The following is a 48439-nucleotide window of genomic DNA, read 5'->3' on the forward strand; positions in this document are numbered from 1 at the left end:
GGTGCCCAGGTTGTGCGCCACGGTGATCGTGGTGGCCGTGCCGTCGCCGATCGTGGCAACTGCCTTGCGCGCCACCACGGCGGTGTCGATAGCCACGACCGCGCCGTTGATCGTGATGCCAGCGCCTGCCGTGTAGCTCTTGCCGCCACCGAACTGGCCCCAGGCCAGCGCCGTGGTGCCGATGGTGATGGGGGCATCGGTGGTCATCTGCCACTGCTGGTTGCCGAGCGTCGCGCCTTCCGAGACGAACACCGCAGCGCCCAGCACCTCGGCCGACGCGTCGAAGTCGGCAGCCCGGGTCCACGCGCCGGAGGCGGCCCGGTAGATGCCGTTATCGGCGGCGCTGGTCTGGTCTTTCACAAGCACTCGATCGCCCGCGGCCAGGGCCACGCCGTCGATGGTTTGAAGGCCTGACAGCGTGATGTTGGCCGTGGTCGCCGCGCGCACCGGGTCTTTCCACTTCAGGCCCTGCACGGCAGCGTCGAGCTGGGCCTTGGTGACGGCATCCTGCGGGTTCTGCGCGTCGGCGAGGTTGGTGATGCGGTTGCCGTTGGCGTCGAGGTTGTTGGTGATCTTCATGGTTGTGGGCTCCTAGGGGTCGGTCAGTTGCAGATCGCACGGCCGGCGAGCGGCACGCTGTGGGTGATGCGGGCGGTGGTGAGGTCGAGGTGCCGGACGTCGGGGCAGATCTCCGCGCCCAGGTGGTCCAGCACGGTGATGGCGGGGTAGCGGCCCAGGTTGTGAGCGACCGTCCAGACGGACGCGGCGCTGTCTTGCACGTGCGTGTAGCGGCTGCCGGCGCCCTCGCCTGCCGGGCCGGCCGGCCCTTGCTCCGCTGTCTCGATGACCAGCAGATCGGCCACCTCTTCGCGCAAGGCCTGGACGGGCTCCAGCACGTAGAGGTCGGCGCCGGCCTCGTCGCCGCAGTCCTGCAACCATTCGAGCGCCGTCATGGCAGCACCTGCACGATGCCGGCATCGACGGACAGATCGCCCTGCAGCACGCGGCGGTTGATGCCGTCGGCACCGCGCACGACAAGCCCGAAAACGGCCTTGCTCCAGCTGATGGCTGCGGCGTCCGCAGGGCTCACCACGATGTCGATCGCCCCCGGCACCGCGCCCAGCGTCAGGCCGTTCCCCACGGTCAGCCGCAGGTAGAGCGTGCCGCCCGGCGCGCTGCGGATCTCCATCGCAGCATCGCTGCCGGTCAAGTCGGTCGGCACGAAGGCCGAGCGGGGCACCGGCAGGCCGGTTTCGGCGTGGACGATCGCGCCATTGCGCAACTCGACCGGGCATGCGTAGGAGCCCAGACGCAGGCGCTTGCGCATGCCCTCCGGCTTGGCGATGACCCAAATGGCCCCGCCGCCGATCATGATGGTTTGCTGCATGTTTTCTCTCTTGCAAATGACCGCGCCCGCCGGGCGGTGAGGCCGTGGCGGGCGCGGAAGGTGGAGGGTGGAAAGCTAGATCTCGATGCGCGTGACGGGCAGTTGCGGCGCGGTGCCGGTGATGGCTCCACCCTGCACGAATACGCTCTGGCCGGCGGCGATCTGCAGCGGGTTGCGCACACTCACAACGCCCGTGCCGGTGAGCTGCACGCGGGCCACAGCACCGTTGACCGACTGCACTACGCCGGTCTGCACCGGCGCCTCGGGCTGCAAGTCGAGCAGGCGCTTGTAGAGGTTGCTCGACGCGCTCCCTGCGCCCAGGCCCTTGGGCGCGGACGATGTGCGCTCCACGGCCAGTTGCTGGCGCACGGTGGGCATGTCGGCCGTAATGGTGATGCCGCGCACCAGGCCGCGCCAAGTCTCTGCCGGCTCCTGCACCTCGATCAGATAGCCGGGGAGGATGAGGCCAGGATTCGTGCCGCCGGTCAGCAGCGGCAGCGTGATGGGGTGCCGGTGCGTGATGGCGGCAGCGGCGATCACCGCGCTGCCGCGCTGGCGCGCCGCGTCGACATGCGTCACCAGCGCGTCGGTCACCTGGGGTGCCAGCACCTCGCCGGCCGAGCCGGCGCGCACCACATGGCCCAGCACCCCGGCGCCGGTCTCGCCCGAGACGTACACGGCGTCGTAGCGCGCAGCGCCCAGCGCTTGCAGAGTGTCTGCGGTGATGATCTGGCCCGGCATGCGCACCGTGGGCACCGCGGATGCCCAGTCCCAAGGCATCACGGCATAGCGAGGGGCGATCTGCAGCCTGGCGTCGACGCAGTGGCTGCGCACCACGCCGCCTGCGGCTTCGGCGATGCGTTGCACGACGGACAGCGGCGAGCCCTGATGGCTCCATGCGCCGGCAGGCACCAGCCAGTCCTGCATGGCCCAATCGAGCGACACGCCCGTCATGTCCAGCGCCTGCAGCGCGAGCTGCTGCGCGGTCATGTCGCTGCTGTTGCTCCACACCGATGCCGGCATGTGCGGGGCGCCTAAGAGCGATGTGACGCTGGCGCCGCGCACCTGCACGCCGTGGTCTCCGAACTTGCGCGAGCGCTCGGGCGGGTCGATGGCGAAGACCCAGGCGATGCCGTTGATGGTGACGCGCACGCGCGCCGGCAGGCCGCCCGATGGGGCGAGCTGGTCGAGCAGGTGGACAGGCCCGCGCGCGGACATCGACCAGCCGAAGCCGTCGTCGTCGGCCGTGATGGAGATGCCCTGCAGCTGCACACGCTCCAGGCTCGGCAGCAGCACGGCGTCGATGGTGTTGACGGACATGTAGACCCTTAGAAGCGGGATGACGAACTGCGGCTGCGGCGCGGTGCCGGTGTGGCGCTCGCAGACGAAGACCAGGCCGACGGGCGACGCGCCACTGCCTGCGGGCATCTCGAACAGCAGGCGCGCGGGCAGCGCGGGCACATAGCAAGGATCTGGCAAGGGTGGAACCGGCTGCCAGGCCGAGATGCCTGGTGGCGGCTTGCGGCCCTGCTCGAATGCCAACTGCCAACCTCGACCCTGCGGCAGTCCACGCCGGAAGCCGGAGACCTGCAGCAGTGCCAACTGACCCGCACGCTCGAAGCGCTGGAGCGCCTGGGCGCGCAGGCGCGCGGCCTGCTGGAACGGCTGCAGGGCGGCCACGCGCAGCCCGGCCGCCTGCTCGAAGCCGCCGCGCACGGCCGTGCGCAGCTGCACGGCCTGCTGAAGGCGCTGCGCCGCAGGTGGCACCGCCAGGCGGCGGGCCTGCTCGTCGGCAACACGGGCGATCTGGGCCCAGCGAGCCGACTGCTGCCAGCGCCCCTGCAGCATGGCCTGAACGGGTTGCGCAGGCTGCGCGAGCACTGCCACGGCGGCATGCGCGCGGGTGCCCTGCTGCCAGCCCTGCAGCCCGCCGCCGAAGGCCTTTCGGCCCTGCTGCCAGCTGCTGGCGACATCACCGGCGACGGGGCGATCGACGTTGACCAGATAGCGCGCCTCGACGTGCCCACGAAGGCCCGTGATGGACCCCGTCGCCGCGATGCGCGAGACAACGCGCAATGGCACCACACCCTGCAGGCCCGTGATGCGCCCGGTGCCGGCCAACTGCACGGGCGGGCGCGTTGTGCCCCCGCCCTCGTCGCCGAAGACCAGGCGCACCGGACTGTCCGGCGAATTCGCCGGCTGGTCGAATCGCAGGCTCGTTGCGCCATCGTCATTTGCCACACGTCATGCCCTCACGACAAGGTGGTGCTGCCGAGCACGACCAGGCCCCCGGCGTAGAGCAGCGGAGAGGTCTCGCCGGCCGGCGTCAGCCCGCCCATGACGCGCCAGCAGCCGTCGTGTGCCGTGTCGGTCACATCGCCACGCACCAGCACGGCGCCCGCCGCGCTGACCCAGTCACCCCAGCGCGGCAGGCCTTGCTGCAGCACCATGGCGCCGGCTTCATCGGCCGGGTGGAGCACCAGCAGGCCGTCCACGATGGAGGCACAGGGCTTGGCAAGCACGATCTCAGCCTGCGGCGCGTCCGCATGCGCGGTGCCGATGGTGGCGGGGCGGGCCGTGTTGTAGATCCGGATGCGGGAGCTGCCCGAGCCGGCGTCCGCCGCCATGATGGTGGCCTGCAGCTGGGCCTGCGACAGGGCCGCACCGATCTCCCACACACCGCTCATGACGACACCTGGGCGGTCAGGTTGCTGGCGGCCACCGGGCGGAAGTTGCCCGATGCATCCTCGGCCAGGGTGAGCCATGCCTGCGAAGGGTCGATGCCGCGGAACTCGAAAGCGCCCGTGACGGGGTCGCTCCAGACCTCGCGCGCCACCAGCTTGTCGCGCTGCCGCAGCAGCAGCACGCGGGCGCGGACGGGTACGTCGGGCGAGCCCTTGATGGCCGTGGTGCCCCAGACACGGCCAGCACCGCCGAACTCAGCGTCCAGCGCCAGGGCCGGGCCGTCGAGGCCGGCGACACGCAAGGGCTGCACTGCTTCGGCCCAAGCCACAGCGGCCTCCACGCTGACCGTTTTGGGCTCTGCATAGGGCACGAACGTAGGGCTCGGCGCGAACTGGAGGCGCAGCGTCTGACCAGCGTCCACCGTGGCCAGCAGCACGTCCTGCAGCACGTCAGACACCGAGCGCTCGAACAGGTGGATCTGCTGCTGCGCATCCACCGCGCGCAGGTACATGTCCAGCGATCCATCCGCCCCGGCCTGGGCCGCGAACCACAGCAACGCCGAGTTGCTGCCTGACTGGCAAATGCTGCCCGCCACGACCGTTGAAGCGGTCGGCCCGCCCGCGGCGATCGAGCCCGATTGCAGCGCGCAGTCCTTGTCTGCCGGGTGAAAGACCAACACATAGCCACGACTCTGACTGTGCGGCAGTGGCGGCAGGATCATGCGTGATACGCCGGGCAGCGCCACCAGAGCGCTGCCATCGATCATCGATGCTCGGCCTCCGGCATACCACTCCACCGCGCCCTCCGCTGACACCGCCATGCCGCGTGCATCGACCAGCCCGTTGCTTTCGACCATCGCGGCGCTGTCGCCCAGGGCCACAGCGCTGGCAGAACGGCCCTGCAGCCAGGCGGCAGCGATGTCGCGCGGATCATCTGAGACGGCTGTAACAGTGATGGACGAGGCGTAGGCCTCGCCCGTGAAGCTAGCCGCCGGCATCAGAGCCTCCAGGGTCCGGTCAGATCCACGAACATCGTGCCCACTTGACCAGCGCCGCTCTCGTGGGTGTAGTCGACCCCACCCGTATTGAGCGCCAGCAGCCTGCGGCCCAGATATGCACCTTGCCCGTCGATGACCGTGCCTGCCCTGAAACTCCGGCCCAGCTGCTGGGGCGAGTGATACACGCCGGGCAGGCGCCCGCGGAAGCCCGCCGGCCCCACAATGACTTCCACAGGAGCGAGCCTTAGCGAGTTGTCTGCCCCGTTCGGGAAAGGCAGCCCGATACCCTGATACGCGGCAGTGCCGCTGCGGCCTGAGAGATAAGCGCTAGCCCGCCAGCCGACCACGGCGCCACGCAGTCCCAGGTAGCCCCGCGGCAGATACATGCCGCCGCCCGAGCTGTTGCTGACCCCCACGTCACCGGCGCCGGCATCGTAGATGAACCGATACTCGGAGCCGGAGATGCAAGCCGCATACGGGTCGCCCGAGCGGTAGGGCACGATGTCTCCGAAGCAAACCACCGACGAGCCGTAGGCACCGAAGACCGTCGAGCGCGGCTCGACATACAACAGCATGAACCGCTCGTCTGCAACGATGCACCATGGGCGAGAGGTCGATGTCGCATCGGTACTCTTAGCCCACACCATCTGCTGCTTGTCCTGAGTCATCGAAAGGAGGGGGAAGCGCCCCATGCCGTCAGAAATTCCCGACATCGACTCATATCCATCGACCACCCCCCAGTTAGCGCCAGAGTCATCCACGCGCAGCACGCAGCCGGTGGCCTCCGCAGCCGATGGCTTGAGCGCGATTACGTTCGCGAGCGCCCCCGGAAACAGCTCTTGCCAGGTCGCCGGAGCGACCTTGCTGGTGATGGAGCCGGAGGCGGTGCCATCGGCCACGCCGGGCGCGGGGAAGGTCACCGTATTGCCAGCGACCGACGCGATGCGTTTTTCGCCGTTGAGGGCCGCCGGAGTGGCGCCTGCCAAGGCGACGATAGTGCCCGCCTTGGCGGACGGAGGCGCGGAGTAGGTGGCCGTGGCCACACCACCGGACACGGAAAGCGACGACACGGCGGAAGCGCCGAAGCCATCGACCAGGCAGGCCTTGAGCACGGAACGCAGGGCGCCCGGCGTGCCGGAAAGCTCCGGGGCGCCTGGCAGGGTGGAGTCGTAGCAGTAGATGGTCATGCAGGGCCTCAGATCACGGGGTTGGAGGGAGCGCGATCAACGTCGCCGCGCGCGGTCAGCTCGAAGGCGAAGTCGGTGCCCACGGCCTCGCTGGGCTGCGTGGTGCGGATCGCGGCGAAGGGGTAGTAGGTGCCCACGATGGGGAGGAAGAGCACATTGCCCGCCGCCCAGCCGCTGCCCCAGCCGAGCGGGCTCAGGCGGAAGATCGGCACGCCGGAGGCGGGGTTGATGGGTGCGATCTCGGTGTTGCGGCTGAAGGTGCCGAGGTTGCCCACGTGCTCGCCGATCACCTCCACGTCCATGCCACCGGACAACACGCGCAGCGCGAAGCGCTCGGTCATGGCACCTGCGTTAGTGACGGTGACTGGATAAGCCCCATCGTCGTACGTGGCTGAGGCCGGGTTGCCGATGGTGGCGTCTGCCCAGGTGATGCCGTCCCAACTCTGCTGGTCGAACACGGGCAGCGCGCGGGCGCGCAGGTTGCCGGCCATCATCGCGGCCGAGACCACCGAGCCCACCGGGAAGACGTGCGAGAGCTGCTTCGTCAGGCGCAGGGTGCCGTTGATCTGCACGTCCGCCACGCGCGCCATTTCCTCGATGCGGTGCTTGATGACCACCGGCTGCACCCAGTTGGTCACGTCGGTGATCGTGACCTTGCCTGCGTCCAGATCGGCGGTGTAGCCGGTGCGGATGAGCTTGCCATCGGCGCCGATGAGATAGACCCGCGAGAGACGCGTGCGGGCGCAGTCGATGGTCATGCCGGCGCTGTAGGTGGCTGCGGCGATGCGGCCCGTGTGGCCGATCACCACGTAGCTACCGACGCGGAAGATCGGCACGCGTCCGTCGGGCGGCAGGCGCACCGGGTCCAGGCCCAGGATGTCCGCATCGAGCGGGAGATACGCGTAGGAGACGCTGTTGTAGCGCAGCGTGGTGGGGTCCACCGGCCAGGGGCGCCAGATCTTGCCGGGCTGGACGGCACCCACATCGGCGGCGCTGTACCACCATTCAGCCTTCTGGGCATCGGTGAGGGTGGAGGCATCGATGAAGTCACCGAATTGCAACTCGCCCACACCCGACTCGAAGTCCATGCGTCCGAGCATGTGGGCGCCCGCAAAGCTGCCGTCGAGGTTCGTCGTAGCGGTCAGCGCATTGCCAGACACATCGGTCAACGTCAGCACCAATCCCCCGGGCTTCAGCGGAGCGCTTTGCGTACGGAAGAAGATCGATGCGGTGGTCCAGGGAGCACGACGCGTCCACAGACTCTGCAGAGACACCGAGCCGGGGTTGAGACCGACGATCCAGTCTGTCATGTTGACGCGCCCTGCCGCGTAGTCGATGGTGCCGCTCGCTTGCCCTGCGACGCTGTCCGTGCGGCCTCGATAGATCACCCCCTCGAAGTCGTCGTAGGTCTGGCCCATCCAGACGAAACGCACACTACCGGGCACGATCGAGTCCACAGTGAGTGGGCACATGTCGATGCTGACCGCCCCGCCGGCGAAAGATTCGGTCGCGGCGGTGGAGGCCAGCGGCGCGACCTTGTAGCGAACGATCACATTGCCAGCCACCTGCTCACCGACAGTGGTCGTGCCGTACTCACCGCCCTTGGATGACGCGCTCGACGTATTCGATGAACCGCCGCCGTACTGACCATCAGCTGAAATTGACGCCTGGAACGACTTCGCGTCTTCGTGGTCGGACTTGTAAGACTCTGTTGTCTTTGTCTGATCGACCAGCTTGAGCGTGATCGTCTTGGAGCTGTACAGCACCGTGCCCAGGTCCAGCGCAAAGCCTCCAGAGCCATCATCCGACGCTCGATGCGAGACGATGACTCGCCGCGAATTGCTGCTGTCACGCTGCACCTGCCGAGTCAGCGTGGCCGAAGTGCCTTCCTTCCTCGTGCGCCATCCGTGGTAACCGTATCCGTCGTTCCAGTACGCCCAGTAGCGCTTGCTCTCGTCGTTGGTCACGGCGGACATCGTCGTCAGGCTCCCGCCGCCGGTCTGCGTGACCTCCTGCGAGGTAGTCCACGCGACCTCGATCGAGCCTGCCACCGGCTGGCTTTGCAACACCAGCGTGGCGCTGCCCGTGGCGTCAACGCCGGGAGAGGAAAAGAGCTGCTCGACTTGCGCGCCGAACGAATACTCGACCTGCCACTCGCCCCCGGCGTCGATCATGTAGGGCGTGCTGAGCAGGAGGCTGCTGCTGGGGTAGTCGATGGTGCCAGTAGCCTCGCCGGAGAATCGGCCCACCCCGTCGTCTGTCACAGCGCGCAATATGCCGCCCGAGGTCCAACGCACCGTCACGGTTGTCGGCGTGGCGCCCGGGTTCGCAAGCCTCAGCGCTGTCAGCGGTGCATTGATCGACGCGCCTTGCGTGGCGCGATTGGTGAACGCCACACGCTCGGCCCACTGAATCACGATGCTGCTGGCATCGTCGGGCAAGGCCTGCAGCGTCATGTCCATGCTGCCGGTCGTGTAGATCACGCGGCCCGAGCCCGCCCCGGTGAGCAAGCCCTCGCCGTCATCAGCCAGCGTGTACCAGCTGCCCAAGGCCCGGTAGCTGACGATGACGGTGCCCGGTTCAGGCAGCGGCTTGAGCAGCGCCACGAAGCTGAACCCCCGGTTGCTCTGGCCGATCTTGATGCGCCGCGTGTGGGCCGCAACAGGCACCTCAACTCGACGCGGCGCCGTCGCCAGCACTACGGTTCGCTCCGCTGCTGGCCGCTGGTCGAGGGCCGTGGTTTCTGTTCGGCTGCTCGGCACGAGCTGCGTGTAGATGCTGGCGACGCGAAGTGTGCTGTCGCCCAGATCGACGGCTGTGGCAACGGGCGATGCGCCGTAATACGTTGCGGCATCTGCGACCGTGGTGTCGCGAATGATGGTCTTGCCTGCGGCTGTCGAGTAGTCGCGCGAGGGCGGGCTTCCCGGGAATTCGTAGCGCAGAGCATCGGACAGATCGACTTTCGTGACGGCCCCTTGGAAGTCCACGAATTGTCCGTTGATCGAGTAGGTGAACGTGCGTTGCTCTGTTTCAGTACGGGTAACGCGCACGTACTGGATACGCTCGGTCGAAGTGCCCTGCTGATACGTCAGCACCAAGGTGCGGCCGATGTCCGGCGCCGGCGTGCCAGGCCGATGCAGGATCTGGATGGATCGCATGCCGATCACGTGGTCTTCCAGCAGCACCCCGGACCAGGGAGTGCCCTGGATCAGGTAGTTGGCGATCGACTGCGCTATGGTGCTGCGCCGGGCGAAGAGCCCACACTTCGCCAGCGTCACTGCCACATTGGGGTCGCTCGGGGGTTGCGACAGAATGACGCTCGCGCCCATCAACGGCTCCGTGGTCGATGTCATCACCGCGGCGTGCAGTTGCCGGATGCTGACGTTGCCGCCAGCGCGGTCCGCTTCGGTGATGTCCTGAAATACCGAGTTGCTGGCACCGTAGGGCACTTCGGTGCCGGTGGGTCCGCCGCCGCCTTCGGGGACGTCGTCCATCACGCGGCTGGTCAGCAGCTTGATGTCGCCTTCTTGGATGGTCATGGGGTTTCGCTCGCTTCCAGAAATCGCAGCGTCAGGCTGCAGTAGTAGTCGGTGTCCAGCGGGTCGGCGTAGTCGATGACCGCGCTCATCGCCAGCGCGCGGCCCTCTTCCGCGTCGCCATGGTCGAACACCACGGTGAAAGCCTGGCCGCGCACATCGAGCGCCAGGCGCAGGCCGGGAATGGAGGCCCAGGAACGCAGCGTGCGCAGCGCTGCGCGGCTGATCCAGGCGCTGTCGCCATCGCCCTGCAGGGTGATGGGCCGGCCGCCGTTGCGGGCCATGGCGTCGATGATCAGCGTGCCGAAGATGCCGCGCTCGGTCTTCTGGGCGACCGGGGACCATGTGAGTTCATCGGTCCAGATGAGGTCTTGGGGCAAGGCCAGCGGGGTGCTGCCGTTGGTGAGGGTCATGCTCATGGCGTCAGAGTCCTGCCTGGCGTTTCTGGTCTTCGAGGTACGTCACCACGGCGCGGGCCAGTTGCTCGATGTTGGCTTGGCCGCTGCTGTTGGTGGGCACGCTGTACACGGTCGGGCTGGCGCCGATGTAGACGTTGACGATGCGGTCCACGCGCGGCCCCGATCCGCCCTCGCCGGAGCCACCTCCGCTACCGTCAAGCGGTGGCTTGGGCAGCGGCTGCGGCGCGGCGGGGGAGCCCGGCTGCTTGCCCTTGTTGCGCTCGTAGTCCAGCATGGCCGCGGCTTCGGATTTGCCGGCGCCGAGGCGGTAGTACTCGGACATCTTCCCCAGCGCCTCGGCCAGCGTGGAGAACTTGCCGCCCCACTGGATCTGCGCGGCGCTGGCCGTGTTCGAAACAGATCCATCGGGCTGGGTGAACTGCGCGGAAAGCCGCTCGGCCAGCATCTCGTCCAGGCCGGACTGCTTCAGGTAGTCGATGATCGTGGTGCGCGTCCAGGCGAACTGCGTGGCGCTGGCGGGCTTGTTGGTGATGCTGGAGGCCGAGACATCGGCCGAGCGCTGCGCAGCGGCTGCAGCCAGGATCTGCCCCTGAGCGGCCAGGGCCTTGGCGCCGGCATCGGAATATGCGGCGCCGAGATCGCGCACGGCAGCAGCGCCAGCGCCGGCCGCGACCACAACGCCACGCATGGACGTGGCCGACTTGTCGAGCGAGCTGGACAGCACCAGCGAGGACTTGCCGGCCTCATCGGTGACCACGCGGTAGCCGCGCACCGCCGCTTCTGCTTGCACCCATGACGGGGCGATGCCCTTGTTCGCTGCGATGGCGGCCTCTGCGGTCTTCACGAAGGCCTCGCGCAGCTCGCGAGTGCTGGCGATGCCGGACTCGCGGATGGCGTCGTAGGCCTCCCTCGCGTTCTCGGCGTTCTGCTTCAGCGTGGCGTCGGTGGTGAGGCCCAGCGCCGTCATGCCTTCGCGCAGTGAGTTGATACCGGGCTTGGACTTCTCCAGCGCATCGCTGAGTGCAAGAGCCTTTTCTCGCGCCTGGTCGAGCAGGCCGTCCGCCACCTTCTCGCCGAGCGTGTTGCGCAGCTGCTCGACACGCGCACGTACATCATCCAGCGCCTTCTGGCTGTCGGCGGTGTTGAGAGCCTTGACGAAGCTGGCCTCCAGCACGCGGCCCGCGTCCACGCCCTGGGCCTTGAGCTTGTCCAGGCCGCCGATCACCACCTCCAAGTCGTTGATGGCGCTGCGCGAGGCCTCGCCGATGCGCCCCTGCAGCACCGTGAAGTCCAGGCCCGTGCGGTCCACCGCTTCGCGCAGCAGCACGTTCATGGTTTGGGCCACGCGCTCGGCCTCACGGTTGGCAGCGCTCAGAGCCCCCTCCAGACGCTGGCGCAGGCCGCGCACCACCTCTTCCGAGGCTCCCTGCTGGAGGGCGTCGCTCAGCTGCTTCTGCAGCTTGCCGGCCTCTGCAGCCGCCGAGCCGAATGCCACGCGCGCCATGGCCTCGAACTTCGCCAGGTCCTGCCCGTCCAGCGCCTTGGCCCAGGCAGACTGGAACTCGGCCGCCGTGATCTTGTTGTCAGCCCGCAGCTTGTCGAGCGCCGCCGACATGGTGCGGATGCCTGCGGAGTTGGAGACGTCGAAGTCCTTGCCGATCTTGCTCAGCGCATCGGCCGTGGATTCGCCCGCCTTCTTCAACTTGTCGAACTCGGCAATCAGGCCGGTGGACTGCTTCGTGAGGTCGAAGCTGCGGTTGCGCACCTCTTCGTACATGGCGGCTTGGCGCCGCATGTTTTCAGCCTGGATCTTGCCGGCTTCATCGAGCGCGCGCAGCTTGCGCTCGGCATCCTCCATTCGCTGGCCCCAGCCCATCATCTTGGCCGTCTGCTCGCCAATGGAGCGGGTCATGCCGAGGATCTCGGGCGTCAGCGCCGCCACCGCGATCCCCCACGGTCCGAACAAAGCCGACACCCCACGCCAGACGATGCCGGCGCGCGCCGCGCCCGCAGCGTTCTCGACCAGCGCGGCAGTGCTGCGCGCCGTGGAGGCGGTGGCAGCATCCTGCGCGAGGCTGGCGGCGCGGGTGAAGGCTCCCACCTCGCCCCACGCCTTGGCGTTCTCCGCGCGGGCAGCGGTGTTGGCTTTGGTGGCGACCGTGCTGGCGGCCTGTGCAGCCACACCCTCGGCCTGGGCGGCGGCACTGGCGCGCTGCGCGACCACGTTGGCAGCGGTGGCGGCGGTGTTGGCCTCCAGCGCGGCAGTGGCGGCCGTGGTGGTGGTCACCCAGCGCGCGAAGTCGGCCACCAGCCCGGCGATCTTGATCGCCGCCCAGGCCTTGCCGGCAGCGGTGAGGGTGTTGACCAGCAGGTCGATGTTGCTGGCCAGCGCGTTGATCACCTTCGCGGCGTTGGCGCTGCTGATGAGGCCGTTGTCGGCAGCGCCGACGTACAGGGTCCACTGCGTGGAGAGGTTCTGCAGCGCGCGGCCGACGGTGGGCGGGAGCTTGCTGAACTCGCCCGCGATCACATCGGCCTGGCCTTCCAGGCTCTTCATGACGGCCTCGGAGGTGAGCGCGCCCTGATCTGCCAGCTTGCGCAGTTCGCCCGTTGTCACGCCCAGGCCCTGGGCCAGCGCTTGCGCCAGGCGGGGGGCCTGTTCCATCACCGAGTTGAATTCCTCACCACGCAGCACGCCGGACTGCAGGCCCTGGATGAGCTGCGTGATGGCGGCCTTGGCACCCTCGGCCGAGCCGCCGGAGAGCTGGATGGACTGGTTGATGGTTTCGGTGAGGCGCAGCGCCCGCTGCTGGGCCTGCGTGGCGGCCATGCCGCCCTCTTCTGCAGCCTTGGCGAGGCGGGTGAAAAGGGTGCCGGTTTCATCGAGCGCACTGTTGGTGCGCAGCGCGATCTGCTGCACGCCCGTGAACGACTGCTGGAACTGCGGCCCCTCGCCGGTCGCCAGCTTGATGCGGGCCTCGAGGTTGCGGAACTCGTCCGCCGTGGCCGCCACGTCTTTCGCCAAGCCGCCGAAGTAGCCACCGCCCACGGCGATGCTGGCGATGCTCTGGATGCGCTGCAGCTGCGTGCTGATGGACGTCATACCCTCGCGCAGGGTGCGCTGGTTCTGCGCCTGCACCTGGGTGGACTGCGACGATGCTGCCGCTGCGGCCTGGTAGGCCGGGGCCAGCGTGGCGACCTCGGCGCGCACCTGGGCGACGGCGGTCTGTAGGTTGCGCTCCTGCTGCGCCAGATTGGTGGTGGAGACGCCCACGCTCTGCAGCGATTCGCGGGCGCTGCCGAGCGCGGTGTTCTTGTTGCGAAGCTCGCCCGAGAGGCGTTGCGCGCTGCCGATGGCGAGGTCGTATTCCTTGCGCAGCGCGGCCTCGGCGTTCTGGGCCTGGCCCGCGGCCTGGGCGGCGGTGCGCTGGGCCTGCTGCTGGGTCTTGACCTCTTCGGTGGCGGCCTTGATGGAGTCCTTGAGGCCGGTGACGGTAGCGCGGTATTCATCGCTGCGCCGGGACGCGCCCGTGGTCTCTTCGCGCACGGCCTTAAGGGCATCGCGCTTGCGCTGCAGCGTGGCCTGGGCTTCGGCCACGGCGGCGGAGGCGCTGCGCTCTGCGGTGCTGAGCGTCTGGGTCTTGCCGGCGGCGTCCTGCAGTTCGTTGCCGAGGCGGTCCACCACGCCCACGGCCTGGTCAAGCTGCTGCGACAGGCCCTGCGTTTCGCGCTTGAGGGTGCCGAAGGCGCTCAGGGCCTTCTGCTTGGCGTTGAGGGCTTCCAGGGCCTGCGCGGCGTCCTGCGCGCTCTGCTTGAGGTCGCCATCCAGCACGTCGCTGACCTCGGTCAGCGCCTTGGCGAGCTGCTCGGCATCGGCATCGCCCTTGACTGCGGCCTCGATGTCGTATTTGATCTTCGGGTCAGCCATTGGAGGATAGAGCGATGAAAGGGTTGTTGTGGTGCATTGCCCTGGTGGGCGCGGGCATTCCGCTGGCCCTGCTGGGCCTGCTGGTGGATTCGGAGCGCCTCATGGCGCTGGGTGCCGGTGCCATCGCCACCGTGGTGGTGGGATGGCCCGTGTTGGTGCTGATGGGCGCGGTGCAGACGTCCGCACTGCGCCGCTGAGGCGCTGGCCGCCGCGTCAGGCGGTGGTAGCGCCGGGCAGGCGGACTTCGTAGGGCTCGGTCTTGCCGGGCGGCGTCACCAGCTTGCCGCTGAGCGTGATGCCCGAGAAGTCGGAGCCCAGGAAGTCGAAGCCGTTGTTGGAGCCGAGCGCGCACTCCCACACGTCCACTTCCATCGGGGAGCCATCCACCATGTTGCGCCCGTCGAAGCGCGCCTGGCAGCGCACCTGTGTGACCCGGCCGCCCAGCACCTTCTTGCCTTCCACCGCACCGTAGGTGGCGGTGAGTTTGAGCACGTCGTTCTTGGCAGGTGCGCCCGACGCACCTGACTTGAAGCGCACTTCGCCGCGCAGCCAGTTGACTTCGTAATGCGTCCCCAGCACGTAGGTAGTCGAACCAGCACCATTCTTCAGTGCGAAGCTCTGGTCGCTGATGCTGCGCTTGCCCAAGGGCAGCCACTGATCCAGCGCCGTGACCGTGAAGTTCGCGTCGGTGAAGGTGCCCGAGCCCTGCGTCAGCGCCGCCACCATGCCCTGAAACTGCATGGCCAGCGCTTCCACGGTGGCCGCAGCCAGTTCGATGGTGATCTCGGTCGGCTTGGGCAGCACGACGGATGCGCGGGCCTGACCGTAGTCGAGGTGGGAGCGAGATTCGCTGACTTTTTCCTCGAAGTTGGGCTTGATCTCGAACTTGTCGGCGTCGAGCGGGTCGCCGAAGCCGTTGTAGGCCTGCTTGGTCGTGTCCCAGAGGTTGAGGGAGACGAGGCCAGCGGCCAGGACTGCACGTGCTGTCATGATGGTTTCCTTCTCTGCAAAGCAAAAGGCCCGCACGCGGCGGGCCTGGGTGAAACGAAAGATCGACGCCGGACGGATCAGTCCGGGTCGCGGTAGTCGAACGTGAACATGCCGAGCACCAGCCCGCCGCCCACATCGATGTTTTCCAGCCGGAAACGCACCTCGCCTTCCACCAGCCCGGAGCCTTCGGCGCGCACGCGCTGGTTGATGGCGGCCAGGCTGTCGCGCACGGCCAGCTTGGCGGCCCGGTAGTCGGCATGCGCACCAGCGCGGGCCTGCTCGGTGCGGTTGATGACACCGAGCGAGAAAGCGTAGGTGCGCTTCTGCCGCTGGCCGGGCTGATCGCCGCGTGGCTTGTCGTGCTGATCCTCGAAGAAGACGATGCGCGGGCCTACGGTCAGGTCGCTGGCGCGCACGGGGTTGTCGAGCACTTCGGCGCCCTGGAGAGCCTGGGCGTTGCGCAGCGCTTGCACGATGGCCATGCCGATGGCGAACGGCGCGCCTTCGGGCAACGTGTGGGCACGATCCCTCATGCCGGCACGCTGCCGAGCAGCGCCTCCATTTCCGCGCCGTCGTTGACACGGCGCGGGGCCTCCAGCACGCGGAAGCGCGTGCCCACCTTGATGCCTTGCGAAGCGGCTTCGTCCAGGCACTCCAGCACGTCGTCAGCCCGCAGCTCGCAGTCTGCGGGGTAGCGCAGCGTGCGAGATGCGGCGAACACCCGGCCTTCGAGCGCTTCGTCATCCACCGTGCCGACGATGCCGACGACTTCCCGCGCCAGTTCCCCGGCCCGGTGCCGGCGGAAGCGGGCGGCGAAGTCGCTGCCGAAGAACACGGTGCGCATGTCTTCTTCGAGATGGAGCATGGCGTCAGGCCTTCTCGGCTGCTGCCTTGTCAGCTGCTGCCTTCTCGGCCGCTGCCTTCTCGGCCGCCGCCTTCTCAGCTGCCGCCTTCTCAGCTGCCGCCTTCTCAGCCGCCGCCTTCTCAGCTGCCGCCTTCTCAGCCGCCGCCTTCTCAGCCGCCGCCTTCTCAGCCGCCGCCTTCTCAGCTGCCGCCTTCTCAGCCGCCGCCTTCTCAGCTGCCGCCTTCTCAGCCGCCGCGATCTCTTCTGCCGAGTCTTCCTCGGCCGAGATGGCGCCCAGATCCTGCAGCCGCATCAGCTCTTCAGCCGGCAGACGGGGGACTGCGTCACCCTGCTGCAGTTCCTTCGCCTTCGGCGCCTGGCCGATGACGATGACGTGGTTGGCTACGAACTTCATGGCAGGCCCTTAGCGCACCGTGGCGCGGAAGGTGCTGTTCGGCCGGTAGGGCACCAGCAGCGGGGCGCTTTGCAGCATCAGGTAGCGCACGCTGGGGTCTTCTTCGACCCAGCTCTTCACGAAGTAAGAGCCAGGCTTCAGGTTGTTCACGTCCTGAATCGCCCCGAAGTGACGCACGCCTTCGAAGTAAGCATCGGCAACGCCGATGACCGTGCCATCGGGCACCAGGGGAGACGTCGAGCCATCTTCGTTGGTGACGTTGATTGCCGGGATCACCCAGATGCGGAAGCCGTCGATCATGCCCATCAGGACCAGGTCTCGGCTGAGCACGGCATCCGTATCGAGCGTGCTGCTGCCGCGCATCAGTTCCAGGCGCTTCCACGTGTCCGGATCTTTCCGGAACACGGTGTACGCATCACGCGTCATGTACCAGTCCGAAATGGGCGTCTCAGCCATGCCAGACCATTGGTGCAGATCTTCGATCGGGCTGACGCCCGAGTCGCCCCACTTGTTCCCGGTGGTACGAACCACCGTGTTGCCTGTGGCGCGCCCGAAGTCCACCACGGTCGTGGGGTACTGTTCACCCTGGACCGTGACGCGGCCGTTGTAGAGCGCCTGCACGGCCATCCACTCGAGACGGCGCTCCAGGCGCAGGAGCTTGGCGGAGAGTTCGGTGGCGACGTCCAAGGCCAGACGCTGTTCGGGGTCGAACTCGCCGCCAATTTGCTCACCGAGCCGACGCGTCAAGGCGCGAGCGGCCGTGAAGGGCGTCTTGTCCTTGATGTAAGCCGGCCTGAAGGTCTTCGTCGCGAAGCCCGTGCCCTCCACGATTTTTCCGGGCACCAGCGGCGAGACGAACGGCGCCATGCGCAGGTCGGTGCCCTCGACGTCGAAGTGGATCTCGGCGTCCGCGGACTCCACAACACGGGTGAAGTACTTGGCCGCGAAGCCCAGCTTGGGCTGGGGCAGTGCGCGCACCACGCCCTGCAGCGTGGCGATGTCGAACATGATGTCGGTTGCAGGCATGATCAGGCAGCTCCGTAAGGCTTGATGAGGGTGATACCCAGCGTGCGCAGGCCTGCGCGAACGCTGTCGGGGGTGTGGCCGGCGCCGAAGGTCATGGCGGCCTGGTTGAAGTCGCCGCGCTCGTAGAAGAGCGTTTCGGCGTCGGCGGCGCTGGCGTCGGTGTCGTGCGCGAGCACGGCCACGGGGGTCTGCGAGCCGTCGGTGGCCGCAGCGGTGGAGAGCACCAGCTTGCCGCTGGCGGTGATGCGGCCCAGCAGCGCGCCGCGGGCCAGCACCTGGCCCGCGGCGAGCGTGCCCTTGCGGGACACCAGCAGATCGCTGTTGCCCGCGATCAGCTCCCGATAGACAGGCGAGGTGGCGGTGGTAACGCCGCCGGCGATGAAACGGTCGGTGATGGGCATGATTACTTGATCCCGTTGGCTTTGTTGAAGAGCGCCACGGCGGCTTCCGCTGCGGCTTCGGGGGTGGGTTTGTCGGCGCCGTCTTGCGGTGCGGCGCTGCCCTTGGCGGCAGGGGGAGCGTCCTTGCGGTGGGCGTCGATGGCGGCCTTGCGCTGGCTCTTTTCAGCGGACAGGACGGCGAGGCCGGCTTCGGCCGCCGACGTCTTTCCGTCGAAGGCCAGGCCCGCCAGCAGCTTTTCGTGGCCGGGCAGGCCTTCGCCCACTGCCAGCACGGCCTGGATGCGGGTGCGCTCGGCGGCGGCGCCTGCGGTGGTGAATTCCTCGCGCATTTGCGCGAAGAGCATGGCGTGGTCCTGCTCGAAAGACGCACGCGTGATGGGCGACGGGGGCGTCGCGTTGGGGTCAGCCATGTTGGGCTCCTTTTCACGGGTTGAGGGCTTGTCGTCTTGGGGCGCAGCACCGGCGCTTGGGGACGGGAGGGCCGCCAGGGCGAACACGGCCTTGCGGCGCGTGCTGTACCTGGCGGGGTCGGTGGCCATGCTTGCCACCAGTGCGTCGAGCGTGGAGACACCGTCCACGAGCCCTGCATCGATGGCCTGCTGGCCGCGGAACACTCGGCCGTCGGCCATGTGCTCCAGAACTTGATCGGAGGTGACGCCACGGTTGGCAGCGACGGCGTCAACGAAGAGGGTGTAGACGTAGTCCACATCGGCCTGCACGATGGCCCGGGCCTCTTCGCTGAGCGGTTCGTTGGCCTTGGAGATACGCTTGTAGCGGCCGGCGGTGATGTGCTCCTGCTGAGTGGAGGAGTTGGGGTTGTAGGAGCGGTCCACCACCACGCCGATGCTGCCCACGGTGACCACCGGGCCGCTGATGTAGATGGCGTTGGCGGCGCTGCCGGCCCAGTAGCCGGCGCTGGCCAGCTGCTCGGACGAATGCACCACCAGCGGCTTTTCGGCGGCCAGTTCGGCGATGGCCTGGGCGAATTCGGGCACGCCGATGACGTTGCCGCCTGGCGTGTCCATGGCCAGCACGATGGACCGCACGCGCGGGTCGGCCGCGGCGCTTTCGAGCTGCTGCGTGGCGAGCTGAGTGCTGATGCCGCCCGAGACGCGCATGAACAGGTTGGCCTTGGGCGCCATGACGCCCGAGAGCTGCAGCACGGCCACGCCGCCAGGCTGGATCGTGTATTCCTGCTGGTCGCTGGCGAGCGGGCGGTTCAGACGGGCCTCGATGGCGGCGATGTCGATCTTCTCGCCGCGCATGTGCGTGGCGTAGATGGCCTGGATCTCGCGCAGCTTGTCGGGCTCGATCGCCCAAGGGCTCATGATGAGGTCGAGCAGGGTCATGGCTTGGGCGCCTCCTGCAGCTTGGACGGCTGCCGGCCGCCGACGATGAATTCGAGCAGCGTCAGGCGGTTGTCATGTCGGTTGTCGCTGGACTGCAGCGCGCGCAGTTCGCCGAAAGCCCAGCCGACCATGCCGAGCGAGGACATGGCGACGATGCCGACCAGCTTCCACGTCCAGCTATGCACCTTGATGTCGGCCTTGACTCGGTCAAGGTCCGCGCCGAATTCGTCGGATAACTGGAAAAGGCGCTTCTGCCCCGCGTCGAGTTGCGCGAGCTTCTCGCCCACGACACCGACCGTGTTGCTGAGCTGGCCCTGCTGGGTGCCGATGCCGATGATGATGCCCTCCAGCCGCGAGTAGCTGTTGATCAGCGTGTCCACGCGCTCTGCGAGCACGGCCAACTGCTCGGGGGAGATGGTCTTTTCGGTCATGGTTGTGAGCCTGTGTTGTCGGGTGCGGCCGGCTCCGGTGCGGGGGCGGGCGCAGATGCGGGCGCTGCGGCGCCAGGCTTGGGCGCGGGCTGCATGCCGTCGGCCTTCATGCGCTGGTGCTCGGCCAGCTTCTGGCCGTAGGTGTCGTTCCAGTCGCTGCCCCACAGCTCCCACTCCGCGCGTTCGCGGGTCATGAGGCCCGCGTCGATGGCGCTTGTGTAGGCCGCTACTTCGTCCTTCGGGTTGATGGAGCCCATGCTGTCGCCGTGCCAGCCGGCGCGCGTGTACGCCCAGCGCAGCAGCGGGTCTGCGAAGAAGCCGGGCGCGGGCACGCGGCCGAGCGCCACAGACTCCACCATCCACGTCTCGTAGATGGGCTGGCAGAAGCTGAGCGCGAGCCAGTTGCGCACGCTGCGGAAGTAGACCCACGCATCCAGCAGCGCGGCCTTGCTGGCGCTGTAGCTGGCGTTGAACTGCTTGATGAGCAGTTCGTAGGGGATGCCCAACGCCATGCCGATCTGCTTGACCACGGCCAGCACGAAGGGCTCGAAGTTCGGGCTGGGGCGGCCCGGGGTGGGGAACTTGACCTCTTCGCCAGGGCGCAGCGTGATGGCGGCGCCGTGGCTGAGCATGCTTTCGTAGCGCGATTCCTGGCTCTGGTCTGTCGAGGGCCTGACCAGGGGGTTGCTGCCACCTGCAGGCACCTGCACGAAGGCGGTGACGCACGCGGAGATGACCGCCGCCATGATTTCCGATTCGGTATAGCGCGCGATCTGCTTGAGGCAGTCCACGATGGGCGCCAGGTAAGGTATGCCACGCGGCAGGCCCGGGCGCAGCTTGCTGAAGTGGTGCAGCATGCGGCGGCGCCCGCTGGGGCCTACGCGGTCGATCCACTGGCCCTTGCCCAGCCCGGTGGTGGCACCCCACCACACGCCCGAGCCGGGGTGCTGGTCGTACAAGAAGTAAGCGTCCGGAGCGCCCTTGTCGTTGAAACGCACGCCTGCGGCCATCTGCGCGGTATCCGAAAGCCCGTTGGGGTTGCCCACGCGGTCTGCCTCGATGACCTGGGTGCGCAGGCGGTAGGGCATGTCCGGCGTGGCCTCATCGGCATCGGGCAGCAGGGTGAAGCAGTCGCCGCTCTCGAGCTTTGCGCGCAGCACCAGGGCCTGCTGCTGGTAGAAGGTGTGCGTCTCTTCGATGTCGCTCAGCGGGCTGTCGGCCCACAGGCTGAACTCGGGCTGCACATGGGTAGCCTTCCATTCGGCGGCCTGCTCGGGCGTCCAGCCCAGCACCTTGAGGTGCGGCTGTGCGCTGAGCGCGAGGCCGGTGCCGACGACGCGGTCCACGTTGGTGTTGATGGCCCCGCCGCCAATGGGCGAGGTGCGCGCCAGGTCGCGGCTCTGGCCGCGCTGCAGGGGCAGGCGGGCCAGCGTGTCGCTGCGCGCATCACGCGGTGCTGGGCGCCAGGCCGGGTCTCTCTGCGGTGGTGCTTCCACGCCGAAGCTGCCGCCGCCGAAGCCACCACCGCTGCCACCGAAGGCCATCATGCCGCCGAGATGCGGCATCAGCTGCGACATGAGCTGCGCGCGGGCAGCGTCGATCGTCCGGGCTTCGATGCGGTTCTGTTGCCGCTGTGCCCGGGATGTGCGTTTGCTCATGGTGCGCCGATCAGTAGGGGCGGATGTAAGCGACGCGCGGCTCGGCCAGCGATTCAAGGCGCTGGATCTCGGCGCGCACTTCCTTGATACCGGCCTGGACCGACTCGAGGTCCGCACGCCGGTTGCGGCGGGCCGTGCCGCCGTTGCCGATCACGTACTCTTGCGACTCGAGGATGCGGACCTCGGCCGCCAGATAGGCCTGCAGCCGAGCCCGGGCCTGCTGCAGTTGATTGGCGGTGCATGCGGCGCTCATTGCCAGTTCCCCCGACCTGCCAGGCTTGCCACGGCCTTCTCGAATTCAGGGCGGAAGCGATCCAGCGCCACGCGCTGGACCACGCCGTCGAAGTCCAGGCGGCGGCTGTAGTCCGGTGCGCTCGACGTGAAGACGAACAGCGCGCGCAGGCGCTTGCCTTCTCGCCGCCAGATGCCTTCGGGGCGGTCGCCGCCAATGGGCTTGCCCACGAAGAGGTCGTTGGCGAGCTTGCGGCCACGGCCGGCGCGCTGGCCCTTGGCGCCCACACCGCCGCGGATGCCCTTGAGCGCGGCGAGGATGGTCTGCACCTCGGCGCCCTTGACGTTGCCCGCCGCATCCAGCGACAGCGCCGGGCCGGGCATGGCGTACTGGTCGGCGCGCAGGACGCCGGCATAGCGCATGGCGTTCTCGGCGCGCTTGTGCTTGCGCATGCCGCCTTCGACTTCGGGCTGCAGGTAGTTCTCTGGCGCCACGCCGCCCGCCTGGTTCTTGACCATGACCCGGGCTCGCAATGAGTCCTTCTTCGCCGGCTCAATGCGCAGCGCGTTCAGGGTGTAGGGCGTAGGGCTGCTGAAGACCTTGCGCATCTCTGCCGGCAGCTCGATCTGCGCCGCATACCGGGCCACGCGCGTAAGGGCGGTGGACGCGGCGTAAGGCAGCATACGTGCGGGCACGTCGCGGATCTCGGCGATCACTTCGGCGATCGTCGGGCCGCTGCGGCTGATGGTCAGCATGGGTTTCTGGCGCTCCAAAACAAAGCCCCCGGGGCCTTTCGGCCGCCGGGGGCGGTGGTCACAACTAGGGTTGCGAGTTATGTTTTTTCAACTAGGCGGAATTTCTAGACCTAGCTGAATTGGGGCCAATTTTGGGGCAAAGTGTCTCACGCTGGCGAGCACTATTTTGTCTCATGTAGTGAGACACTTTTTTAGTTGACGCTATCCGCCACGGTGAGGTAATGCATTGCCCGCCGCGATATTTTCGGCCTCCACTATCTTGGCAGCTATCGCTACCTGCTGCCGGAAATTTGACAGCATCCGATAGAAGGTTGGGCGCGAGATGCCCAAGGCATCGGCCGCGCGCTTGATGGGGCGCACGCGCAGGATGTAGTAGGCATCGAACGTGCCTCGGGCCGTGTCCTGCGGCTGGCTGCAGTAGGCCAGGTGGAAGGCTGCCAGCTCGGTGCTGTTGGGCGCGTCCGGGCCGCCCGGCGTGCTGGGCCGGGAGCCGCCGCTGCTGCCGGCCAGCTGGCCCAGCACCGAGCCGGAGGAAGGCGCCGGGCCGAACAGGCGGCGGGTGCTGCGCCATGCGACATAGCGCTCGCAGAGGTCATCCAGATCGCGCTGCGCTTCGTCCAGCGCGGGCTCGATCTCTTCCTCTGCCGGGCTCAGCGGCGCGGGCGCGGCAAGCCTGACGGCTGCGGGCGGGTGGGCGTTGTGGCTGCTCATGGTGGTCCTTGGATGATGGCTGTTTTACAGGATGCGGCGGCCCAAGGGCAAGGGCCTGCCGAGGGCGTTGTGGTCGCTGGGCGCCGCGCCCACGGTGACGGAGACCGAGGGGCGTGGAGCCGATGCGGGGGCGGGCGCAGGGGTGGGTGCGGGCGCAGGCGCCGGCTCTTGCTGAGCGACGGGTTCGGGGGGTGCGGACGTCCGCACCTCGCCATCCATCGGGCTCGCAGCGGTCGCCCCCGGCACTGCGGGTACTGGTGAGGGCTCAGGCAGAGCGGCCGGTGCATCGGAGGCCGGCACCTGGGCCAGCGCCTGGACCGCCGCATCGGCCGCGAAGAGGTCGCCGTTGCGCTGCATCTTTTCGCGGTACATCTGCCAGTCGAGCGAAGTCCAGTTGTGCAGGCCGAGCTTGTGCGCCAGCGCCAGGTTGTAGACGCTGACGTCCCAGGCCTCGTTGCGCGCACCGTTGGGCTTGCGCCATTCACGGAGGGGACGGCCTTTGTGCCAGCGCGTGAAGGGGCGTTCCACGACCATCTGCTCGAACCAGTCGGCGTGCAGGCGGTCGTGGAAGTGCATCGCGCCAGGGCCTTCGGTGAGTTGCATTCGGTTGCTGAGCCAATCTTTGGCGACGTCGGTGCCGACGGCCCAGAGTTCGGCCCCGCCAGGCGTCTTGTGGCCGCCCCAGTCGATGTCCACTTTGTTCGGCGTGCTGCTGATGATCGGCTTGTTGGGGCGCGAGTGGCCGTGCAGCACTACGCAGTCGAGGTGCCTGCGCTGGGAGCCGTAGTTGTAGACGTCCTGCGTGTTCGCGCCGCCCGCGTCGATGGCGTAGGCGGTCATGTAGATCGGCACACCGGAGGCATGCAGCAGCGGGGTGCGCCGGATCTCGTCCAGGCGCTGCCACACGCTGCCCGGCTCATCCGGCGGCGTGGATGGGTCGCCGCGCAGCACGAGGTAGTCGAGCACCCAGTGCTGCAGGCCTGGGCCGAAGCCCTCGATCTGGACTTCGAGGCGGTCCGGCTGCGTGTCCACCGCCATGGTGACGATGAGGGCCGGGTCGGGGACGATGCGGGGCGGGTAGTTCTCCGCGCGCTCGCGTAGTTCCTGGGCCGTGGTGACCTTGTCGCTGTTCTCGTAGCTGAGCGCCAGGCGGGTGTTGTAGAAGACCTGCATGGCGCCGTGGTCGCCGCGCTTGATGCATTCCTTGGCGTGGGCCAGCTGCCGGGCCAGCGCGAGCCACGTGATGGCGCCGATAGGCATGTAGAACGCCGACAGCGTGAAACTGATCGTCTCACCATCGCCCTGCGTGGATGCCACCCAGCGCGCCTGGCCGCCCGCGGCTTCGTCGCGCAGCATGGCGGGCTTGTGGCGCTCTTCGATGTCGCCGCCGCAGTCCGGGCAGGTGAACCACGCGCGATCCATGAAGCCGGTGACGTCGTCGCGGCGGTAGTGGAAGTTCTGCAGCACCAGCTCGTGCAGGTGCCCGCAGTGCGGGCATGGGACGTGGTAGCTCTCCTGCGAACCCTTGTCGAACAGGGTGTCGATCTTCGAGTAGCCCTTCACGGCCGGGCTGCTGGTGTAGAAGAATTTCGCGTCGTTGGCGTACTGCGTCGCCCGGGCTTCGGCCAGTTCGATGGGGTCGCCCTCACCGTCCACGTCAAGCACCAGCCGGTCGATCTCGTCCACGTAGATGTACGGTGCCGAGACTTCCGCCAGGTTGGCGGCCGAACCGGCGGTGTTCATGTAGAGCGTGGCGTCGCCCAGGAAGTCCTTCGCCTGGACCGTGTTCCGGGAGTCGCGGCTCTTGGCTGCGGCCACGCGCTCTTTGAGCACGGGCGTGTTGCGGATCATGGTGGAGACCCGTGCCGAGAACCGCTTGACCAGCGTGTCGGTGGGCTCCAGCGCGAGTATGTTGCGCGGCCGGCGGTGGATGAGCGAGCCGATCCAGTTCAACGCCGTCTGCGTCTTGAACATCTGCGACGCCACCCGGGCCACCACCCGCTTGCACGGGTGCCCAGGCGAGAGTACCTGATGCACGCGCCGCGCCGGATAGCTGTGGTCGAAGCTGAATTTGCCGGGCTTGGCGTTGCTCTTGGGCAGCACCACGTACTCTTCCGCCCACTCGTCGCAACGCAGTTCAGGGTCGGGGCGCAGCGCCTCGATGGCGGTCTGCACGACCAGGTCGTAGCCGTCGGCGAGGTTCATGCGCACCTCGCCAAAGTAGGAATGACACGGACTCGGTTAATCTTGTTACTCCCTGCAATCAAACTTAGGAGGATGAAATGGGAGTAAAGATTAAGGATCTCAGCGCAACCATCGAGTTGAAGAACAACGGGATGGAACTGGAAGTGCGAACACCCGACGGCACGTTCAAAGGTGACTTGGTAATCACTAAGACCGGGCTCATCTGGTGCGAGGGAAAGACACAACGAGCAAACGGAACCAAGATCAGCTGGGACAAGTTCGTGAAGTTGGTGGACGGCGACGGCGCAGCGAAGAAGGCACCGGCGAAGAAAGCCGCCGCACCGAAGCCTGAACCGATAGCACCACAGAATGAAGGCAAGGCAGCTGCCAAGAAAGCAGCAGGCAAGGTCAATTAAGTTCTCAGATCGGGGGGTCATGCGGCCCTCCGCATCGGCACGCGGCTGTCCCAGTTGACCTTGATGACGGCCTTGCCTAGCAGTGGCGGCACGGCGTTGCCACACATGCGCACCTGGGTGGACTTGCTGAAGATGCGGCCATCGTGGCCCCGGTCGATGATGTAGGTCTTCGGAAAGCTGTTGGCGTTGTACAGCTCGCGCGGGTTGAGCATGCGCAGCTGGATGTCCACGATGACGTAGGGCGTGCCGCGCAGCCACACCGTCACAAGGGCCAGCCGGTCTTTGGTGGTGCTGGTGGCCATGGGCTCGCGCAGGTCGCCGAGCTGCCCGCCCTGGCCGTAGTAACGGATGAGGAAGGCGGCCACGCGCATGGCGCCCGCCTCGGCCTCGGGCGACAGTGTGTATTCGACCAGGGCGTGGTGCTGGCCGGTGGTCAGCGTGGGCGAGGGCTGTCGCAGATCTGTGGGCGCATGGCCCGTCGTGTTGCTGATGAGCGTGGCGGTGACGACACGCTGCTGCTTGCCGCTCGATGTGATGGTGGACATGGGCGCACGGGCGTCGTGGCCCGGGGTTTCGTTGAACCCGCCGTTGGCCTGTTCCACGAAGGCTGTCACCGCGGCGAATTTCCCTGCGCCGACCACTGTGCCCAGCGGCTGCTGGGCGTCCAGGGCGCGCGGGGCCTGGCCGTCGCGCTCGCCGTAGCCCATCTGCACCAGCGAGCCCACCGCCACGGCTTGGCCGCCACCGGAGGCGGTGACGGTGCCGACGGGGTCTCGCACAGAGGTGTTCCCATGGCTCCAGCGTGGTGCCGCCGCTGTGCCCTGGCCGTGGCCGGCCTGGATCATGACGGGGGCCACCACGGCATGCGAGCCGCCTCGAGGCATTGCGGTGATGGTGCTGAGCGGTTCTCGTCCACTGCTCAGTCCAGCGCGCGACCAGTTGGCGATCTGCACGATGAAGGGGTCGGCGCTGTCCAGAACGTAGCGCTTCATGCCGTGCGCCACGCGGCGCAGGGTGGCGTCGGCCAGCGGCTTCTCGCGCTCGAAGATGCTGCGGCCCTGGATGCTCCAGTCGATGCATTCGGCCGCGCTGCGCCAGCGCTGCTGGCCCTTCTTCGGGTTCTTGAAGTGGGTGGGCTCGGGCCACACGATGGGGGCGCCATCACAGCGCGCCACCATGAAGAGGCGGCTGCGGGTGGTCGGGGCGCCGTAGTCGGCTGCGCAGAGGATGCGGTGCTCGACCTCGTAGCCCTGGCGCTCCAGCGCGCGGACGAAGGCGCGCCAGGTCTTGCCGGCGCGCTTCGGGTCCGGCACCAGGTGCTGCTGATCGACCGGCACACGCTCACCGGGCTGGGCCACCGTGCCGTCCAGCTTGACCACACGCTTCGTCTTCGGGCACCGCTTGGCGATCAGCGGCCCCCACAGGAGGATCTGCTTGACGTTCTCCAGCGTGATGATGCGAGGGCGCTTGGTGCCGCCCCACCGCACCGCCCGCCACGCCAGCGCGCGCAGGACGCGGGAGCGAGGCTGCCCGCCGCGCGCCTGGCTGTGGTGGGTGCAGTCGGGCGAAAGGTGCAGCAGCCCGACGGCGCGGTCGCCGGTCACCACGCGGGGGCAGACCTCCTTCACGTCCTTGCAGTAGTGGACCGTCTGCGGGTGGTTGGCCTCATGCATGCTGCAGGCGTCCGCATCATGGTTCACGGCGATGTCCACGTGCCGGCCGATGGCCTGCTCGATGCCTTCGGACATGCCGCCGCCGCAGGCGAATTCGTCGGCGATGAGTTCGTCGGCCAGGCCGAGCAGGAATTGCGGGGATTGCATCAGGTGCTCCGTTTCGGTTGAGTGAGTTCGGTGAGCCGGATCTCGGCCGCCGCGAAGGCGGCGCGCAGCTCGTCGGTGATGACGCGCTCGATGTCGCGGGCCTCGGCCATGCCGATGACCTTCGCAGCGGCGCGCGGCGGGGTGCTCATGAGGGCGTCGCGCAGAGCGCGGAAAGCGTCGAAGGTCGCGTTCTTGACGGCGTCGCGCTCCACAAGCCGCTGGGCTTCCTTGGCGTTCTCGCGCTCGGCGGCTTCCACGGCGGCGCGTTCGCGGCGAGTGCGCAGGCTCTGGTAGTCGTCGCCGGAAGCAACTGGGGGCACGGTGGCCGCAGCAGCGGGCGTATCCGCGCCGCTGGCGGCGGCTTCGATGGGCAGGGCAGGCATAACCCCATCCAGCGGCGCTGGCGCGGCTGTGCGCCCGCTGTCGGCCCGCGCGCGGGTGTTCCGCGCCCACTGGATATCCGCCACCTCCGGGTCGATCATTTCGCGGCCATTGGCCTGCGGGATGGCCGTGATGCGGCCTTCCTTGATGGCCTTGCGCACGGCCTTCTCGTCGCAGCCACGGTGCCGCGCGTATTCGGACTTCGTGAGGAGTCGGACCGCCATCGGACTAGCCCCCGGCCTTCGGACTGTTCACCGGACTGTTTGCCGGACTTTTGTCCGCACCAGCCACTAACGTCCGCACGGGGGTCGAATTACCCTCTCGGTCGGATGCCGCAGGAGTACCTACTGGGGGGGTGACCCGGGAACAACACGCGAGCACTATGGCCGCGGCTGTCATGGCCGTCGTCGTCGCGGTGCTGAGTCGATCCATTTGCTTTTCCTTTTTCAAAAGAGTGAAGTGCAGTTACGCGGTTATGGGCGCGCGTAACGGTGCAACCCGCGCCACGCCTAGCGAGTTACACGGTTATGTGGTTACGCACCTCACGCACACACATGCATGCACACACGCACACGCCCGCCTGCATGCCTGCACGCACACACAGGTGCGTGAGGCGCGTAACGGCATAACCGCATAACAACCCGCGCCGGCATTGGGTTTCGCGGTTATGCGTGCGCGTAACGGTGTAACGATCAGGGTTCAATTCGCACCTCCATCACCATCGGGCGAGTCGCCATCGTGGGAGGGGGAGCCCGAGCCATAGCCCAGGTACTTGCGCAGGGCTTCGCCGAAGTCCTTCACGGCGCCCGATGCCCACTCAGACTCGGTCAGAGCTGGGTCATCGTCCTTGGCATCGGGGGCTCGAAGCACGGGCTCTGCCACCAGCAGCACCCGCTCTGTCTTCTTCGCAGCGCCGGGCCGCGTGACGTTCATGGCCTTGACCCTGGCCGGCTTCCCCTGCCCCTCCGCAAAACGCAAGAGGGTCGGGGTGAACTGGCCCTGCTTGAAGGGGTAGCGGTCGCCCGTTCGCTGGCACCACTTCAGGTAGGCGGAATAGGCCTGCCCCACCGCGCAGGCCATGTAGGGCAGATCGAGTTCGCCGCCTGACCACTCTTCCCAGAAAAGCTCAGGCGACTTGCGGTTGATCGCAATCAGCGCCGACTTCGCTTCCGTCATGGGGGCCGGGGCGTAGGGGTGGAAGTCCTTCAGCGGGTAGTGCAGCAGGTAGTGGTAGAACGCCTCGGCTCCACCGTTGTCCCGCCACTCGCCCAGCTTGCGGTAGTACTCCGGGTCTTTCGCCCGGGGCGTGTACACGACCAGATAGCGGCGATCCGAGTTGTCCAGCGCGAGCGGCTGCAACTCGTTCGAGAGGAACACGATGTTCATCTGGTTCTTCTCTTCCCGCCGGCTCAGATTCTTGGGGTTGATCTGCACCGTGGGCGACGTGATCAGCGCCTTCAGCCGGTTCTTGTTGTGGACGAGTTCCGCCCGGCTGGACACCTCATCGCCCACCACGAACAGCTTGCAGCTGCGCCAGTCGTTGAACTTATCCTCCAACTCATCCTGGCCGACCAAAGCGCCATACTTGCCGTAGATCGCCACCATGATGTCGAAAAGGAAGTTCTTGCCGGCGCCCTCATCGCCATGCATCACCACCGCCGTGCGCAGCTTGGCGCCGGGGTGCTGCAGCGGGTACGCCAGCCAGCACAACAACCAGTGCATGACGTCGCCCGTGTCCGCCTCATCCGCAGTCGCCCGGCTGGTCAGATAGCCGATCAGGTCAAGGATGGGGTCTACATCGCCCTGCTTCGGCACCATCGCCATGCCGTCGTACAGATTGACCGTGGTCTCGGGGTCGGCCTGCAGCGTGGGGTCGAACACCACGTCATCCAGGCGCACTGTGCGGCGGCGCTCGCTGGCTTTCCACAGCCGCACCATGTCCGCCCCATGCGCGTGGCCCATGTTCGCGATCTTCATGATCAGGCGCTCCGACCCGTCCCAAACAGTGTCTGTGCCGTAGATCAGCACAAAGTGCTCGATCAGGTGATTGACCTTCCCCCAGTCGATCGTTTTCTCTTTCTTGCGGCCCTGCACCGGCTTTCCCGGCTTCTCGGCCGCATCGCCGGAATCGTCCCCAGCCTCACCACCCCCATCCCCCGACTTGCGCGCAGCTGCGCTTACTTGGGGGGGCGGGGGGCCGGGCGGAATAGAGCCCGCATGAGACGATGACGCGTGAACGCCCTGCCCCGCCCCCGCGCCGAAAGCGACGTGAACGACAGTGCTATCCAGCGGCGCTGACGCGCCGGTGGCAGGAATGGCACGCGCCTCTTCGGGCGCGTGCGGTGGGGGCGTTGGCTCCGCGCCCAATGGCCCGCTGTCCGGCGCGTCAGCCATAGACCCTCGCCATCGCCGCAACCACGCCGGCCAGCTGCTTCGTCACCACCTCCAGGCCCTCGCGCGCCTGTAGGTCGTTGAAATCGGTGTCTTTGTCGCCCCGGGTACCTGGCGCGAAAATGGGCCAGACGATGTCGCAGCCCTCGACCTGTCGCGCGACGGCCTTCGCCGCCTTGCGGCCGGGATTGCTCGGCACCCCGGTCTGCCGGTCCACCGTCTTCCAGTCGTCGTCGGCCAGGATGAGGATGCGGATGGTCGGGTACAGCCGACGCAGCAACGGCACCACGTGCGCCAGGTTCCCGGCATCGAGGGCCACGAACACCGGCCACTGCCGGCCGCAGGCCATGCGCGCCGTCAGCCCGGTTGCGTAGCCCTCCACCACCAGCAGCAGGCGCGTCGTGTCGGGGTCGATATCGCCCAGGCGCACACAGCAGCCCGGCTTCTCCATGCCCCGCTGATAGACCTTGCCCCCGTCCGGCTTGATGAACTGCAGGGCACGCAGCGCCTGGTCTCGCGGCAAGTCGAAACGCAGCAGCGGCACCACCACCGTGCCGGCAGGCAGACGAATGACCGTGTCGTCTTCGCCGGGCTCGCCTGGCCACCGCAGCACCAGCGGCTGCAGGAGGTAGCGGCAGGACTCGCCCAGCACGCCCTTGCGGTCGAGGTACGGGGAAGTGCCATCGCGCGCGGCCCTGCGCCACACGCTGATCGCCTCGGCCGCGGCGTTGGCGATCTCTATCCGGCGCTGCTCAGCCGCAGCCTCGCGCTGCTGGCGCACCTCACGCGCCCGGCGCTCGCGCTCTTCCGGGGAGAGGGGCGCCCACTCCACATCCACCTTCTGAGAGGCACCCCCGGCCCGGTACGTGCCGAACGTGCCCACGATGTAGTCGCCGCCGCCCTTGTCGCGGTCACGGCGGAACAGATAGAACTTGTACCAGTCTTTCCCGCCCTTGCCGCACGTCACGCTCTTGCGCGTGTCCAGCTTGAGAGGCAGATCCCGCTCGCGCAGCTCGATGCCGAACTGCTGCATCTGCAGCAGCACCTGTTGCAGGTTGTCCATCAGCCCTGCACCTTCTGGATGCGCTCCAGGCGCTGGGTCAGTGCGGCGAACTCGCCCACCATGGACTGCATGCGCCGCGTGAGCAGCTCAGCCTCGGAGGTCGGCTCCACTGGGACGGGGGGCGCGTAGCCCGTCTCTCGCATGATGAAGGCCGTCAGCCCGTGGAAACCCACCTCGCGCGACAACCGCATCAGCATCATCAGCTGCGAGGGCGCGAGGCGTTCCGCCCGCTGGCAGTTCAGGCAATCGAGCAGATAGCGCGCCGCGCCGTCCGGCGTCTTGTCGGGCCAGATCATCGGGCCGACCTTCTTCGCGCCACCCAGGTGCTTCACCGCGTCACGCGCAGCGTCGAGTTCGTCTTCATACAGCAGGGGATCGTTCATGGATCAAGCCTTGGCATCGTGGTGCTGGCGCCGTTCCGAAGGGTTCCGACAGATTCGGAACCATTCGGAATGACCGCGCCGGGCAAAAAAAAGAGACTCCAGGCCATGCACCACCGCACGCCCAGAATCACCACCGAAGAAAAAGCCGCCGGCCGCCCCCGCCAAGGGAGGGAGAGGGAGGAAGGAACGCGAAGGCGAGCCACCGCTGCAAGCGGCCACGTGGCGGAAAATGCCCCGGGGGCCGCCAGAGCCCCAGGAACGGAAACGAAGAAGGAAGGAACAGCGAATGAGCCAGGAACCGCGCCATGCCACGCAGATCCCGCTGAATGCGGACACCGTGAATGCCATCGTCAATGCCCTCGGCGCCGTGGTGTTCGCCACCACACGACAACTGCCACCAGAGCGGCAAGCAGCGCTCGCCAACGACCTGGCGAAGCTGGCGAAGAACGAGGAACGGCGGGGGGACACCACCACCGAAACCATCCTGCTCGACCTGCACCGCGCGGCCGTGGCTGCGGCCAGGTGATCGCCGGGCCGGACACAACGAAGCGCTTGGAAGCTTTCCACGCGTCGAACAACGACTCGAGAGGGGCCGACCTGTTAAGCATGGCTGGACCCCTGCAGTCCAGCCTCCTCAGTACGGTCGGCACTCTCGCCGCCGCACACTGCATTAGCCAGACGGTCCAACCTGATGGCATCGTCAGCCGCCTTCGCCACGTCGCCTCGTTCCCAGCGAGACAGACGAGGCTGCGGAATGCCGGCACGCCGGGAGATCTCAGATTGCGACAACCCGGAGGCTCGGAGTCGCTTCAGGTTCTGCAGTGTGGTGCTCATGCGCCGCATTCTATGCGGTTTCGCATGATTTTTGATTCGTTATCGAATTATTGAGTAGTGCATAGTTCGACCATGACCGGGCCACAGTTACTCCAGCTACTCATGGACACCAGAGGGCTGAATCCGAACGCTCTCGCCGAAGCCCTCAAAGGGGCGACGGGTCAACCCCAGATTTCCAAGTATGTGAAGAACCAGATCCAGGAGCCGCGACGGAAAACCCTCCAACCCATCGCTGATTACTTCCGGGTCCCGATTGATGCCTTCTACGACCCCGACCTGGCCGACAAGACGGCACGCGAGCTGGGAATTCTTGCGGACGATGACAGCGAATTCTTGGAGCCCCCGGCCCTTCACAGAGTGGCCGAGCCGCCAGTGGCATATGCCATACCGCGCCACAGCTCCTACACTACGCGCGATGCGCTTAGACAGTTGCGCGACCTGCTGGCCGGCGAGTCCCCTGGCGTGCGACAGTCCGTCGTCGCGCTGATGGGCGACATGGCCACGCGGGCCGATGACCGTCAATTCTCTGACCAGATCATCGAACGCATCATGGGCGCGCTTGGTCAACTGGGAAACGACGCTCCGCAGCCATCTATCGCCTCGACGCCCGTAGGTGGCGCGGCAAAGTAGCCACAGACAAGGGTAGTCCGAATGACGCGTGCTAGTAACTGCCAGACGCGGGTACCAGAGATTCTGGGGTTCGCGCTTTCAATGGCGTTCAGTCAGCAGAGCTTCGCGATCAACAAGTGCGTGGATCGGGAAGGCCGCATCAGCTATCAAGAGGCAGCCTGCCCGACGAGTTCGAGCGCAACAAGCAGCCTCAAGACCTGGCAAGCCGCCAAACCACAGCCGCAACAGCCCGAAGCGCGGCGCGTGGAGCCCAACCTTCAACTAAGCGGACCGCCTGAAGCGGCACAACTGCTTTCGATCTATCGGCGATGGGCCGACGCCGAAAAACTTGCCATGTCCACAAGCCGCATCGCCTTGGCAGGCCCGGCGGCCAGTATGCAGGCGCTACTTCGTGAGGCAGAGGCCCTGACTACACCGGCGTGCCTTGATGACGCGCGAAAGCCGCTGCTCGACTTGCTGTCAAAGAGCAGCAACGCAATCTTGCAGTTCATGGGAAAGCAGGAAGTCACAGGTATGGCCTACCAATTACTGCAGCGCCCAGAGCTGATCCAGGCGTTTGAGAAAGCAGTTACCAACGCGAAGTGCGGCTGACCCTGCTTTTTTTCGCATGACTATTCGATATCGATTGACTTAACTATTCGAATTGGCATACTGCCTCCACGCCCATCCCGGGCGATGGAGGCCCAATGTCCACACCCACCCTCGTAGCCCTTCGCCAAGCGCTACAAAAAGCCGAGCAGTTCATTGCCGGCTTCGAAGACGACGCCACCCAGCAGGCGGACGTCGCCCCCCTGCTCACAGATCTGCGCGCCCAACTTGCGCTGCTGGCCCCGCTGCCCGAGGCGGCCGAGCCCCGCACGACCGGCCCGCAGTGGTCGGCCACCGGCCAGTTCCTGCGGGACCACTTCGCCCAGGTCAAGCTCCAGCGGCTCATGCAGACGCTGAGCCACCTCAACGCGGAAGCCGGCACCATCGGCGCCGGCATGCTGGCCACGATCAAGGGCGACGCGGACTTCCTGCTCGCACACGCCTTCGGCACGCGCCAAGCCGAAGCCGCCCAGCTGGACGCCACCAACGCGGCCAAGGGGGCCATCCACCACCTGCTGCAACGCATCCAGCGCGACCCGTCGGTCGCCTGGCACTTCGACCCGATCACGCGCAGCATGGAAGAGCTGACCCTTGCGCACGCGCTGCTGCAAGGGCTGGATGTCGATCAGTTCCGCAAAGACTTCTTCGCCACCCTCGAGTTCAAGGAACCGCGCTGCGCGGCCTGCAGGAGCGCAGCATGACCGCCGCCACGCTCACCAAGCCGGCGCCGCCGAAGTCACGGCGCCCCACCCCAGCCCACTACCTGGCCAACGGCAAGCTCTACCGCGCCATCGTCAGCCTGCCCCAGTACATGTGCCGCCGCGACCGGCCGCTGCAGGAGCGCTGGGTGTTCTTCGACTGCTGCACCCGCCGTCCGGCGGAGCACCTTGAAAGCCTGCTCACCACCATCTGGGGCGCCGACACGCATGGCTGGGCTGACGCTGGGCTCATCTACAACGTCACCGAAGCCAGCGACCTGATCGCTCAGAACGACGCCGACGACGACACGGCCCTCTTCGAGCGCGCCTGGGGCAGCGAAGGCACGCAGTACGTCGCCCCGGCCGACGTGGACTTCTTCGTCCGGCCCGAGGTACGCGCGGTGCTGGAGGCCGCGCTGGCACGCGTCACCTCGGGCAAGTTGCATGAAGGCGGTGCCGCATGACTGCACTCCGACTTTCCCCAGCCCAGGCCAATGTGCTGCGCGCAATCTGCCGCGGCTACTTCAACGGTGGCCGGCAGGTCTTGCGCAAGCACGTCCAGACCCTGGAAGCACTCCGCAGCCGAGGATTGATCGACGTGCATAACCAGCCCACCGACGCCGGTCGCCAGGTGTTCGCCCCACCTCAGGTCGAAGAGGATCGCCGCCCGGGCGCGGCCCGACTCGCAGCACAGATCCAGGCCGCGAACCCACGCATGAGCGCGCTGGAGGCAGCGGTGCAGGCGAAGCACCGCTACACAACGAAGGAGAGGAGCACAGCATGCTGACCTTCCTCATCAAGCCCCCGGGCCGCAAGCCCTACACGAAGTGCCTGCCCAGCAACGCGGCAGCCATCGAAGACGCGCAGAAGCGCTTCCCCGGCACCGCGCCGGCCAGCGTGGTCAACCTCATCTTCTCCACCGGCCACGTGGACTTCATGGCTGCCGCAGCCAATGGCCGGCGCTTCGCAATCATCCGCGCCCAGCGGCCCCGAAAGGTCACCTAATGACCGCGCGTAAACCGCCACACACACAGGCCAAGACGCTCATGCTGACGACTCAGCAAAGCGCCATCGTGAGCCGACTCATCGACCAGCATCAAGAGGAGGGTGGCAGCCTGCTCGCGCAGGTCTATCACGATGGCATGCGCATTCGCGTGCTGACGCCTGAGCAGACTCTCGCGCTCAACGAAGCCATCTCGAAGGCGCTGGGTGAAGCCGGCCCGCGCGGCATCCGCAGCTCTGTGCTGGACAAGGCGGACAAGCCATGACCGCCCCCATCACCATCGACGGCCCGTACCGCTGCCGCCGCCGGCTGCTGCGCGCGCGCATCGCCCTGGCGCTGGCCGCTGCCCTGCTGATCGCTCTCCCATTCGCCACCGCCGCCCTGGCGATGTGGGCCAGGGGGTAAGCCATGGTCAGCCGCATTGTCTGGAGCCTGGTCTTCGCCCTGCTCTACCTGCGCAACCTGCCCAGCTTCGGCGGCGACCGCGTGTACACGCGCGCCGCCACCCGCATGGACGTCGATCTGCTGCGCTACCGCCGCGCCCAGGCGCGCAAGGCCCGGGGCCAGCCATGACCACCGCGCTGCAGCTGCGCATTCGCGGCACGGTCACCAGCGCCGTGTGCCGCACCACCACCGCCGGCCTGCCGCTGGTGGAGGTCCACCTGACCGACCCCAGCGGCCAGGAAGTGCGCGCCCGGCACACCTACCCCACCGCCACGCCAGCCAGCCACTACGCCGCGAACGCCTTCGCCCGGCGCCTGCGCGGCCAGGTGGCCGAGCTGGACGCCACCTCGCCCAAGTTCCGCGCCCGCCGCATCGACTGCGAGGCATCCCACATCAGCCTGCCCTACGAGCAGGCCCCCACCCGCAAGGATCTCGAATGACCACCACCCACCGCCCCGCCACGGTGACGATCACGCTGTGCGGCGATGCCCGCGGCAACGTCAGCGTGCGCACCGATCTCGCTGCGCCCGTCGCTGTCGGCCAGCCCATCTCGCCCGTCCAGTCCGTAGCGCTCGACCTCATCAACCAGTGCGGGCTCCGCGGCCTGCAGATCGTGCGCGGCGCCGAGCACGTGCCCTCCCTCTCGCTGGCCCTCGACCTGCTCAACCCGGACGTCCTGGGCTGGCAGAGCACGCCGGAGATCGCCGCCTCCGCCAAGAAGATCGTGCTGCAGAGCCAGCACGCCGCCAAGCCTCACACCCCGGAGGCTTCGCTGTGATCCGCAAGCCCACCCCAGAGCAGATCGACGCGCGGCTGCGCATCGCCAGCACCGAAAAGCCCGTGCGCAACAGCACCAGCACCGAGCCCTACCGAGGCGCCGAGCTGCGCAGCACCAACAACCGCGCCGGAGCGCAAGACGCGTACCGCTTGCCCAGCCGTACCTTCTACGGCGTGCGCACGCCAGGGGAGGCCTGACACATGGCCGCCAAGAAGACCGACCCGCTGATCAAGCGGCACATCCGCATCAACGACGACGCCACCACCCCCAAGGGCCAGCCGCTGCCCGAGGCGGGCCAGATGGGCAAGATCCTGGGCCGCACGCCGAGCGGCAGGCAGTACCAAGTCGAAGTCAACGACCGCGTCATCAACCTCACGCTCGACGCGTTCACCGTCATCCAGCGTGAATCCGACCCAACGCCGCAGGAGGTCGCCCCGGCCGAGCCCATGCTCGACCTCGACCGCCTGGTGCCCAGCCAGAGCAACCGCAAGACCTTCGACCCCGAGCTGCTGCAACTGCTGGCCGCCGGCATCAAGCTGGTGGGCGTGCTGCAGCCGCTGCTGGTTCGACGCCTGCCGGCATCGCGTCTGCAAGACACGTTCGAAGACCCGGCAACGCGCCACGCCACGCATGAAATCATCGCGGGCGAGCGCCGTTGGCGAGCCGCCAGCATCGCAGGACTGCGCGCCGTGCCTTACCGCGAGGTTGGCGCCGATGACGCCACGGCCCTGGTCATGCAGATGCAGGAAAACATCCAGCGCGAAACCCTCACGCCGCTGGATGAAGCCCGAGGCATCGAGGAACTGGTCAACAAGCACGGCTACACCCGCCAGGACGCCGCAGACTCGCTGGGCCTGAGCCTCACGCATGTGTACGAAGCCCAGCGCCTGCTGCAGCTGTGCCCCGAGGCCATCGCAGGGCTGCAGGCGGGCACGCTCAGCCGCAGCGTGGCTCTGCTGGTAGCCCAACGCCCCACGCCGGCACTGCAGACCGAGTTCACCCGGCGCGTGCTCACCACCGGCCCGGACGGTGGGCCGCTCAGCTACCGCAGCGCGAAAGACTTGGCGAACCGCCACTACCAGACCGACCTGGCCACCGCGCCGTTCCGCCTGGACGATGCCGAGCTTTCACCCAAGGCCGGCGCCTGCATGCAGTGCCCGCGACGCACGGGCTTCGAGCCGGAATTGTTCGCCAAGGGCAGTGCGGACGTCTGCACCGATGTCGTCTGCTTCGGCCAGAAGAAAGAAGCCCACTTCGAGCGTCTGGCGGAAACGGCCCGCAAGAAGGGCCGCAAGGTCATCACCGGCCGCGAAGCGCGCGAGATCATGCCCACAGACGCCGGGGCGCCGGATGGCTACATCTTGCTGGACAAGCCCCGCAAGGGCGAATCCGCGCCCCTGCGCCAGCTGCTGGGCAGCGATGTGCCTGAAGAGAAGATCGTGCTGATCGAAACGCCCAGCGGCAGCATGGTGGAGGCCATCCCCACGCGCGCGGCCGGCGCTGCGCTGGAGAGCAAGGGCAAGGCGCCCGAGGCGGCGAGCCCCGCGAAGGGCAAGGCAGCCGCCAAGGACGCAGACAAGGGGCCGACGGCGGCAGAGCTGTCCGAACAGTACCAGCGCCGCTGGCGCCGCGCCGCCATCGACCAGATCATCGAAGGCCTGCGCGTGGTGGCCGAGCCAGAGGCACTGGACGAACTGCCGCGCCAGGTCGCCTACCGGGTGATCCTGACCATGGCGAACGAGACGGACGATGAAACCGTGCGCCGCGCGTTCCAGCTGTCCCCGGGCTTCTCCACCGACACGCTCCAGGCCGCCGTGGCATCGGTCGCGGGCCAGTCCCAGCGCATCCAGCACATGGTGCTGATGATGCTGGCCAGCGGCACCGACGACATGCCGCTGTACGAACGGCCGGTGGATGAAGCCCTGCACATCGACGCCACCGCGCCCGTGGCCCAGGTGGACGTCAAAGCCATCCAGGCCCAGGTGCAGGCCGACATGAAGGCCGAGGCCGCCGAGCGCGCCCACGCCGCCCAGCCGCAGGACAAGGCCAAGCCCACGCTCAAGCCCAAGACCAGCAAGGCCGAGGCTCAGGCCGCCATCGCGCAAGCCATGGCCACCGCTGAGACGGCCTCGCCGAACGCGTTCGAGCCCGGCCAGAAGGTCAGGATCAAGACCGACATCAAAGGCGCGGGCGGTGCCCTGGTTTCCAGCAAAGGGTGCGAAGCGACCGTAGTACGGGCGTCCGGCCAGCGCCACTGGATGGTCACTCTCCCAGACCCCTGGCCCTTCCCAGGCAGTGAAGCGAAGCCCATTGAGCTTGTCGCCGACTACACCGAGCTGGAGGCCGTGTGATGCCCAGCGCCCGGAACACCTGCGCGAGTTGCCAGCACTGGCTGCGCCACGACACCGCGCCCATGAACCAGCACGGCATGCACCCCTGCGCCCACGGCATGCGCTGGACGTACCTGCCGCCCCAGCACTCCTGCCGGCAATGGGCCAAGCGCCCCGCCGCCGCCCAAGCCCCCACTGCATCGGAGACCCAGCCATGACCCACAAGATCTGCGACCACTGCGAAACCGTCCAGCACTGCAGCCAGCACGGTTGCATCCCTCCGGCGCCCAGCAAAGCAACACATGTGCCTGAAACGCTGCGCCTGGCGGCATGGCTCACCGAAGGCGCTTGGTACAAGATGCGACTGGGCGACGTGGAGGCGGCCGGGCGCGAGATGAAGCGTCTGCATGAAGAGAACAAGCGCTTGAGCGCTGCGCTCGACGCTGCTGCCGCCCGCGCAGCGACTGCCAACCAAGTGTGGGGCGACACGGAGATCGACGCGCTCTGTCAGCCCGGTCGTGCCGAGCGCTGGAAGGGCGACGGCCGGCAGTATGACCGCGACACAGTGCGCCTGGTGCTGGCCGCAGCCGCGCCTCATGCGGCAGGCGTGCAACTGGCCGGCACGCGCGAAGGGCGCATCTATGTCGCAGGCCCCATGACTGATCTGCCCGAACTGAATTTCCCGGCTTTTCACGCGGCAGCCGCAGATCTGCGGGCGCGGGGCCTGGCGGTGGTCAACCCAGCGGAACATGGCATCGTGGAGGGCGCGGAATGGGCCGACTACCTGCACTACGACCTCGGCCGCCTATCCACGTGCTCCAGCATCTATCTGCTGCCGGGCTGGAGTAGGTCGCGCGGCGCCGCGCTGGAGGCCATGTGCGCACAGACCCTTGGAATGCGCTTTGAATACGCCGCCGGGGCCGAACGCCCAGCGCTGATGAGCGCCCTAAAGGTGATCGAGACGCTGATGAGCCGCACCACGCTAGAGCAAGCCAGCGAAGCTCGACGCACGAATGGATTGACCTGGGCTGTGAACCGCTGGCACATAGAGGTGAGTCGCCGGCCGCTGGAAAACGTGCATCGTCGCCCCCTGGACGATGCATGGCGCCAAGTGGTCCGCTACTTCGGGGGCGACCCCGAGGAACTGCTGGGCCCGTCTCATGACGAGATCCAGGCCACCACTGCCTATGTGGCGACCAGCCAGACGCCTCAGTGCCAACACCTCGACCCGCTAGATGATGGTCATGAGTGGGCAGAACCGATTTACCTGCAGCCATGCCCGCAGCAGGCCTCCCCCACCACCGTGCAAGCGAGCTGCGTGGCCGCCGGGCACATTGCAGAGCCTTACACGCTGGCTGAAATCAAGGCCAAGATCGCAAGCGGCGACTACAGCGCCGAGCTGATGCTGCAGCATGCGATGCTGCTGCTGGAAGCGCTGCAAACCACCGTGCAAGAGGGGGCGCCGAGCTCGCTTCAACGCGAGGTGCTCTCCAAACTGGTAGAGCTGGCTCGCATCGTGGATCGCGCCGTCGCTGACTGGGGCGAGTCGGGTCAAGATGGCTCCAGCCATGTCATCTTCCACAAAGAAGAAGCCGCTGCACGAGACGCGATTCTTGACTACTTCGACGCCCTGCCCGACGGCCCGGATGATCGCATCATTGAAAGCGGCCCGGTAAAAGCAGACCGGGTCCTGTCCGGACTCGCACCCCCCGCATCAGGTGGGGAGGCGCAAGCAGAGGAGGATGCGCGCATTGCACACGCGCTGCACGCTGCTGTCTCGGCGATCTACTTCGACGACAGCAGTACGTTCAAAAGCGCACTGGGCCGCGTGGTGCACGCCATCGACCCAGCACTGGCCGGTGAACTGCTGTGCTATCCGAAGGATGCCTTCGACAAGTCTGCAGCCCGAGAAGCCGCCTCCATGGCCGCATTCAGCAAGGAAGGCGGTGCGTGATGGGCCTCCCACGCTTCCGCCCGCCACCACCTCGGCAGCACCGCACGCCCGCCCTTGACTTGATGCGCAAGGCTCAATTGCGCCACACCCGCCTCACCGAACCAGAGATCCGGGAAACGATGGATGCCGTGCAGATCTGCGCCACCCGCCTGCGCGAGGGCGTGGCCACCGAGCTGCAGGTCCAGGTGCTGCGCAGCACGATGGACATCGCCCTGGAGATCGAGAAGCACGGCCCGTTGCAAGGGATGCGCGGCCACTTCGAGGCCGCCATCGTGGCCCTGGTCAGCATCGCCGCCCGCGCCGAAGCATCGGGCACCTGGCGACCGACGGCCCTGCACTGGTACGAGATGGACGCCATCACCAGCGCCCTCGACCTGCACGACCACCAGCTGCGGCAGTTGACCGCCGCCGAGCTGCACAGCGCCACCCAGCGCGTCATCGCCCGCACACAGAGCCAGGGCGGTGGCCATCTGCGCATCGTCAACCCCGCCGACCTCACGACAGGGAGCACCACATGATCCCAGCCCTCAGCATCCGACAGCCCTGGGCCTGGCTCATCGTCAACGACTACAAGGACATCGAGAACCGCGACTGGCCCACGAACTTCCGGGGCCAGTTGCTGGTGCATGCCGGCGTCACCATGTCCCGCCGCTACTACGACTCCACCGTGGGCGAACTGGATCTCTCGGGCCTGCTGCCAGCCGACATGCCGGCCTACGAAGACCTGCAGCGCGGCGGCTTCGTCGGCTGGACGCGTGTAGTGGACTGCGTGACCTCGCACCCCTCGCGCTGGAAGATCGAGAACCCTTCCGGCGATCCGGTCTACGGCTTCGTGCTGCGCGAAAGCCGCCCCATGCCCTTCGTGCCCTGGAAGGGCCGGCTCGGCTTCTTCAACGTGCCGAAGGAGGCCATTCCATCATGAGCGCCAACACGAAAATCGAGTGGTGCGACCACACCTTCAATCCGTGGATCGGCTGCCAAAAAGTGTCGCCGGCCTGTCTGCACTGCTACGCGGAGGAAAGCACGCCGGTACGCGTGCTGCGCGCCAAGGGCGTGGAAACCTGGGGCGTGCATGCGCCGCGCCACCGTACTGGCGCAGCCACGTGGAAGGCCATGCGTACTTGGAACGCCGCACATGAGGCCTTCCACGCGCTGCACGGCCGGCGCCAGCGCGTCTTTTGCGCGAGCCTCGCCGATATCTTCGACAACGCGGTACCTATCGCTTGGTTCGCCGAGTTCCTTGACCTCTGCCGCCTGACGCCTCACCTCGACAAGCTGCTGCTCACCAAGCGCATCGGCCTGGTGGAGCGGCGACTGGCGGAGGCGCTGGAATACAGCAGCGAGGTGATGCTCAACCCTCTGCTGTCCAGCTGGATCGTGTGCTGGCTCAATGGCGACCACGTACCACCGGACATCTGGATGGGCGCGACTGTGGTCAATCAGGAAGAGGCCGACCGCAACATCCCGAAGCTGCTGGCCGTGCCGGCGCGCGTGCGCTTCCTTTCGATGGAGCCACTGCTTGGTGCGGTGGACTTGGCGTCGCCTTACACCGATCAGCTATTCCGCGAGAAGATTGCAGAGGATCGTCTGGAGCTTCCGTCTGCGTGGCAAGACCTAAGGACGGGAATGCACGAGCCGACCGGGGAAGACCTGCTACCCGGACTGCACTGGGTCATCGTCGGCGGCGAGAGCGGCCCCGGCGCACGGCCGATGCACCCGGACTGGGCCCGCAGCCTGCGCGACCAGTGCGCCGCGGCCGGTGTGCCCTTCCTGCTCAAGCAGTGGGGCGAGTGGACAGAGGTTGACACCGGCGCGGCCGCGCCCCTGGTGGCGCACGAAGGTGATCCCGAGTTCGAGCAGGAACTTGGCAAGCATGCCGGCTTTATCAGCCTGGACGGCCACTTCGTCGGCGACTCCGAAGACATGGCAGATGGCGTCCGTTACCGCGGCTTGATCCGGCCCGGAAAGAAAACTGCCGGCCGCCTGCTCGACGGACGCACACACGACGAGTTTCCATCATGAAGCGCGGCCTCTCGCAGCAAGAAGCCATGGCCTACGTTGGGGTCAAGCGGCGAACGTGGGAGGCCCACTGGGCGCCGCGGCTCACAGGCATGCAGCAGGGCGTCAGCCTGATCTACGACCGCCTCGACCTCGATCGCCTGTTCGATGAAATGAAGACCGCCGCCGCTGGCCAGCAGCCGGCGGAGGATGCGGCCAACGACGGTCAGGCGCCGCAAGCGCAGAATGCGCCCTGGAACGGACGGCCCGCCAACAAGGAAGGAAGGAACACATGGGCCAAAAAACACCCGGCATCTACGCCGGCAAAAACGGAACCTGGGAAGTCGACAAGTACTGGAAAGGCACTCGATTTCGCCAGCGTGGTCTCACAAGTTACGAAGAGGCCGAGCGCTGGCTCATCAAGCAGCTTTCGGACAAGCGCGAGGTAGTGCTCCACGGGGTGCGCGCCGAGCGGCTGTTTGACGCTGCCGCCGCGCATTACCTGATGACGCACCGGGACAAGGCCTCCATCGTCACCGAGGCGTACTTGCTGCAGTCCATCATGCCCTTCATCGGCCACCTCACCTTGCCGCAGATCCACGACGCGAGCCTTGCGCCCTACGTTGCCGCGCGCAAGGGCGAGGGCCGCGCGAACAAGACCATCAACCTCGCCCTGGGCGTGGTGCGCCGGATTCTCAATCTGGCCGCCTCGGCTTGGCGCGATGAAGATGGCCGCACGTGGCTGCAGCACCCGCCGAAGATCACCATGCTGCCCCTGGTCGGCCACCAGCGCGAGCCGCGGCCCATCAGCTGGGCCGAGCAGCGCCAGCTGCTGCCGCAGTTGCCCGATCACCTGGCGCGCATGGCCCTGTTCGTTCTGAACACGGGCGTGCGCGACGACGTGGTGTGCAGCCTGCGTTGGGAGTGGGAGATCCCGGTGCCGGAGCTGGGCGTGTCTGTGTTCGACGTGCCCCGTGCCCACGTCAAAGGTCGGCGCAAGAACCGGCTGATCGTGTGCAACAGCGTGGCCCAATCGGTGATAGAAGCCGCACGCGGCCAGCACCCCGATTTCGTGTTCGTGTACCGACGGGAGCGTGTGTCCAAGCTGGATGAGGAGCCAGCTATGGCCTACCGCCCGATCGGCACGATGAACAACACGGGCTGGCAGAACGCACGCAAGGCGGCAGGCCTGAGCGATCTACACGTCCACGACCTGCGGCACACGTTGGGCATGCGCCTGCGTGAAGCCGGCGTGACCGAGGGCACCGTGTCGGATGTGCTGTGGCACAGCACGAAGAATGTGACCCAGCACTACAGCATGGCGCAGATCGTAGAGTTGCACGACGCATTGGAGAAGATCAAGGCGGATACGGGTGCGTGGAACAAGACGCTCACGACCTTGCGCGCGGAGCACCAGGCGCGCCTGGCTGGTGCGAGTCCCCCAAAAGTCCCCCAAGGGCTTCTGGAGCGGGTAGCGTGAAAACGCTCCCCACAACGGAAAAAGCCCTGCAAGATCAAGATCTTGCAGGGCTTACCGTTTGGTGCGGCTGGCAGGAATCGAACCCACGACCCCTTGGTTCGTAGCCAAGTACTCTATCCAGCTGAGCTACAGCCGCTAAGCTTTGAATTATAGCATGAATTTTCTTGCCACTTCAAAAAATCGACTTTTTAACTTTTGCCTTTTAGGCAGCTGCTTTAAAGCCGATGCGTAATTGTAGCGCAACTTTTGGCCCCTCCGACAAACTTTGCAGCTTCGATGCTTTTTTCTGAACGGAGGGCCCAAAAACCCGTTGTGCGCCCCGGGGCTCGCAGCGCCACGCAAGCGCCCTTGCATGGCCCGGCTGGCAATGGCAGTAGTTAGAAGTCCGCGACCTTGCCCCAGGCGGATTCCTTGAAACGCTCGGGCTGGTAGGGCCGGGGATCGAAGAGCGGCGCATCTCCCGTGACCAGATCGGCGATGAGGTGCCCGGCACCCGGGCCGATGCCGAAGCCGTGGCCCGAGAAGCCTGCCGCCAGGATGAACCCCGGAATGCCTTCGACTTCGCCGATCCCCGGCACGCCATCGGGCGTGCTGTCCACATAGCCGGCCCAGGCGTTGGCGATGCTGGCGTTGCGCAAGGGCGGCAGCAGATCCACGGCGCGGCGGTGGGTTTCCTTGACGGCGGCCGGGTCCGGCTTCGGGTCGAGGATGCGCACCCGCTCCATGGGGGTCACTTCGTCCAGACGCCAGCGGCGCAGGGTTTCGTGCCCGGAACGCATGCCTTCCAGCCCGCCGGGAAAGACGTTGCGCCAGCGCTTGGCGAACATGGGGATGAACTGGGGAGAAAAGCGCAGCAGCTGCGGCGTCGGATCCACGCGGCCACGGCCGCTGATGGCCAAGGTGTAGCTGCCGTCGCTGCGACGCGTGACGGACACGCCCGCCGTATGCAGCGTGTCGGGCAGGCGCTCATCGATGGCCGACACCCGCACGATGGACTGGCGCACGGTGGCCAGCGGAAAACGCACGCCCAGCTGGCGACAGAAGGACGACGCCCAGGCGCCGCCCGCGAGCACGGCCGTGCGCGTCTTGATGACGCCCGCTTCGGTCACGACGCCGCTGACGCGGCCGCCCTCCAGGTCCAGGCCACGCACGGCGCAGTTCTGGTGCACGGTGCCGCCCAGGCGCATGAAGGCTTCCGCCGCAGCGGGCGCGGCCTTGCCTGGGTCCGCCGTGCCGTCGGTGGGCGAAAGCACCCCGCCCTTCCAGGAGCGGCCGGTCGCCAGGCCACGCTGCGTGGCCTGCTCGGCGCTCAGCATGTGCGTGACCACTCCGGCCGTCTTGGCGAACTTGCCCCAGTTGGCCCAGCGCTCGAGTTCGGCTTCGTCGTTGCTGAGATAGAACAGCCCGCAGCGGTTGAAGCCGGTGTCCTGGCCGGAGTCCTCTGCGAACTTCTCCCACAGCTCCAGGCTCTTGGTGGCCATGGGCAGCTCGCGGGCATCGCGGTTCTGCTGGCGGCACCAGCCCCAGTTGCGGCTGGACTGCTCGGCGCCGATCAGGCCTTTCTCGACCAGCGCGACCGACAGCCCGCGCTTGGCGAGGTAATAGGCGGTGAACACGCCGATGATCCCGCCGCCGATGACGACGACATCGGCGCTGGCGGGCAAGGGGGAAGACGTCTGCAGGACACGCAACGGTTGACGCATGGAGGGTATCTCTCGCTTCTCTTTATTGAGGGTGGAACGCAGTGCCGCCGAGGACGCGCGAAGCGGCGCCCACAGCCAAGGGCTGCGGTGACTGACTGTGCTGGCTATCGCGCGCCGGATGGCTCATACGGCCTCCGCAGCGCCATAGCCCAGGATGGCCTTGGTCTCCAGGTATTCCTGAAGCCCCTCGACGCCGTATTCACGGCCGTTGCCCGACTGCTTGTAGCCGCCAAAGGGCGCGATCGGGCTCCAGGCCGGGTTGTTGATGTGGACCTGCCCCGACCGGATGCGCCGCGCCACGGCGCGCGCTGCCGCGAGGTCCTGCCCCTGCACGTGCGCGCCCAGGCCGTAGATGGTGTCGTTTGCGATCGCCACAGCCTCTTCCACGGTGTCGTAGGGCACGATCACGAGCACGGGGCCGAAGATCTCTTCCTGCGCGATCCGCATGCGCGAATGCACGTCCGAAAAAATCGTGGGCCGCGCATAGAAGCCGCTCTCCAGCCCCTGCGGCCGGCCCAGGCCGCCGCAGACCAGCCGGGCGCCTTCCTGCAGGCCGATCTCGATCATTTCCTGCACCTTGCGGAACTGCGCCCGGTTGGCCAGCGGGCCGTGCGTGGTCTGCTCGGAGCGCGGATCGCCCACGACGATGGCGGACACCGCCTCGGCCGCGATCCGCTCCACCTCCGCCAGGCGTGCGCGCGGAACGATCATGCGCGTGGGCGCGCTGCACGACTGCCCCACGTTGCGCATGCCCGAGGCCACGCCGGCAGGCACCGCACGGGCCAGATCGGCGTCGGGCAGGATGACGTTGGGCGACTTGCCGCCCAGCTCCTGCGCCACACGCTTCACCGTGGGCGCCGCGGCCTGGGCCACCAGCACGCCGGCGCGGGTGGAGCCAGTGATCGACACCATGTCCACTTCGGGATGCGAAGCCAGCGCAGCGCCGACTTCCGGGCCCTCGCCGCTCACGAGATTGAATACGCCCGCGGGAATGCCGGCGTCGTGCACCGCCTCGGCGAACAGCAGGGCGCTGAAAGGCGACAGCTCGCTGGGCTTGAGCACCACGGTGCAGCCCGCGGCCAGCGCCGGGCCGACCTTGGCGGTGATCTGATAGAGCGGCCAGTTCCACGGCGTGATCAGGCCGCAGACGCCGATGGCCTCGCGCACGATGGCCGTGCCGTCGCGCTGCGTGACGAAGGCGTAGCTGCCGGCCAGGTCGCGGGCCACGCGGATGTGCTCCGCCGCGACGGGCACCTGTGCATTGCGGGCCGCGGTGATCGACGAGCCCATTTCCAGCGAGATCATCTGGGCGAAGACCTCGGCACGCTCCAGGATCAGGCCATGCAGGCGATCGAGCAAGGCGCCGCGAGCCTGCGGCTCCAGGGCGGACCAGTCCGCGAAGGCGCGCCGGGCGGCGCCCACGGCCTGCGCCACGTCCTGCGAATCGCCCATGGCGATCTCGGCCACCACCTGCTCCGTGGAGGGGTCGGTCACCGGCGCCCGGCCCCGCCCGGACGGCAGCGTCCATTGGCCGTCGATATAGAAGCGGTCCAGGCGACCCGCTTCGGTCAGGCGCTTGAGGATGTCAGAAGAGTTCATGGCAACGGTCGGTCTGGTGGAGCGAGGCAGGGACCGCCGCAGAAAGCACATGGCCTGCTGGCCAGCGGCGCGCCTCGCCAATCGATGGACGATTGCACCATGCAGCGCACTGCAAGCCGTTCGGAAAAATGAACCGCGCTGGAGCGAAGCTGCGGTTTTCAGGGGCGATGACGGCATGGCATGCGGTCTGCCACATCAAGGGGCGCGCATGCACCCCGATGTGGCACGCCCTGCCCGCCTCGGGGAGTCACTGCGGTGCGGCTGCAGGCGCCTGCCAGACCTTCACCCAGTTCACGTCCATGTGATAGCGGCCCTCGCTCTGGCTGCCGTAGCCGCTGGACGCGATCGGGCCGGCCCAGCCACGGTCCTTGATCTCGCAAGTCAGGCGAATGTCCTGGCCGGTGGCCGATACGGCGGCGCTGCTCTGCCAACGCGGCTGATCGTCCACATAGAAGACATAGCCCGCCGCCGTCCAGAGCAGTCCATACACATGCCAGCTGCCGTCCAGCGACGCCGGGGCCGCCCATTGCGAGCCGATGTGCTTGTGGTCGTTGCCGTAGCCATCCCAGTGCAGATTGAAGGACGCCAGATGGCTGACATCACGGCCTTGCTGGTCGGCCGCCCGGTGTTCGACGATGTCGGTTTCCACGCCGGCCGCCGCCGGATCGCCCAGCGGTTTGCCCACCGTGGGCGACTGCAGCCAGAAGGCGCAATGGCCGCCCGGTGCATCCTTAGAACGTGTTTACGATCTCGCAGGGGATCGCGTTGGAGCGCAATCGGGATGAGTGGATGCTTCGGATGCGCCGCATGG

Annotated in this window: 53 protein-coding genes, 1 tRNA gene and 1 pseudogene (1 of these 55 running past the window's edge); 22 read left to right on the top strand and 33 right to left on the bottom strand. The window is 67.3% G+C overall.

The annotated features are described in order from the left end of the window. The 10 genes from BM070_RS18135 to BM070_RS18180 all read right to left on the bottom strand — a co-directional run. On the bottom strand, positions 1–579 hold the 5' portion of the coding sequence (locus BM070_RS18135) for a head decoration protein (protein WP_092940757.1). Its footprint begins 144 nt before the window's first position; only the first 579 of its 723 coding nucleotides appear in the window; its start codon is at positions 577–579; its stop codon lies off the left edge, out of view. Between the two features lie 23 nt (positions 580–602). Continuing rightward, complete coding sequence (locus BM070_RS18140; RefSeq protein ID WP_245785288.1) at positions 603–953, bottom strand: hypothetical protein; 351 nt, start codon at positions 951–953, stop codon at positions 603–605. Further along, entirely contained in the window at positions 950–1387 is a 438-nt protein-coding gene (locus BM070_RS18145; RefSeq protein ID WP_092940758.1) for a hypothetical protein, read from the bottom strand. Before BM070_RS18145 ends, BM070_RS18140 begins: the two co-directional genes overlap by 4 nt. A gap of 75 nt (positions 1388–1462) precedes the next feature. After that, positions 1463–3562, bottom strand: a complete 2100-nt coding sequence (locus tag BM070_RS25200; protein ID WP_092940759.1) for a hypothetical protein — start codon at positions 3560–3562, stop codon at positions 1463–1465. 77 nt (positions 3563–3639) lie between these two features. After that, complete coding sequence (locus BM070_RS18155; RefSeq protein ID WP_092940760.1) at positions 3640–4074, bottom strand: hypothetical protein; 435 nt, start codon at positions 4072–4074, stop codon at positions 3640–3642. Continuing rightward, a complete protein-coding gene (locus tag BM070_RS18160) occupies positions 4071–5069 on the bottom strand; it encodes a hypothetical protein (RefSeq protein ID WP_092940761.1) in 999 nt (332 codons plus the stop codon). The genes BM070_RS18155 and BM070_RS18160 overlap by 4 nt, the downstream gene beginning before the upstream one ends. Continuing rightward, positions 5069–6256, bottom strand: coding sequence for a hypothetical protein (locus BM070_RS18165; RefSeq protein WP_092940762.1), 1188 nt, complete (start codon positions 6254–6256; stop codon positions 5069–5071). Before BM070_RS18165 ends, BM070_RS18160 begins: the two co-directional genes overlap by 1 nt. Before the next feature lie 8 nt (positions 6257–6264). Further along, positions 6265–9795, bottom strand: coding sequence for a hypothetical protein (locus BM070_RS18170; RefSeq protein ID WP_092940763.1), 3531 nt, complete (start codon positions 9793–9795; stop codon positions 6265–6267). Further along, positions 9792–10211 carry a hypothetical protein gene (locus BM070_RS18175; RefSeq protein WP_139222870.1) on the bottom strand — a complete coding sequence of 140 codons (420 nt, stop codon included), beginning with the start codon at positions 10209–10211 and terminating at the stop codon, positions 9792–9794. The genes BM070_RS18170 and BM070_RS18175 overlap by 4 nt, the downstream gene beginning before the upstream one ends. 4 nt (positions 10212–10215) lie before the next feature. Next, complete coding sequence (locus BM070_RS18180) at positions 10216–14139, bottom strand: tape measure protein (RefSeq protein WP_092940765.1); 3924 nt, start codon at positions 14137–14139, stop codon at positions 10216–10218. Positions 14140–14153: 14 nt separating this feature from the next. Between BM070_RS18180 and BM070_RS24395 the strand changes: the two genes are divergently transcribed. Further along, positions 14154–14336, top strand: coding sequence for a hypothetical protein (locus BM070_RS24395; protein ID WP_139222871.1), 183 nt, complete (start codon positions 14154–14156; stop codon positions 14334–14336). A 16-nt stretch (positions 14337–14352) separates the two neighbouring features. On the opposite strand, the gene BM070_RS18185 is transcribed toward BM070_RS24395, so the two are convergent. The 13 genes from BM070_RS18185 to BM070_RS18245 form a co-directional block, all read right to left on the bottom strand. Further along, entirely contained in the window at positions 14353–15129 is a 777-nt protein-coding gene (locus tag BM070_RS18185) for a phage tail tube protein (RefSeq protein WP_092940766.1), read from the bottom strand. Positions 15130–15206: 77 nt separating this feature from the next. Next, positions 15207–15662 carry a hypothetical protein gene (locus tag BM070_RS18190; RefSeq protein WP_139222872.1) on the bottom strand — a complete coding sequence of 152 codons (456 nt, stop codon included), beginning with the start codon at positions 15660–15662 and terminating at the stop codon, positions 15207–15209. Continuing rightward, on the bottom strand, positions 15659–15994 hold the full coding sequence (locus tag BM070_RS24865) for a hypothetical protein (RefSeq protein ID WP_092940768.1): 336 nt from the start codon (positions 15992–15994) through the stop codon (positions 15659–15661). Before BM070_RS24865 ends, BM070_RS18190 begins: the two co-directional genes overlap by 4 nt. A 4-nt stretch (positions 15995–15998) precedes the next feature. Next, a complete protein-coding gene (locus tag BM070_RS25205) occupies positions 15999–16388 on the bottom strand; it encodes a hypothetical protein (RefSeq protein WP_245785289.1) in 390 nt (129 codons plus the stop codon). Positions 16389–16397: 9 nt separating this feature from the next. Further along, the gene (locus BM070_RS18205; RefSeq protein WP_092940769.1) at positions 16398–17414 is read right to left on the bottom strand and encodes a major capsid protein; all 1017 of its coding nucleotides are present in this window, start codon (positions 17412–17414) and stop codon (positions 16398–16400) included. A gap of 2 nt (positions 17415–17416) precedes the next feature. Next, positions 17417–17815, bottom strand: a complete 399-nt coding sequence (locus BM070_RS18210) for a head decoration protein (protein WP_092940770.1) — start codon at positions 17813–17815, stop codon at positions 17417–17419. Between the two features lie 2 nt (positions 17816–17817). Next, on the bottom strand, positions 17818–19164 hold the full coding sequence (locus BM070_RS18215; protein WP_092940771.1) for a S49 family peptidase: 1347 nt from the start codon (positions 19162–19164) through the stop codon (positions 17818–17820). Further along, a complete protein-coding gene (locus BM070_RS18220; protein ID WP_092940772.1) occupies positions 19161–19595 on the bottom strand; it encodes a hypothetical protein in 435 nt (144 codons plus the stop codon). The genes BM070_RS18215 and BM070_RS18220 overlap by 4 nt, the downstream gene beginning before the upstream one ends. Beyond that, entirely contained in the window at positions 19592–21253 is a 1662-nt protein-coding gene (locus tag BM070_RS18225; protein WP_245785290.1) for a phage portal protein, read from the bottom strand. The genes BM070_RS18220 and BM070_RS18225 overlap by 4 nt, the downstream gene beginning before the upstream one ends. A gap of 10 nt (positions 21254–21263) precedes the next feature. Next, complete coding sequence (locus BM070_RS18230) at positions 21264–21506, bottom strand: DUF6148 family protein (protein ID WP_092940773.1); 243 nt, start codon at positions 21504–21506, stop codon at positions 21264–21266. Then, positions 21503–22240, bottom strand: a complete 738-nt coding sequence (locus BM070_RS18235) for a hypothetical protein (RefSeq protein ID WP_092940774.1) — start codon at positions 22238–22240, stop codon at positions 21503–21505. Before BM070_RS18235 ends, BM070_RS18230 begins: the two co-directional genes overlap by 4 nt. 201 nt (positions 22241–22441) lie before the next feature. Then, complete coding sequence (locus BM070_RS18240) at positions 22442–22951, bottom strand: cyclic nucleotide-binding domain-containing protein (RefSeq protein WP_092940775.1); 510 nt, start codon at positions 22949–22951, stop codon at positions 22442–22444. Between the two features lie 24 nt (positions 22952–22975). Next, positions 22976–25156, bottom strand: coding sequence for a phage terminase large subunit family protein (locus BM070_RS18245; protein WP_092940776.1), 2181 nt, complete (start codon positions 25154–25156; stop codon positions 22976–22978). A gap of 77 nt (positions 25157–25233) precedes the next feature. Between BM070_RS18245 and BM070_RS24405 the strand changes: the two genes are divergently transcribed. Continuing rightward, the gene (locus BM070_RS24405) at positions 25234–25551 is read left to right on the top strand and encodes a hypothetical protein (RefSeq protein WP_139222873.1); all 318 of its coding nucleotides are present in this window, start codon (positions 25234–25236) and stop codon (positions 25549–25551) included. A 17-nt stretch (positions 25552–25568) separates the two neighbouring features. On the opposite strand, the gene BM070_RS18250 is transcribed toward BM070_RS24405, so the two are convergent. From BM070_RS18250 to BM070_RS18270, 5 genes are all read right to left on the bottom strand, one after another. Continuing rightward, positions 25569–27371: a DNA cytosine methyltransferase gene (locus BM070_RS18250; protein ID WP_092940777.1), complete on the bottom strand. Its 1803-nt coding sequence runs from the start codon at positions 27369–27371 to the stop codon at positions 25569–25571. After that, positions 27371–27976 carry a hypothetical protein gene (locus tag BM070_RS18255; RefSeq protein WP_092940778.1) on the bottom strand — a complete coding sequence of 202 codons (606 nt, stop codon included), beginning with the start codon at positions 27974–27976 and terminating at the stop codon, positions 27371–27373. Before BM070_RS18255 ends, BM070_RS18250 begins: the two co-directional genes overlap by 1 nt. Positions 27977–28451: 475 nt before the next feature. Further along, positions 28452–30146: a DUF5906 domain-containing protein gene (locus BM070_RS18260; RefSeq protein ID WP_092940779.1), complete on the bottom strand. Its 1695-nt coding sequence runs from the start codon at positions 30144–30146 to the stop codon at positions 28452–28454. Next, positions 30139–31206 carry a toprim domain-containing protein gene (locus BM070_RS18265; RefSeq protein ID WP_092940780.1) on the bottom strand — a complete coding sequence of 356 codons (1068 nt, stop codon included), beginning with the start codon at positions 31204–31206 and terminating at the stop codon, positions 30139–30141. The genes BM070_RS18260 and BM070_RS18265 overlap by 8 nt, the downstream gene beginning before the upstream one ends. Continuing rightward, entirely contained in the window at positions 31206–31589 is a 384-nt protein-coding gene (locus tag BM070_RS18270) for a hypothetical protein (protein ID WP_092940781.1), read from the bottom strand. The genes BM070_RS18265 and BM070_RS18270 overlap by 1 nt, the downstream gene beginning before the upstream one ends. Before the next feature lie 286 nt (positions 31590–31875). On the opposite strand from BM070_RS18270, the gene BM070_RS18275 reads away from it, so the two are divergent. Next, positions 31876–32115, top strand: coding sequence for a hypothetical protein (locus BM070_RS18275; protein ID WP_092940782.1), 240 nt, complete (start codon positions 31876–31878; stop codon positions 32113–32115). A gap of 74 nt (positions 32116–32189) precedes the next feature. Here the strand turns inward: BM070_RS18275 and BM070_RS18280 are convergent, their stop codons facing one another. Then, a complete protein-coding gene (locus BM070_RS18280) occupies positions 32190–32432 on the bottom strand; it encodes a helix-turn-helix domain-containing protein (RefSeq protein ID WP_353615611.1) in 243 nt (80 codons plus the stop codon). Positions 32433–32495: 63 nt separating this feature from the next. Here BM070_RS18280 and BM070_RS18285 point away from each other — a divergent pair, with 63 nt between their 5' ends. The 19 genes from BM070_RS18285 to BM070_RS18360 all read left to right on the top strand — a co-directional run bounded on the left by BM070_RS18285 (position 32496) and on the right by BM070_RS18360 (position 44326). After that, positions 32496–33053: a helix-turn-helix domain-containing protein gene (locus BM070_RS18285; RefSeq protein ID WP_092940783.1), complete on the top strand. Its 558-nt coding sequence runs from the start codon at positions 32496–32498 to the stop codon at positions 33051–33053. 21 nt (positions 33054–33074) lie between these two features. Beyond that, positions 33075–33644, top strand: a complete 570-nt coding sequence (locus BM070_RS24410) for a DUF4124 domain-containing protein (protein ID WP_139222874.1) — start codon at positions 33075–33077, stop codon at positions 33642–33644. A 95-nt stretch (positions 33645–33739) separates the two neighbouring features. After that, positions 33740–34342 carry a hypothetical protein gene (locus BM070_RS18295; protein ID WP_092940785.1) on the top strand — a complete coding sequence of 201 codons (603 nt, stop codon included), beginning with the start codon at positions 33740–33742 and terminating at the stop codon, positions 34340–34342. Further along, a complete protein-coding gene (locus BM070_RS18300; protein WP_092940786.1) occupies positions 34339–34803 on the top strand; it encodes a hypothetical protein in 465 nt (154 codons plus the stop codon). Before BM070_RS18295 ends, BM070_RS18300 begins: the two co-directional genes overlap by 4 nt. Next, on the top strand, positions 34800–35126 hold the full coding sequence (locus BM070_RS18305; protein ID WP_139222875.1) for a hypothetical protein: 327 nt from the start codon (positions 34800–34802) through the stop codon (positions 35124–35126). The genes BM070_RS18300 and BM070_RS18305 overlap by 4 nt, the downstream gene beginning before the upstream one ends. Next, positions 35120–35344, top strand: a complete 225-nt coding sequence (locus BM070_RS18310) for a hypothetical protein (protein ID WP_092940788.1) — start codon at positions 35120–35122, stop codon at positions 35342–35344. Before BM070_RS18305 ends, BM070_RS18310 begins: the two co-directional genes overlap by 7 nt. Beyond that, positions 35344–35607, top strand: a complete 264-nt coding sequence (locus BM070_RS18315) for a hypothetical protein (protein ID WP_092940789.1) — start codon at positions 35344–35346, stop codon at positions 35605–35607. Before BM070_RS18310 ends, BM070_RS18315 begins: the two co-directional genes overlap by 1 nt. Next, complete coding sequence (locus tag BM070_RS24870) at positions 35604–35747, top strand: hypothetical protein (RefSeq protein WP_175518543.1); 144 nt, start codon at positions 35604–35606, stop codon at positions 35745–35747. Before BM070_RS18315 ends, BM070_RS24870 begins: the two co-directional genes overlap by 4 nt. A gap of 3 nt (positions 35748–35750) precedes the next feature. Further along, positions 35751–35915 (top strand): hypothetical protein, encoded by a 165-nt coding sequence (locus tag BM070_RS24875; RefSeq protein WP_175518544.1) that lies wholly within the window; start codon positions 35751–35753, stop codon positions 35913–35915. Beyond that, positions 35912–36226: a hypothetical protein gene (locus BM070_RS18320; RefSeq protein WP_092940790.1), complete on the top strand. Its 315-nt coding sequence runs from the start codon at positions 35912–35914 to the stop codon at positions 36224–36226. The genes BM070_RS24875 and BM070_RS18320 overlap by 4 nt, the downstream gene beginning before the upstream one ends. Then, the gene (locus BM070_RS18325) at positions 36223–36564 is read left to right on the top strand and encodes a hypothetical protein (protein WP_092940791.1); all 342 of its coding nucleotides are present in this window, start codon (positions 36223–36225) and stop codon (positions 36562–36564) included. Before BM070_RS18320 ends, BM070_RS18325 begins: the two co-directional genes overlap by 4 nt. Further along, the gene (locus BM070_RS18330; RefSeq protein ID WP_092940792.1) at positions 36561–36761 is read left to right on the top strand and encodes a hypothetical protein; all 201 of its coding nucleotides are present in this window, start codon (positions 36561–36563) and stop codon (positions 36759–36761) included. The genes BM070_RS18325 and BM070_RS18330 overlap by 4 nt, the downstream gene beginning before the upstream one ends. A gap of 3 nt (positions 36762–36764) precedes the next feature. Next, positions 36765–38915: a ParB/RepB/Spo0J family partition protein gene (locus tag BM070_RS18335; protein WP_092940793.1), complete on the top strand. Its 2151-nt coding sequence runs from the start codon at positions 36765–36767 to the stop codon at positions 38913–38915. Then, on the top strand, positions 38915–39112 hold the full coding sequence (locus tag BM070_RS24415; protein ID WP_139222877.1) for a hypothetical protein: 198 nt from the start codon (positions 38915–38917) through the stop codon (positions 39110–39112). The genes BM070_RS18335 and BM070_RS24415 overlap by 1 nt, the downstream gene beginning before the upstream one ends. Beyond that, positions 39109–40848 carry a DUF4406 domain-containing protein gene (locus tag BM070_RS18340; protein WP_245785291.1) on the top strand — a complete coding sequence of 580 codons (1740 nt, stop codon included), beginning with the start codon at positions 39109–39111 and terminating at the stop codon, positions 40846–40848. The genes BM070_RS24415 and BM070_RS18340 overlap by 4 nt, the downstream gene beginning before the upstream one ends. A 59-nt stretch (positions 40849–40907) precedes the next feature. Further along, positions 40908–41366, top strand: a complete 459-nt coding sequence (locus tag BM070_RS18345) for a hypothetical protein (protein ID WP_175518545.1) — start codon at positions 40908–40910, stop codon at positions 41364–41366. Further along, positions 41363–41770 (top strand): ASCH domain-containing protein, encoded by a 408-nt coding sequence (locus BM070_RS18350; RefSeq protein WP_245785292.1) that lies wholly within the window; start codon positions 41363–41365, stop codon positions 41768–41770. Before BM070_RS18345 ends, BM070_RS18350 begins: the two co-directional genes overlap by 4 nt. After that, on the top strand, positions 41767–42870 hold the full coding sequence (locus BM070_RS18355; RefSeq protein WP_092940795.1) for a phage Gp37/Gp68 family protein: 1104 nt from the start codon (positions 41767–41769) through the stop codon (positions 42868–42870). The genes BM070_RS18350 and BM070_RS18355 overlap by 4 nt, the downstream gene beginning before the upstream one ends. A 268-nt stretch (positions 42871–43138) precedes the next feature. After that, the gene (locus BM070_RS18360) at positions 43139–44326 is read left to right on the top strand and encodes a tyrosine-type recombinase/integrase (RefSeq protein ID WP_092940796.1); all 1188 of its coding nucleotides are present in this window, start codon (positions 43139–43141) and stop codon (positions 44324–44326) included. A gap of 59 nt (positions 44327–44385) precedes the next feature. Here BM070_RS18360 and BM070_RS18365 read toward each other — a convergent pair. The 4 genes and pseudogenes from BM070_RS18365 to BM070_RS18380 all read right to left on the bottom strand — a co-directional run. Next, positions 44386–44462, bottom strand: a tRNA-Arg gene (locus tag BM070_RS18365). A 241-nt stretch (positions 44463–44703) separates the two neighbouring features. Next, a complete protein-coding gene (locus BM070_RS18370) occupies positions 44704–46029 on the bottom strand; it encodes an NAD(P)/FAD-dependent oxidoreductase (protein WP_092940797.1) in 1326 nt (441 codons plus the stop codon). A gap of 123 nt (positions 46030–46152) precedes the next feature. Further along, positions 46153–47628 carry an aldehyde dehydrogenase family protein gene (locus tag BM070_RS18375; RefSeq protein WP_092940798.1) on the bottom strand — a complete coding sequence of 492 codons (1476 nt, stop codon included), beginning with the start codon at positions 47626–47628 and terminating at the stop codon, positions 46153–46155. A 247-nt stretch (positions 47629–47875) separates the two neighbouring features. Next, positions 47876–48346 (bottom strand): annotated as a pseudogene (locus BM070_RS18380) (glycoside hydrolase family 16 protein); the annotation flags it as partial. Between the last annotated feature and the right edge of the window lie 93 nt (positions 48347–48439).

Origin of the sequence: Paracidovorax wautersii, from assembly GCF_900113035.1 — a bacterium.
Lineage (GTDB): Bacteria > Pseudomonadota > Gammaproteobacteria > Burkholderiales > Burkholderiaceae_C > Paracidovorax > Paracidovorax wautersii.

Bases quoted from the DNA above. Each gene is read 5' to 3' on its own strand.
- BM070_RS18140 (WP_245785288.1), bottom strand. From the start codon at position 953: ATGACGGCGCTCGAATGGTTGCAGGACTGCGGCGACGAGGCCGGCGCC.
- BM070_RS18145 (WP_092940758.1), bottom strand. From the start codon at position 1,387: ATGCAGCAAACCATCATGATCGGCGGCGGGGCCATTTGGGTCATCGCC.
- BM070_RS18155 (WP_092940760.1), bottom strand. From the start codon at position 4,074: ATGAGCGGTGTGTGGGAGATCGGTGCGGCCCTGTCGCAGGCCCAGCTG.
- BM070_RS18160 (WP_092940761.1), bottom strand. From the start codon at position 5,069: ATGCCGGCGGCTAGCTTCACGGGCGAGGCCTACGCCTCGTCCATCACT.
- BM070_RS18165 (WP_092940762.1), bottom strand. From the start codon at position 6,256: ATGACCATCTACTGCTACGACTCCACCCTGCCAGGCGCCCCGGAGCTT.
- BM070_RS18170 (WP_092940763.1), bottom strand. From the start codon at position 9,795: ATGACCATCCAAGAAGGCGACATCAAGCTGCTGACCAGCCGCGTGATG.
- BM070_RS18175 (WP_139222870.1), bottom strand. From the start codon at position 10,211: ATGAGCATGACCCTCACCAACGGCAGCACCCCGCTGGCCTTGCCCCAA.
- BM070_RS18180 (WP_092940765.1), bottom strand. From the start codon at position 14,139: ATGGCTGACCCGAAGATCAAATACGACATCGAGGCCGCAGTCAAGGGC.
- BM070_RS24395 (WP_139222871.1), top strand. From the start codon at position 14,154: ATGAAAGGGTTGTTGTGGTGCATTGCCCTGGTGGGCGCGGGCATTCCG.
- BM070_RS18185 (WP_092940766.1), bottom strand. From the start codon at position 15,129: ATGACAGCACGTGCAGTCCTGGCCGCTGGCCTCGTCTCCCTCAACCTC.
- BM070_RS18190 (WP_139222872.1), bottom strand. From the start codon at position 15,662: ATGAGGGATCGTGCCCACACGTTGCCCGAAGGCGCGCCGTTCGCCATC.
- BM070_RS24865 (WP_092940768.1), bottom strand. From the start codon at position 15,994: ATGCTCCATCTCGAAGAAGACATGCGCACCGTGTTCTTCGGCAGCGAC.
- BM070_RS25205 (WP_245785289.1), bottom strand. From the start codon at position 16,388: ATGAAGTTCGTAGCCAACCACGTCATCGTCATCGGCCAGGCGCCGAAG.
- BM070_RS18205 (WP_092940769.1), bottom strand. From the start codon at position 17,414: ATGCCTGCAACCGACATCATGTTCGACATCGCCACGCTGCAGGGCGTG.
- BM070_RS18210 (WP_092940770.1), bottom strand. From the start codon at position 17,815: ATGCCCATCACCGACCGTTTCATCGCCGGCGGCGTTACCACCGCCACC.
- BM070_RS18215 (WP_092940771.1), bottom strand. From the start codon at position 19,164: ATGACCCTGCTCGACCTCATCATGAGCCCTTGGGCGATCGAGCCCGAC.
- BM070_RS18220 (WP_092940772.1), bottom strand. From the start codon at position 19,595: ATGACCGAAAAGACCATCTCCCCCGAGCAGTTGGCCGTGCTCGCAGAG.
- BM070_RS18225 (WP_245785290.1), bottom strand. From the start codon at position 21,253: ATGAGCAAACGCACATCCCGGGCACAGCGGCAACAGAACCGCATCGAA.
- BM070_RS18230 (WP_092940773.1), bottom strand. From the start codon at position 21,506: ATGAGCGCCGCATGCACCGCCAATCAACTGCAGCAGGCCCGGGCTCGG.
- BM070_RS18235 (WP_092940774.1), bottom strand. From the start codon at position 22,240: ATGCTGACCATCAGCCGCAGCGGCCCGACGATCGCCGAAGTGATCGCC.
- BM070_RS18240 (WP_092940775.1), bottom strand. From the start codon at position 22,951: ATGAGCAGCCACAACGCCCACCCGCCCGCAGCCGTCAGGCTTGCCGCG.
- BM070_RS18245 (WP_092940776.1), bottom strand. From the start codon at position 25,156: ATGAACCTCGCCGACGGCTACGACCTGGTCGTGCAGACCGCCATCGAG.
- BM070_RS24405 (WP_139222873.1), top strand. From the start codon at position 25,234: ATGGGAGTAAAGATTAAGGATCTCAGCGCAACCATCGAGTTGAAGAAC.
- BM070_RS18250 (WP_092940777.1), bottom strand. From the start codon at position 27,371: ATGCAATCCCCGCAATTCCTGCTCGGCCTGGCCGACGAACTCATCGCC.
- BM070_RS18255 (WP_092940778.1), bottom strand. From the start codon at position 27,976: ATGGCGGTCCGACTCCTCACGAAGTCCGAATACGCGCGGCACCGTGGC.
- BM070_RS18260 (WP_092940779.1), bottom strand. From the start codon at position 30,146: ATGGCTGACGCGCCGGACAGCGGGCCATTGGGCGCGGAGCCAACGCCC.
- BM070_RS18265 (WP_092940780.1), bottom strand. From the start codon at position 31,206: ATGGACAACCTGCAACAGGTGCTGCTGCAGATGCAGCAGTTCGGCATC.
- BM070_RS18270 (WP_092940781.1), bottom strand. From the start codon at position 31,589: ATGAACGATCCCCTGCTGTATGAAGACGAACTCGACGCTGCGCGTGAC.
- BM070_RS18275 (WP_092940782.1), top strand. From the start codon at position 31,876: ATGAGCCAGGAACCGCGCCATGCCACGCAGATCCCGCTGAATGCGGAC.
- BM070_RS18280 (WP_353615611.1), bottom strand. From the start codon at position 32,432: ATGCGGCGCATGAGCACCACACTGCAGAACCTGAAGCGACTCCGAGCC.
- BM070_RS18285 (WP_092940783.1), top strand. From the start codon at position 32,496: ATGACCGGGCCACAGTTACTCCAGCTACTCATGGACACCAGAGGGCTG.
- BM070_RS24410 (WP_139222874.1), top strand. From the start codon at position 33,075: ATGACGCGTGCTAGTAACTGCCAGACGCGGGTACCAGAGATTCTGGGG.
- BM070_RS18295 (WP_092940785.1), top strand. From the start codon at position 33,740: ATGTCCACACCCACCCTCGTAGCCCTTCGCCAAGCGCTACAAAAAGCC.
- BM070_RS18300 (WP_092940786.1), top strand. From the start codon at position 34,339: ATGACCGCCGCCACGCTCACCAAGCCGGCGCCGCCGAAGTCACGGCGC.
- BM070_RS18305 (WP_139222875.1), top strand. From the start codon at position 34,800: ATGACTGCACTCCGACTTTCCCCAGCCCAGGCCAATGTGCTGCGCGCA.
- BM070_RS18310 (WP_092940788.1), top strand. From the start codon at position 35,120: ATGCTGACCTTCCTCATCAAGCCCCCGGGCCGCAAGCCCTACACGAAG.
- BM070_RS18315 (WP_092940789.1), top strand. From the start codon at position 35,344: ATGACCGCGCGTAAACCGCCACACACACAGGCCAAGACGCTCATGCTG.
- BM070_RS24870 (WP_175518543.1), top strand. From the start codon at position 35,604: ATGACCGCCCCCATCACCATCGACGGCCCGTACCGCTGCCGCCGCCGG.
- BM070_RS24875 (WP_175518544.1), top strand. From the start codon at position 35,751: ATGGTCAGCCGCATTGTCTGGAGCCTGGTCTTCGCCCTGCTCTACCTG.
- BM070_RS18320 (WP_092940790.1), top strand. From the start codon at position 35,912: ATGACCACCGCGCTGCAGCTGCGCATTCGCGGCACGGTCACCAGCGCC.
- BM070_RS18325 (WP_092940791.1), top strand. From the start codon at position 36,223: ATGACCACCACCCACCGCCCCGCCACGGTGACGATCACGCTGTGCGGC.
- BM070_RS18335 (WP_092940793.1), top strand. From the start codon at position 36,765: ATGGCCGCCAAGAAGACCGACCCGCTGATCAAGCGGCACATCCGCATC.
- BM070_RS24415 (WP_139222877.1), top strand. From the start codon at position 38,915: ATGCCCAGCGCCCGGAACACCTGCGCGAGTTGCCAGCACTGGCTGCGC.
- BM070_RS18340 (WP_245785291.1), top strand. From the start codon at position 39,109: ATGACCCACAAGATCTGCGACCACTGCGAAACCGTCCAGCACTGCAGC.
- BM070_RS18350 (WP_245785292.1), top strand. From the start codon at position 41,363: ATGATCCCAGCCCTCAGCATCCGACAGCCCTGGGCCTGGCTCATCGTC.
- BM070_RS18355 (WP_092940795.1), top strand. From the start codon at position 41,767: ATGAGCGCCAACACGAAAATCGAGTGGTGCGACCACACCTTCAATCCG.
- BM070_RS18360 (WP_092940796.1), top strand. From the start codon at position 43,139: ATGGGCCAAAAAACACCCGGCATCTACGCCGGCAAAAACGGAACCTGG.
- BM070_RS18370 (WP_092940797.1), bottom strand. From the start codon at position 46,029: ATGCGTCAACCGTTGCGTGTCCTGCAGACGTCTTCCCCCTTGCCCGCC.
- BM070_RS18375 (WP_092940798.1), bottom strand. From the start codon at position 47,628: ATGAACTCTTCTGACATCCTCAAGCGCCTGACCGAAGCGGGTCGCCTG.